A 54,431-nucleotide genomic window follows, 5' to 3' on the forward strand; every position below is an offset into this window, starting at 1 on the left:
CTTGAGCCGACGGCGCGTGGCATGGCCGAAGAGATCGGCAGCACCGTATTCCCGGAAAATATTCTCCGAGACGAGGATCTGGTCGCTGGCGGCAGCCGCACAAAGGCGCGCCGCAAGCTGCACGGTCGAACCGAAGAGGTCATTGCTGTCCTCGACCGGCTCGCCGCAATCCAGCCCGATGCGGATGTGGATCGGTTCGATATTTCCGCCGTTATAACGCTTGAATTCCTGCTGGATTGTCATGGCGCAGTCGACGGCGGCCGTAGTAGTGGGAAAGGCGGCCATGATGCCGTCGCCGGTGTGCTTGACCTCCCGGCCTGACGTGTGGCCGAGGCATCGGCGAACGATCGCGTCATGGGCTCTCACCATTTCGGTCCCGATGCGGTCGCCGAGCCGCGTTGTCATCTCTGTCGATCCAACGATGTCGGTAAAGAGGATTGCCCGGTGGCCGGGATCCACGTCAGCCGAGGATTGGCCGGGCGCCGGATCGGGGTCATGAATTCGGCCGAGAAAAGCCTCGACCGCTGATAAAGCCACCTCGACGACCTCGTTGGCGACGAAGCCGTGCGCCTCGCGATGCACACATTGGGCGGTCTCCATATCGGGCGCATCCACGAGACAGAAGGCCGTCCCGCGCTGCTGGTCGAACCAATAGGTGAGAAATTTGACGCCGTAGCGATCCTGAATGTCGAGATCCATGCGATGCGCCCGAGCAACGTCGGCCGCGGACGTTCCCTCGAGAAAGTGCCGGTCCATGAAGATAGGCATCGCGCGTCCTCCCAGAAGGGATGGCATTGTACGATCTGGATGCGGCTGCGTCCACCTTTGGGAAAATCAATATCCGATCATTTCGGCTTGTTGCTTCCAGCGATGCCAATGAATTGCTGTCAGTTCTTGAGAATACTCGGAAAAGATTGATTTTAATGCGTAGGTTCGAAGGGAAAAGCCTGATATTTACCATAATCACACGTTTGATAACGGATCGCCGGTTTCTCAGCGCCGATCGGGAAGCTTCAAAGGTTGGATGTTCTCAGAGCGTCCGGCTGGAGCGACGAAGAGACATGTCTGTTCATGCAGGGGAGGCGACCCACCAACGGCACGCAAATTGCATTGTTTCTGGTACGCTCACCGAAATTGGGAAAAGCTGTAGCAAAGTGAGACAGACGGCACATTTTCGACCGGTCGGCTTGGCCTCAATGGGGCTCGGCCATTATGCCGTTATTAACTCTGTGTGGGATGCCGCGCGCACGCTGCTGCACGAATGGCCGGTGGACGACGGCGAAGACTATTTCGAAGCCGTGAAATCCTGCCTGGATGCGATCATCGGCGATCTCCCGCCGGACGAGGTGCGGGCATCCTTCATCAGGGCTGCGCATGAAGCCGGCATTTCAGTCATCGAAGCTGCGGACTGAACGCCAGCCCGTGTTTCACCCCAGGCTCCGGCCTGTACGCGTTGAAGCCCAATCCTCTCGGCTTGACTTTTCCGTCTGACGTTCTATTGTAGAACAAATCAGGAACATCGGAGATGGTCATGACACATACGGAACAGGTAATCGCCAACGCCCTCGCTCTGGTCGAAGCGTCCCGCGCGGCGCGCGAGCGGGATCAGTTGCGCCGCGCCGCCTGGCAGAGAAAGGTTGAACTCAGCCGGCCGCTGCCGCCTTTGCCGCGTCCGGTTCAATTGCCATTGGCGCTGAACTGATGCAGCCGGCAAAGATCTTGCAACCCGAGCCGGCTTGGCTCGATCCAGCTCGGCCGGACCTTGCGCGGCTCGATGCAGCTTGGCCAGATCCGGAATGGGAAGTCGAAGCCGTGCTTGCCTGGCATGACGACAATGCCAAGGCGGCGATCCGCTCCCTGCTCGATGACTGCAAACATCTGCGCCAGCAAATGGCGCTGGCGGAGAGGGCGATCAGCAGGGGGATGACCCGGGGTTGGACGCCGCGATACGAGCGCGACGCCCTCTGACATATTTGCGCAGCGCCTGCACGGGGTTCGGCGATCCGCCTGGGGGGTGATCGGCGGCCTGAAACAGGATGGCTTCAGGCCGGGTCCGCCTAAAAATTGAATTCGGATCCAAGTGGCCCAAGCATCATGCGCCAAGGCCGACATCTGTCAGATAGGCCTCGAGCGCCAAGGCATCAGCCGATCCGACGATGGCGCCAACATAGCCGTCCGGTCGCACCAGCGCCCAGTCGCCTGGTGCCAAGGCGTAAGCGTCCTGGAAATGCCCGCCTTTATCAACGACATCGCCGCGCCGACCGATCCTGTGGATGTGCAATCCGCTGCGCGGCGGCACGGTGACTTGCCCGACCTCGTAGCCGAGCAGCGTCCAGTGGCCGCCGCTGAACAGATCGAACAGACGTGTCCGCTGGCCGGCGGCACCCTTGAGCGGCGCATCCGGCGCGCGTTCGCCCGCCAGCAGGCCGCCGCGTCGCTCCGGCTTTTCCAGCGCGATGGAGGATTCGGGGTAGCCGATATCCAACTGATGCACCTCGCGGCCGCGCCGCATCTCGCCCCGCTTGAGTTGGTCGAGAAGATCTGTGGCAAGACCGAGCATCGCCGCGGCGACCGGGCGGCGCTCTTCCTCATAGCTGTCGAGCAGTGCATCAGGGCCGCCGGCAGCGACCGCAGCCAGCTTCCATCCGAGATTATAGGCGTCCTGCACGCTGGTATTGAGGCCCTGGCCGCCGGTCGGCGGATGCGTGTGGGCGGCATCACCGACCAGGAAGATGCGGCCGATCCGGTAGCGATCGGCAAGCCGGGCGTTCATGGTGAAGGCCGATGCCCAGGAGACCGAGTGGACGTGAATATCGTCGCGGCCAGTGCGCTCCGCGACCAAGGCGGTCAACCATGAAGCGGAAAGGTCGACTTCGCCTTCGAGCGGGATGGGTCCCTGGATCTGGAACAGCTCGGTTCCGGCCAGCGGGCAAAGCGCGATCTGTCGCTGCATGTCGCCTTCGCCGAAGCGATGCCAGGCGTCGCGCTCCAACCCCGTCAGCATCACATCGGCGACGATGGCGCGCACGCCGAGCGTCTTGCCGGGAAAGCCGATATCAAGCGCGTGGCGCACGAAGCTGCGGCCGCCATCGGCGCCGACGAGCCATCGCGCCTGAATGGTCTCTTCGCCGGATTGGCCCTTGAGTCGCGCCGTCACGCTTGCCTCGTCCTGTTCGAAGCCGATGAGTTCGCAGCCAAACTCCGGCTGGTGCCCCAGTTCGAGCAGGCGCTCGCGCATCACGCTTTCGGTCAGGAACTGCGGCACCATCAACGGAAGATGGTAGGGCTCGGCGGGCGTCGGCTCCTCACGCAGCACGGCTTCGGACTCGCTGAAGCTTCCGTCGTTGCGATATTCCCGCTGGAGGGGATAAGCGCCGCCCAGCGCTACGAGCCGGTCAAGAATGCCGAGATCCTCGAACACCTCCTGCGTTCTTGGCTGAATTCCCTTGCCGCGCGAACCGCGGAACGGGTCGTTCGATTTCTCGATCAGGCGGAAGCTGACGCCGCGCCGCGCCAGCTCGATCGCCAGCGTCAGGCCGGCCGCGCCGGCGCCTGATATCAGCACGTCGACTGTAGAATTCTGTGTCATTGTCATCTCCATATGTGTATTATGCACATAATAGGAGAGTCGATATGACGTCAAGAAAAAACGTGCAAAATACACATATGTCCGAAAAGCTGCGCGAGTTGCATGGGGCGTTGATCGAGATCGTCAGCGTCATGAACCGGCCGCAGCGTGATGAGCAGATGGTCCGCGAGGCCGGCATTTCGCTCGATCGCGCCCTGTTTCCGCTGCTGGTCACGGTGGAGCGGCTTGGTCCGATCGGGGTGGTCGAACTTGCCGACCGCGCCGGGCGCGACTACACCACCGTCAGCCGCCAGGTCGCCAAGCTTGAAAGTCTTGATCTGGTGGAGCGCCGCGGCAGTGCTGCGGATCGCCGCGTGCGCGAGGCGGTTATCAGCCAGAAAGGCAAGGCGATGACCGACCGCATCGACGTGGCGCGCGAAAGGATCGGCCGCGCCATCTTCGAGCGCTGGGACGAGCACGACTTCAATGAACTGGTGCGGCTGATGCGGAAGTTTGCAGAGGATATCGGCGGCGATACCGGCGCCAACGCGGCCGAGTCGCAGGGAGAGGGCGGCTGACGAGGGCGCGTCCCACGCTCGCTTCAGCTAAACAGTTTGGCGGCCGTGACTTCGACTTCAACGAGGAATTCGGGACGGGTGAAGCCGCTGACGATGATCAGCGTCGAGGCCGGCTTCGGATCGAGTGTATAGCGATCCCGCATGGCCATATAGGCGGGGAAATCCTCGCGCTTCGTCACGAAGCCTGAGATGCGGATGACGTCGGCAAAGCTCATCTCCGCATCGGTGAGAATTGCCTTGATGGCCTCGAAGCAAAGTTCTGCCTGCGCGCCGACATCCTCCGGCACCTTCTCGTCGAGACCGATGCCGAGCTGCCCCGAAGTCACGAGCAGCGAGGCGCCCGGCGGCACCAGCAGCCCGTGATTGTAATTTCCGAACGGACGCCGGACAGACGACGGATTGAAAATCTTCTTCATAGGCATTTCCTTTGATCGGTCCTTTGGCCAACGCGGGAGCTCTTAGAACTGCTCCATCGCCGTCTTCACCTTCTCCAGAAACCTGGCCCGGCTTTCCGGCGTGCAGTTGTTCATGTCGTAATGGGCAAGAAAGGTGACCGGCCGCAGCGGATTGATCTGCGCCCGCAGCACACGCTTGACGATTTTCTTCGGCGGGTTGCCGGCGGCGAAGGCGCGAAACGGCGTCGCGCCGTATGTCAGCACCGCCGCGAGTTTCCTGATGTGGCGCAGCCGCGATTCCACCTTGCCGTCGACCAGTTCGAAGGAGACGCCGGGAAGCCAGACGCGGTCAAAATAGCCCTTCAGGATCGCCGGGAAACCGAAATTCCAGATCGGCGTCACCAGCACCAGCGCTTCGGCCTGCTTCAGCCGCTCCACATAGGATTTCACCGGCGCGGTATTTCCGGGATAGTCGTGATAGGCGAGCCGGTCGTGTCGGGAGAGCACCGGATCGAAATTCTCGGCATAGAGATCGCACGCATCCACCTCGTGACCGGCCTCACGCAGGCTTTCCAGCGTCTGTTTGTAGAGCGCCTTGCCGTAGCTCTCCTCGACTGGATGCGAATGAAGGACGAGAACTCTCATCAGGCCTCCAGGACGCTCGCCAGCCGCGGGAAGAGATAATTCTTGCCGGCATTGAAATCGAAATCGGGATTCTCCCAGGCGATCATCTTGCCAGGATTCAGCAGCCCCCTCGGGTCCGTTTCCTGCTTGAAGGCGAGCTGTACCTTGTCGGTGCGCTTCATGCCGCCTTCTTCAAGCGTATAGCGATGCGGATTGAAGATCGGGCAGCCGTGATCCTGGTGGATCTTGATGATCTCCTCGAGGCGCTCCTCGGTGGTATAGCGCACCAGCGGCAGACCGGAGCATTGGATCTGCCCGTCGAACCTGATGAATTCGAGATGTCCAGGCACTTCGTCGCCGAAGATCTCGACCATCTTGGCGACTTTGGCGACGTGATCCGGCCCTGGATACTGAACCTGCAGATAGGTGAAGCCGGGATCAACCTTCAAGGCACGCAGCGTCGTGTGGTTCCAGGCAAGCTCATAGGCATGCGGAATACCTTTCATGCTTTCGACCGTGTCGGAACGGAAGATAATCTCGCCCTTGTGCGCGGCGGCAAAGGCGAGGAAGGCATCCATCGAATGTGGCGCGATCATCAGCACCACCACCGACTGGCCCTTGCGGATATAGGGTTTGTGGCGGGTGAAATAATCGTGCGGGATCGGTGCCGCGATCGGCGCGATTTCCTTGACGAGGATGCCATTGCATTTGGCCAGCGCATCCGAGAAGCGCACCGATGCCATGAAGTCGTCATGGCCGACAAGCACGTCGACCCAATCATAGGCAGGGGCGAGTGGCATTTCGATTTCAGTGATGATGCCGTTGGTGCCGTAGGCATGGCTGACCTTCTGCAGGTCCCAGCCGGTCAGGTCGAGCACGCGCGGTTCGGCCTCCATGGTGACGACGCGCAGACGCAGGATATTGCCGAGATCGCGCAGACCGCCCCAGGTGATCGAGCCGACGCCGCCGGAGCCGCCGGCGATAAAGCCGCCGACCGTTGCCGTCTGCGCCGTCGACGGGTGGAAACGCAGTTCCTGGCCGGAATGGGCCTTGGTCTGCTTGTCGAGCTGAGCAATGACGATGCCCGGTTCGCAGACCACCCGGCCGGGATGGATCTCCTTGATCTTGTCCATGGCGGCGAGGTTGAGCACGATGCCGCCGGAAAGCGGCATGGCCTGGCCGTAATTGCCGGTGCCGGCGCCGCGCGGCGTTACCGGCACGCCGTGCGCAAAGGCGACCTTCAGCGTCCGGATGACCTCGTCTTCGTTTTTCGGCGTGACGACGAGATCGGCCGTGACATTGTCGAGCTGCGCCTTCAGGATCGGCGAATACCAGTAGAAATCGCGGCTCTTCTGGCGCACCAGCGCCGGATTATCTTCGGTGGCGATGCCTGCGAGTTGCTCTTTGATCGTCTGATAATCCGGCATGTCAGGCTCCAACGACGCTGTCGAGTTCACGATAGTCCGGCAGGCTGCGGTCGATCACCTTGCCGCGGCGAAGCACGACGCGGTCAGACTGCGGACGGGAAAGAAATTCGCTCCAGCGCCGCGCGCTGAAGAGCACCAGATCGGCCAACGCGCCAGCGGCGATGCGCCCCTTGTCGGGCCGGCCGAGAATATCCGCGGGCGAAGTGGTGACGACGCGCGCGGCCGTGTCCAGCGGGTGATCGAGATGCAGAATGCGGACCGCCTCGCGCAACACCTCGACCGGGTCGAGATCGCCATAGCCATAGAAGGGGTCACGCGTATTGTCGGAGGCCACCGCCGTCGCAACGCCGGCCGCCGCCAGTTCCTTGAACAGGGTGACGCCCCGCCAGCGAGGCGTCCGGCCGGGATAGCGGTCCTGCAGATAGAGGTTGCACATCGGCAGCGAGACAATGGAAAGGCCGGCTTTTGCAACGAGCTCGACCGTGCGTTTTGCCGTCTCCTCGTCCTGCCTGGCGAGCGAGCAGCAATGGCCTGCCGTCACCTTGCCGTCGAACCGGTTGCGCAGCACGGCTTGCGCGATCGCCTTCAGCGTCTCGGCGGCAGGATCGTCGCTCTCGTCGACATGAAGGTCGACGTCGAGGCCGTTATCGGCGGCGGCCCTGAAAAGCACATCGAGCTGGCTGTCGAGATCGGCGGTCATCCGGGTGACGCCGCCGATCAGCCCGCCATTTTCGCGGACGGTGGCGACAAGGTCGGCGAAATAGGCCATGTCCGCCATATTTTCCATCGGGAAGAGCGCCACCGCCTGCAGCGCGATCCTGTCTTTCCAGGCCTCGCGCATCTCGGCAAAAACCTCGAAGGAAATGCGGTGCTGCGGCGCCAGCGAATCGAGATGCGTGCGGATCAGGCTGGTGCCGTGCGCATAGGCCGAGCGCAGCGAGAATTCCATGCGCTTGCTGACATCCGCCGCCGACCAGTACGCCTCCCGATCCGCCCGCACTGCGTCCAGCGCGCCGATGAAAGTGCCGTCCGGATTGGCGTTGCGCGGCCAGATATGCCCCTTGTCGAGATGGGTGTGCATGTCGGTGAAGCAGGGCCAGACCATGCCGTCCTTCAGATCGGATCGTGGCAATTCCACCGGCGCCGCGCCTGCCGGCAGCAGCGCGGAGATCACACCATCGGCGATGACGATATCCGCCTTGACCAGCCCCTCGATCGCCGGCGTGTCAAATCCCTCGACGGCGACGGCAGGCAGCGTCGCATTGCTCAGCACGAAACGGCCGGCATTGGGTGGCGAAAGGAAGGAATGGGTCATCAATTTTCCCGTTTCAGGCTGCTCTCATGCCAACGGTGCAGGGCGAGCCAGGAAATGAACGAGGTGACGGCGAAGATCGCCACGCCAAGCAGGGAAAGCATCAGCAGCGCGGCGAAGAGACGCGGAATGTTGAGCCGGTACTGTGCTTCGAGCAGCCGGAAGGCGAGGCCGGAGCCGGCGCCCGCCGAGCCGGCCGCGAATTCTGCGACGACGGCGGCAATCAGCGCCAGGCCGCCGCCGATCCTGAGGCCCGTCATGAAATAGGGTTGGGCGGCGGGCAGCTTGAGAAAGAGCAGCGTCTGCCAGCGCGAGGCGCCGTAAAGTTCGAAGAGGTTGATGAGATTGTGGTCGACGCTCTTTAGCCCCTGGACCATATTCGAAAGGATCGGGAAGAAGGCGACGAGGAAGGCGCAGATCAGCAGCGCCACCTGGGTCGACGGCGCATAGATCAGGATCAGCGGCGAGATCGCCACGACCGGCGTCACCTGCAGGATGACGGCAAGCGGATAGAAGGCAAGCTCGATCCAGCGCGACTGCACCAGGAAGATCGCAAAGCCGACGCCACCGACAAGGGCCAGCATCAGCGACAGCAAGGTGATCTTGGTGGTGACCCAAAGCGCTGGCGCCAGCGTGCCCCAGTCCGTCACGAAGGCGTTTGCGACTGCGGCCGGACCCGGAAGGATATAGGGCGGCACGCCCGAGAGCTTCACATAGGCGTACCAGATCAGGATCAGCAGGCCGATAACGAGGAAGGGGATGGCGATGCGCAGTGCGAGATCGCGGCGCCTTGCGCCTGCGGCATTGGGAATGACATTTGCAGCGTGAAGGACCCGCGGCTGGATATCCGTTTCGTCACGCATCAATGCTCTCCCGCCGCGTTGATAGCCCCGATCAGCGAAAGGGAGACCGTCTCACACGCCTTCCGGTATTCTTCCGAGGTGCGGTAGTGCTCGTCGCGTTCCAGGCTGGTGGTCAGCGGAACATCGGCATGCACACGGCCGGGCCTTGCCTTCATCACGACGATGCGGTTCGAAAGATAGGCGGATTCATAGACCGAATGGGTGACGAAGATGACGGTGATGCCGGTCGTCTTCCAGAGCCGCAGCACGTCGTCGTTCAGCCTCTGGCGGGTGATTTCGTCAAGTGCGGCGAAGGGCTCGTCCATCAAAAGCAGCTTCGGTTTCGTCACCAACGCGCGGGCGATCGAGACGCGCATCTTCATGCCGCCGGAAAGTTCGCGTGGATAGGCTTTGGCGAAATCCTGGAGGCCGACGGTGGTCAGCACCTGCATGATCTCTGCATGCGCTGCCGCCTTCGAAACCCGCCTCAACCTCAGCGGCAGGTGGACATTGTCGAACACGTTCTTCCACGGCATCAGCGTCGGCTCCTGGAAGACGAAGCCGATATCGCCCTCCGGCAGGCCTCTGGAATTGATGCGCGAGCTCGGCCAGTCGATCGTTCCCGACGTCACGTCGCCAAGGCCGGCGATGATGCGAAGCGCCGTCGACTTGCCGCAGCCGGAGGGGCCGAGCAGGCTGACGAACTCGCCGCTTTCGACGGTGAGCGACATGTCGGAAAGCGCGACGGTGCCGCTGGAAAAGGCCTTCGAGACCGACTGCATCACGACCAGCGGCCGCTTGCGCGTCTCTTGCGGGGATAGGGCCTGGGCTTCTGCTAAGGGCATTGCCTGTCTCGTTCACCAGGGGAGGATGTGATCCGCCACGTCAGACGGACCATCGGCCGATGTTGGCGTTTTACTTCTTCATCGCCATTCCGATGTTCTTGCAGACGAATTTGGTCGTGAAGGCCTTGGTGTAGTCGGTCTCCGGCTTGAATACCTTGATCGCCACCATCTCGTCGAAGAATGCCTTGTAATGTGCGTCGGTGATGCAGCCGATGCCCTTGTCCAGGCTGTCGCCGGATTCGATGATGCCGTATTCCTTCATCTTGGCGATGGAGTAGGCGATCTGGCCATCCGTCATTTCAGGATTGTCCTTCTTGATCAGCTCGTTCGCCTTGCTGTTGTCGCCGTAGAGGTAGTTGTACCAGCCCTCGATCGAGGCATCGACGAAGCGCTGGACGACATCCGGCTTGCTGTCGATCATCGTCTGCGTGGTGGTGATCATCGTCGAATAGGGCGAATAGCCGTTATCGGCGAGCAGGAAGACCTTCGGTTCGAAGCCGGCCTGCTTCTGGATCTCGTAGGGCTCGGAGGTAAGGTAGCCCTGCTGGGCGGATTCCTTGTCGGCAAGGAATGGCGCGGCGCTGAAATTGTAGGGCTTGTACTGCTCGTCCTTGAAGCCCTTGAAGTTCGCCTTCATCCATTCGAAATAGGTGAGGTAGCCATCCTTGCCGAGAAACAAGGTCTTGAGCTTGGCGAGGTCCTCGAATTTGTCGATACCCGCATCCGGATGGGCGATCAGCACTTGCGGATCCTTCTGGAAGATCGCCGCCACGTCGACCATCGGGATGCCTTGTTCGACAGCCGAGATCTCGCCCTGCGGCCCACCCATGTAGAAATCGATCTTGCCGGAGATCAGCAGCGCGCTGTTGGCTGCATTCGGGCCGCCCTGCACGATCGTGACGTCGAGGCCGTGTTTCGCATAGGTGCCGTCGGCGACCGCCTGGTAGAAACCGCCGTGCTCGGCCTGCGCCAGCCAGTTCGTTCCGTAGCTTACCTTGTCGGCCGCATGCGCCGCAACGGCAGCGGCAAGCGCGCCGCCAAAACCCATGAGCGCGGACAAGACCGTATTCTTCAGTGCATTGGGCATGATCAGCGTTCCCCTTTTGAGTTCGCAACGCCTGTGATGACGTCGGATTTTCTTCATTGGAGCGATTGCTTTGCTGTTTGAAAAGCATCAAATTTCGTGCGCAATGATGCCTTTTTGGCATCTCAGCAGCGGCCTGTGCCAAATTTGCGCTGTCTGCTTCAATTTTATGCAACGAGGTTGCGATGCTGCACTCCAGAAAGCTTCTCTATATCAACGAGATTGCCCGCTCGGGCTCGATCCGCAAGGCGGCGGCGCGCTTGAACGTCGCCTCGTCCGCGATCAACCGGCAGATATTGGCACTGGAGGCGGAGATGGGGGCGCCGCTTTTCGAACGCCTGCCGCGCGGCCTGCGCCTGACGGCGGCCGGCGAACTCTGCATCGAGCATATTCGCGAGGTGCTGAAGAATTACGAGCGGCTGGAGGGCCGCATCCGCAGCCTGAAGATGCAGCAGGCCGGCAAGGTCCGCATCGTTACCACCGTTGGGCTTGCTGCCGGGCCGTTGCCTGACATCGTTTCCCGCTTCCAATCGGAGCATCCGCGCGTCTTCATGCAACTGCGCAACGATGCCGGCACGATGACCGTCACTCCGGTACTTTCGGGAGAAGTGGATATCGGCCTCGGCTTCAATATCCCGGCCACGCCCGGTATCCGCGCTCTCGGCAGTTTCGACATCCCTATCGGCGTCGTCCTGCCGCCCGGCCATCATCTGATCGGTCCGGGTCCGATCAACCTTGCCGACATCGTCCAGGAACGCCTGGTGCTGGCTCAGCAGGGCACCAGCCTGCGTGAGGTGATCAATCTGGCCCTGGCGCGCCTCGACGTGCATGTCGAGCCGGTGCTTGAAACCAATGCCTCGGAGATGTTGAAGAAGCTGGTCAAATCGGGGGCGGGGCTGACGATTCTGAACCCGCTCGACGTCATCACGGAGTGCCGGCAGGGCGAATTGGTCTTCCGGCCGATCGCCGAGCCGCATGCGCGCCACCAGTCGATGAAGCTTTTTGCCCGCGCCCGTGCGCCGCTCGATTCCGCCACCAGCCTGTTCGTCGAATATCTGCTCGCCGAACTTTCCGGCCTCGTGCAGGAACTGCAGGCCAAAGGTCATATCGCGATGGAAAAGCCTGTCGCCCCTTAGAACAGGATGATTTTAGGCCGGGTCGGCCTAAAGTATGAATCCTGTTCTAAATTAAAGGGTTAGAGCGCTTTCGCCGGCGCTATTGTGAATAGAGGTTGGAAAGCGGATAGCCTTTCAGGTCGGACAGCAACTCGATGAAGCCCCTGACCTGATGGCGGCAGATCGCTTCGCCTTTCTCCACCGTTCCGCGCGAGGCGTCGCCGACGACGCCGTCCGGATTGAGGTCGTGGGCGATCCAGGCAAGCGAATGCGGCGGCAGCGGCTGGATATATCTCGATTGTCCGCGCATCCATTCGGCCTTGGAGGTGAAATTCTGCGCCTTGTCCATCCGCACCAGATCGGGGCGGAAATGCAGCATCAGCGAGGTCTCGACCTCACCGCCATGGATGCCGTATTTCAACTCGTCTTCGCTGATCATGCCTTCGGGATGACCGAAGCGGCCCCATTGCGTCGAGACGACGGCCATCCGATAGCGGACGCGCAACTCGCGCGCGACGATGCTCATGATGTCGACATTGCCGCCATGCGAATTGACGATGACCATCTTGCGAATGCCGGCTTCGGCAACCTTGGCGCCGATGGCCGTCCAGACGGGAATGAGCAGCTCGGCGCCGAGCGACAGCGTTCCCGGCCCGTAGATATGTTCGTTTGCCTTGCCGATCTCCTGCGTCGGCAGCACGAGGAAATCGAGGTCGTCGGGCTTCTGCCGTCGCAGTTCGGCCAGCATGCCGTTGGCGATCGCCACATCGGTCGCGATCGGCAGGTGCGGGCCGTGCTGCTCGGTCGAGGCGATCGGCAGGATGGCAATGGTCGTATCGGCCGAAAGTCCGGCGAAATCGGAGCTGTTCAGTTCGTTCCAGTAAAATGGCATTGCCATCGCCGCGCCTCTCATTGCCGTTTCGATAAGTGAGTAGAAAATATCGCTGCACGCGAAAAGCATCAATTTGCGCCCGCACCGATGCCTTTTTGCGGATGATGCAGCAACGACGGCCGCCCACAGGGCAGAGGGCGGGGGCAGGGGTAGCATTGCGCGAGCTCTGGAAGCGGCTAGGAATTCACTGGAGCCATTGCGCCGACGCGTCGGCAATGGTTTGCTGGCGCCTCTGCAATTCAACGCTCTCCGGTGATTCCCAATGTTCGATATTCTGTGGCGCGGCCTGACAATCGGCGCCGGCGCAACCATCCTCATGGACCTCTGGGCGATCGTGCTCACCAAGGTTTTCGGCCAGACGGCGCCCAATTGGGCTCCCGTCGGCCGCTGGTTCTGGCACCTTCGCAACGGCAAGGTTTTTCACGACAGCATCGCCGATGCCGAGCCCTATACCCATGAATTGGCGCTCGGCTGGATCAGCCACTACGCCGTCGGCATTCTCTATGGCGTGATTTTTGCGCTGATCATGGGGCAGCCGTGGCTCGCCGCCCCGACATTCCTCCCCGCCTGGATCTTCGGAATTCTCACCGTCGGCGCAGGATGGTTCCTGCTGCAGCCCGGCCTCGGTATCGGCTGGGCCGCTTCCAAACATCCGACCCCGAACAAGGTCCGGTGCTTCAATCTGCTGGCGCATACGGTGTTTGCATTGGGGCTTTACGGGACAGCGTTGATCCTGCGCTGAGATTGGGGCCTGCCCCTCACCCTAACCCTCTCCCCGTAAAACGGGGAGAGGGGACGTGCCCTACCAGACGCTGGTGAGGGACGGAGAGCCTGCGGCATATCCCCTTCTCCCCGCGCGCGGGGAGAAGGTGCCGGCAGGCGGATGAGGGGCTGCATCCCAGCGAACTTCGCCCCTACCGCGCCGCCCAATTGGCACCACGGCGGAAAATCGTCTTCATCTCCGGCACGTCGAATTCCTTGGCCTGGTGGCCGAGCGAGGAATAGAAGACGCGGCCCTTGCCGTATTTGCGCTTCCAGACCACCGGCATGACGACGCCGTCGATCCAGTAGGCGTGGTCGCCGGTGAACTTGGTCGTCGCCAGAACCTCGTTCGAGGGGTCGACATGCATGTAATATTGCTCCGACGTGTAGGGGAAATCGGCAATACCCTCCATCAGCGGATCGTCGGACCGGGTGATGTTGACGGTATAGTCGATGATGTTGCCGGGGTGGGCCACCCACTGGCCGCCGATGATGAATTGGTAGTCGACCGAGTCGCGGAAGGCATCGCCCGCGCCGCCGTGATAACCGGCGATGCCGACGCCGCTCTCGATGGCGGCGGCGAGGTTCTTGACCTCCTCCTTCTCGATCTTCGACATCGTCATGATCGGCACCACAAGGCTGAGATCGTGAACGGAAGGGTCGGCGAGCGCCTCGGTGCCGTGTTCGAGATAGACCTTGAAGCCGTCTTCCTCGAGCATGGTCTTGATGACTTCGGCGCATTCCTGCGGCTCATGGCCGCTCCAGCCGCCCCAGACGATCAGTGCTTCACGCATGTCTTTCCTCCTGAATTTATTTCGCCAACCGTCCGTCGACGATGGAATCGGACAAGGGGGCAGGGCGCTCCGTTGCCGTTGATATCGTCACCGTCCTGCCGGTCGCAGCCGCGGTGTGGAATGCTTCCATGACCTCGAGCACATGCAGCGCCAGATCGCCATTGGCCCGATGCGGCCGGTTGGAACGGATCGCATGCGCCATGTCGGCAACGCCGAGCGAGCGATAGTTGCCGTCGGCATAAGGTGCGGTGAGCGGCTGGTCCTCGAATTCTCCGCCCTTCTTCAGATATTCAACGGTGCCTCCGAATTTGTTCGGATCGGGGACAATAAGCGTGCCCTCGGTTCCGTAGACTTCGAGCGGCACATGCTTATGGCCGGCGATGTCGAAGCTCATGGCGATCTGGACGACGGCGCCGTTTTCAAAACGCATCATGCCGGTGACATGCGTCGGCACATGCACGGGAATATGTTCGCCGTTGCGCGGCTCGCTTGATATCAGCCGCTCTGTGCGCGGCGTCGTCGCAAAGCCGGCGACTTGAGCGACCGGCCCGAGAAGATTGACGAGATCGGTGATGTAATAGGGACCCATGTCGAGCATCGGTCCGCCGCCGACTTCGTAAAAGAAGGCCGGGTTCGGATGCCAGCGTTCGTGCCCCGGGCACATGAAACTCGCCGAGCCGCCGACCGGCTGGCCGATGACGCCCTGGTCGATCAGCGCGCGGGCCGTCTGGTGGCCGCCGCCGAGGAAGGTGTCGGGGGCAGCGCCGATGCGGAGATTCCTGGCCTTGGCGGCCTCCGCCAATTTTTTCCCTTCCGCGAAATTAATCCCGAGCGGCTTTTCCGAATAGGTATGTTTGCCGGCTTCGAGGGCCCGCAGCGCAACGGCGACATGAGCTTTCGGGATCGTCAGATTGACGATAATCTCGACCTCGGGGTCGGCGATAAGCTCTTCGACAGTCTTGACCGGAACGTTGAATTCGCGTGCCTTCGCCTCCGCAAGCTCCCGGTTGAGGTCGGCGACGCCGCGGATGTCGAGAATGGTAAAGGATGCCATCGCCGTGAGATAGGCGCCCGAAATATTGCCGCATCCGATGATGCCGATACCGACTCTTTCCATGAATTCCTCCATCTGATCGTGATTGTGACGCCCGTCAGAGCGCCGGCCCGGTGGTGCTCCAGGGCGATTCGTAGAGTTCGTAGAGCGCTACCGCGGCGGCACCCTGCGCCCAGAAATCATCGCTCGAATCGTCGAAGACGAGTTCGCTGACGCCCTTCAACGAGGGCGGAATCGCGAGCGCATAGGCATCGCGCAGGCTGTTCAAAAAGGGTTCGCCGAGTGCCAGGCTCGATCCCACAAGGATGACCCGCGGCGGTGCAAACAGCGTGACGATGTTGGCGATGGTCAATCCGACCGCTTCGCCGGCGCGGATGGCAGCGCCGATCAGCCGGTCGTCATCGGCCTTGATCAGCGCCTGGGCATGGTTCATGCCGCGCCCGAGCCGGATCGCTTCGGCAAAACGCCCATCGGTCTGCTGTTCGCCGAGAATGGCGCTTTCGCCGGCCTGGCTGAACAGCCGCACAACGCCATTCGGTCCCATGCCGAGCACGAGGTCGCCGAGATTGTGGCTGAGGCCGCCGGCACCGCGGAACAGGCTGTTGCCGTGCAAGACGCCGAGCCCCAGCGTCTGCTCCAGCGAAATCAGCACCATATCCTCGAGATCGCGCGCCTTCCCGAACCAGTGATGGCCGAGCGTGATGGCATGGGCGTCGCTTTCGACGATGGTCGGCGTCGAAAGCCGCGTCGACATCTCGGCAGCGAAATCGACATTGGTGTCGCGAAAGATCGGGCTGCTGCGGATATAGCCTGTGCGGTGCTCGATGACGCCGGGAAAGCCGAGGCAGACGCTGTCGACATCTTCAAGCGAAAGCCCGGCATCGACGACACAGCGCCTGACGCCATCTTCGACCAGATCGGCAATGACGCCGATCGGCTGCCGGTCGAGGCGGATCGGCAAGGCGAGCTTCGACAGCACATCGCCGCGGAAATTGGTGACGACGAAGACCATCCGGTTGGCGGCGATCTTGCCGCCGACCACACGCGCCGCATCCGGATTGAGTTCCAGCGCCACGCGCGGTCTGCCGCGCACCGCCTCATTGCGGATATCGCCTTCGTGACGCGGCAGGATCAGCCCGTCGTCGAGCAGCGAGGCGGTGATGGCGGAGACGGTGGTGGTGGAGAGTTCGGTACGCTCGCTGATCTCGATCCGCGAGATCGGACCATGGCGCCGGACGGTATCAAGCACGTTCAAGCGATTGATCGCGCGCATTAATTCGGGATCTGCGGTCTTCATGAGAACTAGCCAGGCAAGCGTTTCGTTGGGCGGAACCCAAATATTTATAACGGGTTACGAAATAAATAGCAGGCAATTTCTCGGCTCTGTCAAGCGCATTTGATAAAAATAGCGGCATTGGGTTGACATTGGGTGAAAGCTCCGGTGAATTAATCCGCATAGGGGAAAAATTGTGAGGATAGACCCCTGGGAGGAGAAATCATGAATTTTATGAGGAAGAGTGCCGCTCTGGGCGGCAGGCGTATTGCATCCATGGCCGCCGCCGCCGGTATGTTGCTGGCCGGGGCAGGCGCTGCCTCCGCGACGACGGTGGTTAAGTGGCTGCATCTTGAGCTCGACCCGAAATATGTCGCCGCCTGGGAAGACATCGTCAAGAAATACGAAGCCCAGCATCCCGACGTCGATATCCAGATGCAGTTTCTTGAAAACGAGGCCTTCAAGGCTAAGCTTCCCACGCTGCTGCAGTCCGACGACGTGCCGGATTTCTTCTTCAGCTGGGGCGGCGGCGTCCTGAAGCAGCAATCCGAGACCGGCGCGCTCCAGGATGTGACGCCGGCCCTCGATGCCGATGGCGGCAAACTGCGCGGCGCCTATAGCCCTGCTTCGGTCAGCGGTCTGACCTTCGACAACAAGACCTGGGCCATTCCCTACAAGGTCGGCCTCGTCAGCTTCTTCTACAACAAGGCGCTGTTTGCCAAGGCGGGCGTCAAGGCCGAGGACATCAAGAACTGGGCTGATTTTCTCGGCACGGTGAAGAAGATCAAGGCAGCCGGCATCGTGCCGATCGCTGGTGGCGGCGGCGAGAAGTGGCCGATCCACTTCTACTGGAGCTATCTCGTCATGCGCGAAGGCGGACAGAAGGTCTTCGAAGCGGCAAAGACCGGCCAGGGCGAAGGTTTCCTCGATCCGGCGATCATCAAGGCCGGCGACGATCTCGGCGAACTCGGAAAGCTTGAACCCTTCCAGCCCGGCTATCTCGGCTCGACCTGGCCGCAGGCGCTCGGCGTTTTCGGTGACGGCAAGGCTGCGATCATCCTCGGCTTTGAAAATACCGAAGCCAACCAGCGCAAGAATGCCGGTGACGGCAAGGGTCTCGCACCTGACAATATCGGCCGTTTCGCCTTCCCGGCGGTCGATGGCGGCGCCGGCAAGCCGACGGATACGCTGGGCGGTCTGAACGGCTGGGCCGTCACCAACAAGGCCTCCAAGGAGGCGATCGATTTCCTGGCTTTCCTGACCAGCGCCGAGAACGAGCGGGCCATGGCCAAATCAGGCATGCTTCTGCCGGTGGCTGTCGGCGCCGGTGATGGGGTCACCAACCCGCTGCTTGCCGAATCGGCAAAACAGCTTGCCGCCTCGACCTGGCATCAGAACTATTTCGACCAGGATCTCGGTGCCGCGGTCGGCCGTGTCGTCAACGACGTGTCGGTGGAAATCGTCTCCGGACAGATGAATTCCAAGGACGGCGCCCAGATGATCCAGGACGCTTTCGAACTGGAACAATAACCAGCGCCCGCAGACCCTTCCCGGCGCTCCCAGCCAAGAGCGGGAGCGCCGGCATTGCTGCCGACGACATGCGAAAGCAGGACCCATGGCCAATATTTCAGTCCCATCGATGACATCAGCCGTACGGCCGGCACGAAAAGCCGCAAACAGCAGGAGCTCGGTCGCCCATGACCGGCTGACGGTGCTGTTGATCTTTCTGCCGCCGGCGCTCTTGCTGTTCACGCTCTTTGTCATCATGCCGATGGGCGAGGCGGCCTGGTACAGCCTCTACAAGTGGAATGGCTACGGGACGCCGACCGAATTCATCGCCCTGCGCAATTTCCAGGTTCTGTTTCGAAATGCGGCTTTCACCCAGGCGCTGCTCAATAACGGCCTGATCATCGTCATCTCGATCTGCATTCAGGTGCCGCTGGCCATCTGGCTCGCCACCATGCTCGCCCACCGCATTCCCGGTGTCGTCGGCTACCGGCTGATCTTCTTCCTGCCCTATGTGCTGGCCGACGTTGCCGCCGGCCTGATCTGGCGCTTTGTCTATGATGGCGATTACGGCCTGTTTGCCGCTATTTCCAGCTTTTTCGGTTTCGCCAACCCCTACGTGCTCGCCGACAAGGATCTGGCGATCTATGCCGTGCTTGGCGTCATCGTCTGGAAATATTTCGGTTTTCACATGATGCTGTTCATCGCCGGCCTGCAATCGGTCGACAAGAGCGTGCTGGAGGCAGCCGAAATCGACGGCGCCACCGGTTGGCAGAAGTTCCGTTACGTCACGCTGCCGCTGCTCGGCTCCACCTTGCGCCTCTCCATTTTCTTTGCCGTCGTCGGCTCGCTGCAGCTCTTCGACATGATCATGCCGCTCACCGGCGGTGGGCCGTCCAACTCAACGCAGACGATGGTTACCTTCCTCTACACCTACGGCGTCATGCGCATGCAGGTCGGCCTCGGCAGCGCCGTCGGCGTCGTGCTGTTTATCATCTGCGTGACGCTCGCCTTCGGTTACAAAAGGATCTTCATGCGCCATGACTGATATGAGCTCTTCCATCCGCATGCGCACCTCCACCCGCGTCTATCTCTACGTGGCGCTGAGCCTGATTGCCGCGATCGTACTCGTGCCGCTGCTGACGACGGCGCTCGGCGGCTTCAAGACGCTGGGCGACCTGCGCACCAATCCGTTCGGCCTGCCGACAGAGTGGCAATGGGCAAATTATACCGACATTCTGTTCGGCGAACGCTACTGGCTGCAGATCGGCAATTCGCTGGTGATCGCCGCACTCACCGTGCTCTTGACGCTGATCGTCTCATCGATGGCCGCCTTCGCCTTTGCCCATGTCCGCTTCTTCGGCTCGTCCTTCCTACTCAATTATTTCCTGCTCGGCCTGATGTTTCCGGCCGCAACCGCAATCCTGCCGCTCTTCATCCGCATCCGCGATCTCGGCCTGCTCGATACCTATTGGGGCGTGGTGCTGCCGCAGGTGGCCTTCGGCCTCGGCATGAGCATTCTTTTGTTTAGAAACTACTTTCGCAACCTTCCGGAAGAATTGTTTCAGGCGGCTTTCGTCGACGGCTGCGGTTATCTCGGTTTCTTCTGGCATATCTCGCTGCCGCTTTCCCGGCCGATCGTCGCCACCGTCAGCATCATCTCCTTCGTCGGCAGCTGGAACAGCTACATCCTGCCGCTGATCATGCTGAACTCCGAATCGAAATATCCCTGGCCGCTCGGCATCATGGTCTATCGCGGCGAGTACGGTACCGAATGGCAGCTGGTGCTGGCCTTCATCACGCTGACCATCCTTCCCACCATCATCGTCTTTTTCGTCGCCCAGAGACACATCATCGCCGGCCTGACCGCCGGCGCCGTCAAGTCCTGAGCCGAACCTTTGGAGGTGCATTTATGGCATCGGTTGAACTGAACGATATTCGCAAGACCTATGGCGCCGTCGATGTCATCCACGGCATCTCGCTGGATATTCAGGATGGGGAATTCGTCGCCCTGGTCGGGCCGTCCGGCTGCGGAAAATCGACGCTGCTGCGGATGATCGCCGGTCTCGAGGAAATCACCGATGGCGAGATCTCCATCGGCGGCAAGGTGGTCAACGCCATGACGCCGCGCGAACGCAACATCGCCATGGTCTTCCAGTCTTACGCGCTCTATCCGCACATGACCGTGGCTGAAAACATGGGCTTCAATCTGAAGCTCGCCGGCGTCGCCAAACCGCAGATCGAGCTCCGCGTCGCCGAGGCCGCCCGCATGCTCGATCTCGCCCAGCTGCTCGACCGCAAACCGGCGCAGCTTTCCGGCGGTCAGCGCCAGCGCGTCGCCATGGGCCGCGCCGTCGTGCGCAATCCGGCCGTCTTTCTGTTCGACGAGCCGCTGTCGAACCTCGATGCGAAACTCCGCGTGCAGATGCGCTCGGAAATCAAGACGCTGCACCAGAAGGTGAAGACGACCTCGATCTATGTCACCCACGACCAGATCGAAGCGATGACGCTGGCCGACCGCATCGTCGTGCTCAATCAGGGCAGGGTGGAGCAGCAGGGCACGCCGCTCGAACTTTACCGCAAGCCCGCCAATCTCTTCGTCGCCGCCTTCATCGGATCGCCGGCGATGAACATGCTCGACGGCACCGTCGACGGCGAAAACGGCGCGCCCGCCGCCCGCCTCGAGGACGGCACGGCGATCCGCATCGCGCCAGATCGCAAGGTCAAGCTCGGCCAGGCCGTCACCATCGGCCTCCGCCCCGAACATCTCGTTCCCGGCCTGTCAGACGGCACGCCGCTTGCCGGCCGCACCATGCTGGTCGAACCCACCGGCGCCCAGACCCATGTAGTTTTCGATCTCGCCGGCCAGCAGGTGACCGCCATCGTCGACGGCGAATACCCGGTCCGCTACGGCGCGGCGTTCGAGGCAAGTATTGCCAGCGATCAGGTGCATGTTTTCGACCGCGGCAGCGGCGTGGCGCTGTAAGTAGGATTTGTTGGGGACTACGATATTCTCGGCCTGCGAGGTCGGCGAGATCAGCCCCTCACCCTAGCCCTCTCCCCGTAAAACACGAGAGGCGTGCGGGGACGGAGAGGTCTGCGGCTTGTCCCTTCTCCCCGCGCGCGGGGAGAAGGTGCCGGCAGGCGGATGAGGGGCAGCCTCAGGGATGGATCGCACCGGCAGCGCACAAAGCCGAGGGCGACACTTGATAGAGAGCGAAATGCCGCGCCCTCGGTCTTTCACGTATTATTCCGCCGCGATCCGCGAGACGCCGTTGGCCTGCACGATCTTGTCCAGCAGCGCCAGCTCGTCCTGGGTAAGATCCGTCAGCGGCGGGCGCACCGGGCCTGGGTTCTGACCAAGGACGTGCAGGCCGGCCTTGATGATCGAGACGGCATAGCCCTTCTTTCGGTTGCGCAAGGCAACGAAGGGGAAGAAAAAGCTCTTCAGGATTTCGTCGACGGTCGCTTGATCGCCGGTGCGCAGGGCGCCGTAAAAGCGCTGGGCCAGCGCCGGGACGAAGTTGAAGACCGCCGAGGAATAGGTCGTCACGCCGGCAGCAAAATAGGCCTGGGCGTAGACCTCATGGGTCGGCATGCCGCCGACATAGACCAGGCGGTCGCCAAGCAGGGTGGTGATTTCGATGACCTTGTCGACATCGCCGACGCCGTCCTTGAAGCCGATCAGGTTCGGGCATTCGTCGGCAAGCCGCGCGATGCTTTCGGCCGTCAGCACGGCGTTGTCGCGGTTATAGACGATGACGCCGATGCCGACCGATTGGCAGACCGCCTTGACGTGGGCGACGAGGCCGGCCTGTTCGGCAAACATCAGATAGGGCGGCAGCAGCAACAGCCCGTCCGCGCCGGCCTTTTCGGCCGCCTGGGCGATCTCGATGGCAAGCGAGGTGCCGTAGCCGGTGCCCGAGATGATCGGCGTCTTGCCGGCGGCGGCCTTGGCGGCCCGGATAACCTGCGGGATCTCGGCCGGATTGAGGGAGAAGAATTCTCCCGTGCCGCCGGCGGCAAACAGTGCGGCGGCGTCGTAACCTGCAAGCCACTCGACATGGCGGCGGTACTTCGCCTCGTCGAATTTCAGCTGATCGTCGAAATGCGTCACCGGAAACGACAGGAGACCGCTACCGACGGCCTTCTTCAATTCAATCGGGTTCATCATCAAGTCCTGTTCTTTACGTGTTGAATTTTGACCGTTCAGGCGCTTTCGAGCGTCTGCAGAAGGGCTGCGATATAGCCGTAGCAAAAGGCAAATGCGGTGGCGGAAGGGTCTCTGCCGCTGACGGTCGGCACGTGGTCGGGCATCAGCATGTATTTGTAGCCGACCTCCTTGTAGATCCTGGCCGAGCGGACCATGTCCATGTCGCCCTCGTCGAGGAAGGTCTCCATGAAAGAGAGCTTGCCGCCGCGAATATTGCGGAAGTGAACGTTGAAGATCTTGTTGCGCTGACCGAACCAGCGAATGATGTCGTCGATCTCCTCGCCGGGATTGTCGAGCATCTCACCGATCGAGCCCTGACAGAAATTGAGGCCGTGATAGGGATTTTCGCGCATCAGCACGAATTTCTTCAGGCCTTCGACGGTGCCGAGCACCCGCGTGACGCCGCGATAGCCGGGTGGCGTATAGGGGTCGTGCGGATGGCAGGCGAGCCTGACGCGATTGCTTTCGGCAACCGGAACGACCCGTTCCAGGAAATAGTCGATCCGTTCCCAGTTTTCGTCTTCGGAGAGCACGCCGGCAAGACCGGGCTCGGCCTGCTGATCGGTCTTGTCCCAGCGGAAGCTGGCATTCATCGACCCGCCGCGTCCCGGTTCATCGGGTGTGCGGGGAATGCCGATCAGGTTGAGATTGTATTTCACCGCTGGAATACCGGCCGCCGCGGTATTCTCGATCAGCTTGCAGACGGCGTCGATCTGCCTGTCGCGATCGGGGCCGGCAAGCAGGATGTCGGGATAGGACGCCTTCTCGATCGGCTGCGAGGGCAGGGGCAACTGGATCATGTCGAGGATCAGGCCGAAGCTTTCGATCTTGTCGCGATGACGCTCAAGATCGGCAAGCGTCCAGCTGCTCGGTTTTCCCGGCGGATCTGCGTTGATATGCTTCACACCCAGTTGCGCGAAGATACGATAATCGTCGTCATCCCGCGCTGCGACTTGTGTTCCCAGATACATGTGAGTCTCTTTCCATATTCAGCAATGTCATATGACATAATATGAATCTTGAAAGGTGTCGAGCCCTATTGCTGCTCGGCAAGCATTCGGTAGCGACGTTGGCTGGCCACCATATGCGCGCGCATCGCCTGGCGGGCGCGATCCGGATCCTGATCGGCGATGGCGGACAGGATCTCGACATGTTCGGCATAGACTTTTTGAAGATAGTCGCGCTCATTGGCTTCGGGCAGCGTCGGAAACTGGCCGCGGGGAATGGCCTTGGCGCCGAATTGGCGCAGGACATCGACATAGAATCGGTTGTTGGTGGCAGCGGCAATTGCCATGTGAAAGGCGTAGTCCGCCTCCACCGTTTGTTGTCCAGTCTCGATCAGGTTGGCCATTCTGCGGTTGGCCTCGCGGATGGCAGCCTCCTGCTCGGCGGTGCGGCGATAGGCGGCAATCGCCGCCGCTTCACCTTCGGCCGCCATGCGAAACTCCAGCAACTCAAGGGTTTCTGGGATGCTTTTGATTTCCACCGGGGTCAGCGGCAATATCGATTGAACCTTTGGATCTGCTACAAACACCCCTTTGCCCTGGATCGGTCTGACGAAGCCCGCCGACCTGAGGTCGGCAATCGCCTCGCGCACCACGGTGCGGCTGACCCCGAAGGTCGCTTCAAGCTGCGGCTCGGTCGGCAGCTGGTCCCCGACCCGCAATTTGCCGGTTTCGATTTGCGCTCGCAACTGATCGATGACCTGCTGCGCCAGTCGTTGCCGCCCACCATTGAGTGTTGTCATTTTTCTGCTCCCCAGTCCCTTCGCACTCAAGTCTCCCGTTCAGGTCTTGTCAATCGTATCAGACTTCGATAGATCATAATACGACATACGGGGGACATAATATGTCTCTTATGGTAATTCATGGAGGAGTGACAATGAAGCATTTTTCTAAAGGTTTGTTCGTCGGGGCCGTTTTCGGCGCCTTGACGATGGCTGCGCCGCAGCTGCAGGCCGCCACGCCGCAGGACCAACTGGTTGTCGGTACATCGCTGGCCCAGGTTCTGTCCCTTGATCCACATCAGGCGACCGAAGGCAAAGCGGTCGAAATCATGTCGAATCTCTATGACCGGCTGGTCGCCAGCACAGCGGATGGCAAGATCCTTCCGCAGTTGGCGGAAAGCTGGAAGGTTGACGACAAAGGCATCACATTCACGCTGCGCAAAGCCAATTTCGCCTCCGGCAACCCGGTCACCTCGAAGGACGTCGTCTATTCGCTGGCGCGGCTGCTGAAGATGGATCAGGCCGCTGCCGCCAATCTCAAGCGCGTCGGTTATGACAAGAACAATGTCGAAAAGCTCGTCAAGGCGGTCGACGACCAAACGGTGCGCATCGATCTCTCCGACCAGGTGACGGCGGAGCTTCTGCTCTACCGGCTGACGACGACGACCACCAGCGTGGTCGACAGCGTCGAGGTCGAGAGCCACGCCGTCGACAATGACTACGGCAACGCCTGGATGCGGACGCATTCGGCCGGCTCCGGTCCGTTCACCCTCAATCGCTGGTCTCCGAACGAGCTTGTCATTCTCGACGCCAACAAAGGCTATGTCGACGGCGCTCCGAAGATGAAGCGCGTCATCGTCCGGCATGTGCCGGAAAGCCAGGTCGAGCGGCTGATGCTGGAGCGCGGCGATATCGATATTGCCAGCGCGCTGACGGCCTCCGATCTCGCGACGTTCCAGGCCAAGCAGGGTTTTGCCATCCAGCGCATTCCGACAGGCGGTTTCTACGTTCTGTCGATGAATGCCGGCAACCAGTACCTCGCCAATCCCAAGGTCCGCGAAGCAATCGCCTACGGCATCGACTACAAGGGCATCGAAAAGACGATCATGGGCCCCTACGGACGGGCAAGAACCGTTCCCGTTCCGGAGAACTTCGAATATGCGATCCCGAGCCCGGATTGGCAGCTCAACGTCGAAAAGTCCAAGCAGTTGCTGAGCGAGGCGGGTTTCAAGGACGGCTTCACGCTAACGCTGAAGACCATTGCGCAAACGCCGCGCATCGATCTTGCCACCGCCATCCAGGCATCGCTTGCCCAGGTCGGCATCAAGATCGACATTCAGCAGGGCAACGGCTCGGAAATCATTGCCGCCCATCGCGCCAGGGATTTCGATCTGCTGATCCCGCAGACCAGCGCCTATATGCCGAACGTGCTCGGTTCGATGGAGCAGTTTTCCTCCAACCCGGACAACTCGAAAGAGGCCAACAATGCCGGCAATTTCGTTTGGCGCTCGGCCTGGGACATTCCCGAGCTGACGGCCCTGACGGCAAAAGCATCGATGGAGCCGGACGCCAAGAAGCGCGGCGAACTCTACGTTCAGATGCAGAAGATGTTCATCGAACAGAAGCCGGCCGTGCTGCCGATGTTCGAGCGCTTTGAGCCGATCGTCCTGACCGGCAAGGTCCAGGGATATGTCGGACATCCGTCTCAAATGACGCGTCTCGAGAACGTGACCAAGGTCGAAACCCAGTAAGACTCGAGAGGACAGCCGATCATGAAGGAACTCTCCGTAGCCGAATTTGGCCGACGCCTGGCGCATTTGCTGGTCAGCCTGTTCATTCTCCTCTGTGTGACCTTCGTGATCGGCCGCGTCCTGCCCACCGATCCGGTCGGCGCGATCGTCGGCGAACTCGCCGATCCCGCCGCCTATGCAGCGATGCGGGCCCGCCTGGGGCTCGATCTGCCGATCTATCAGCAGTTCTTCCTCTATCTGAACGGGCTGGCGCATGGTGATTTCGGCACTGCCGTGCTCACCGGCAATCCTGTTTCCTCAGACCTCGCCCAGGCGTTTCCGGCGACATTCGAACTGGCGACGCTGGCGGTGATCATTTCGACATTCGTCGGTGTGCCGCTCGGCCTCATCGCGGCTTTGTTTCGCGACAGCTTCATCGACAAGATAGCCCGGGTGGTCGCACTCGTCGGGCATTCGATCCCGGTCTTCTGGTTCGGCATCGTCGGGCTCGTCATCTTCTATGCGGGCCTGAACTGGGTCGGCGGGCCGGGCAGGATCGATGTCTTCTACGAAGGCCTCGTTACGCCGCGAACCGGCCTGTTGCTGATCGACAGCCTGCTGCAGGGTGAGACGGAAATCTTCTGGAATGCGCTCGGTCATATCATTCTGCCTGCCATCATTCTCGCCTATGCGGCGATGGCCTACATCACCCGCATGACACGCAGCTTCACCCTGGAGCAGTTGAGCCAGGATTACGTCATCGCCGCCCGTGCCAAGGGTGTGAGCCCCTTCGGCACGATCTGGCACCACGTGCTGCCGAACATTGCCGTGCAGTTGATCACCATCCTCGCCATTTCCTATGGCGGACTGCTCGAAGGCGCTGTCGTCACCGAGATCGTCTTCTCCTGGCCGGGCATCGGCCAGTACATGACGAACGCCCTCATGATCGGCGACATGAACGCCATCGTGGCCGGCACCATCATCGTGGGATTCATCTTCATGCTGTTAAACTTCCTTGCCGACGTCGCTTACGCCGTCTTCGATCCGCGCATGCGGGAGGCGGCCCGATGAGCGACGCCATCCACACTGACATTCAGATCCGCCCGCCAAGCGTCTCGACCCGCATAGCGGCGTCGTTTGCGCGCGCCGGCCGCAAATTGGCTGCCGAGCCGCTTGGCCTTGCCGGTTTCGTCATCCTCGGCCTGCTGTGCCTGATCGCCATCTTCGCGCCGCTTCTGGCGCCTTATGATCCGGTCGTGCAGTCGCTCGGCGATGCCTTGCAGGCCCCGAGCCTGGCGCATTGGGCTGGCACCGACGAATTCGGCCGCGACATTCTAAGTCGCCTGATCTTCGGCACGCGCATCACCATCCAGACCGTGCTGTCGATCTCCCTGATCGTCGGGCCGATCGGTCTGCTGATCGGCGTCGTCGCCGGCTTCTTCGGCGGGCGGACCGATGCGCTGCTGATGCGCGCCACCGATATCGTTCTGTCCTTCCCGTCGCTGATCCTGGCGCTGGCTTTTGCCGCCGCCCTCGGCGCCGGCCTGACCACGGCGATCATCGCGATCTCGCTGACCGCATGGCCGCCGATTGCCAGGCTTGCACGCGCCGAAGCCCTGGTCGTCAGAAACGCCGACTATGTCGTCGCCGCCCGCCTCTACGGCGCTTCGCCGATCCGCATCCTTCTCCTCTATATCGCCCCGATGTGCGTTCCGTCAGTCATCGTTCGCCTGACCCTCAACATGGCCGGCATCATCCTGACGGCAGCGTCGCTCGGCTTCCTCGGCCTCGGCGCGCAGCCGCCGGCGCCGGAATGGGGTGCGATGATCTCCAACGGCCGCAAATTCATGCTCGATTACTGGTGGGTCGCCGTGATGCCGGGTGTCGCCATCCTTCTCACCAGCCTTGCCTTCAACATCGCCGGAGATGCTCTGCGCGACCTTTTGGATCCCCGCCATGCCAGATCGTAAAATCCAAGATCATGATCTGCAGCCTGTTCTGTCCGTCAAAGGACTGAGCGTCCGCTTCGGCCGCGGCGCCGTGCCCGCCGTTTCCAATGTCAGTTTCGACGTCGGGCGCGAACGTGTCGGCATCGTCGGAGAATCCGGTTCCGGCAAATCGACGACGGGCCGCGCCATCATGCGGCTGCTGCCGCCGGCTGCGGTCGTCACCGCCGAACGCCTGGATCTTGGCGGCGATCCGTTGCTTTCAAGGAGCGAGCGGCAGATGGGTGGGCTTCGCGGCAAGGATATCGCGCTGATCATGCAGGATCCGCGTTATTCGCTGAATCCGGTGCTCTCGATCGGCAAGCAGGTCGCCGAAGCCGCACGCCTTCATCTCAGTCTCGGCAAGGCCCAGGCGTTTGATGCTGCCCGCGCCATGCTGGAGCGCGTGCGCATCAGCGATCCGGACCGGGTCATGGCGCTTTATCCCCACCAGATATCGGGCGGCATGGGCCAGCGCGTGATGATCGCCATGATGCTGCTGGCGCGGCCGAAGCTTGTTATCGCCGACGAACCGACCTCGGCGCTCGATGTCAGCGTTCGCAAGGACGTGCTGCTGTTGCTCGATGAACTGGTGCGCGAGAACAATTCCGGCCTGCTGTTGATCAGCCACGATATTCGCATGGTGGCGGCTTTCTGCGAGCGCATCATCGTCATGTATGCCGGCCGCATCGTCGAGACGCTGACCAGTCTCGAAGAAGCGCGCCATCCCTATACGCGCGGGCTGATTGCCGCGTTGCCCGACCCGAAGAACCCGGTTCGCCGGCTGGCGGTTCTCGACCGGGCCAAACTCGATCTGGAGACGGCGCAATGATCAATGTCCGCGACCTCGATGTCGTCTTTGCCTCCGGCAAATCCAGCAATCATGTCGTCAGGGGCATCAGTTTTCAGGTCAAGCAGGGGGAGACGCTGGGCATCGTCGGCGAATCCGGCTGCGGCAAATCGACGGTGCTGCGTTGCCTTGCCGGAATGGAGGCCGGCTGGACTGGGCAGATCGAGCTTGGCGGCAGACAGATCGGCAAGCAGCGCTCCCGCGAGGAGCTGAAGTTCGCCCAGATGGTGTTTCAGGACCCTTACGGATCCCTGCATCCACGCCATCGGATCGGCACCGCGCTCGCCGAGCCGCTGCGCGCCATGCGCCATTCCGACATCTGGTCGAAGGTCGAAAAGGCCTTGGTCCAGGTGGGACTGCCGGCGAGCTTCGCCAATCGTTTTCCCCATGAGCTTTCCGGCGGTCAGCGGCAGCGCGTGGCGATCGCCCGGGCGCTGATCCTGTCGCCGCCCATTCTGCTGCTCGACGAGCCGACATCGGCGCTCGATGTCTCGGTCCAGGCCGAAATCCTCAACCTGCTTGCCGATCAGCGCGAGGAAAAGGGACTGACCTATCTGCTCGTCAGCCACGACCTCGCCGTCATCGCCCATATGTGCGACCGGGTGTTGATCATGAAGAACGGTTGTTTCGTCGACGAACTGACCAGAGAGGATCTGCAGGCCGGCGTCACGCATGATGCCTATGCGCGCGAGCTGTTCGAAGCGAGCTTCATCGAAGCTTGATATTCGGGCTGACGGCCGCCACGCTGCCTCTTTCGACGAGATGGCAGGCAAGCTCGACGCGGCGCCGAGGTGCGGCCAGGCCGAGCATCATGTCGCGCAGCAGATCGAGCGCGGTGGCGCCGAGTTCGCGCATCGGAATATGCACCGTCGACAGCGGCGGAGTGACAAAGGCCGACTGCGGCAGGTCGTCAATGCCCATGACGGAGATGTCCTGCGGCACGACATAACCCATCGCCTGCAATCCGCGCACGGCGCCGGCGGCAAGGCTGTCGCCCGCCGTCAGGATGGCGGTGAAGGAAAGGCCTTTGTCGCGGACGAGGCGGGTGATCGCCTCGGCGCCGAGTTCCGGCAGCCAGTCGTCCACCTCGAGCACCAGATCGGCATCGGCCGTCAGCCCGTGATGCCGCAGGGCATCGCGCCAGCCCTCGAGGCGCCGCTCGATCGTCCGCCGACCCGGCCTCAGCATGAACAGGATGCGTTCATGTCCGGCCTTGATCAGGTGCTCGGCGGCGATGAAGGCGGCCGAGCGGTTGCAGGGCGTCACACTCGAAAGCCGCATATAGGGATCGTCGCTATTGACCAGCACGACCGGCTTGCCGAGACCGGCGGCTGCCGCCAGCATATCCTCCTCGTCGACGGTCAGGATCAGCATGCCGCCAAAGCTCGGATCATCACGCATCTCGGCGACGACGCGGGCTTCATCGCCCTTGTCGGCGACAGGACGCATCGCCAGCTCGATGCCGAGGGCGGCCGCACGCGCATTCAATCCTTCGAGCACATAGAGCGTGAACTGGTTGCGCACATAATCGATCATCGCCGCGCCGGAGGCGACGAGCATGACTTTTTTGCCGGCGACGCTTCCCGGCACGGCGTAGCTGACGGCACTTGCCGTTTCCAGCACCAGCTTGCGGATATCAGGCCGGACGCCCTTTTCGCCGGCCAAGGCGCGCGAGACCGTGCTGATCGAGACGCCGCATCGGGCGGCGATATCGTCGAGGCGCGTGCGCCTGCCTTTTTTCTCGTCCCCCGCCATGTCGTTCTCCTCGCTCCCACTCCTTTATGCAAAAATCTTTCAGATTGCGCAAACAGAATGCCTATGCACAATTGCCCAAGAGGAGTCCGCGGCAAGCGGCAGAGCAGGGAGGCTTTGAAGATGCGGCTTGACCGCCAGTCCATGCGTCGGCGTTTCAGACGTCTCGCGGCTCGAGCGAGCTGAAGCATGACCGCTGAGAAATCCCATCTTCGTCGCGCCACGGGTAAGCAGAGCCCGATCGTCTACTGGCAGCTCGGCCACCTCTCGCAAGAGCGCTACGACGTCGCCGACCGGCCGATGGAAGGCAGGATGGATCCGTTTTTCTTCGTTACCAAGACGAAGAACTTCATCCCGCACGAATATCCCTGCCGCACCGAATTCAAAAAATCCTTCTCCGGCCAACGGCCGCAACCGACAGCCGAATTCGAACCGGTCCGCTGGTGGCTGCCCTTTGCCTCGCCGCGTGTCGATCTCTCCGGCTTCTGGTTTCGCCCGACCCGCATCGGCTGCTGGGCGCGCACCTTCCTCGATGCCCGCTCAGTCGGGCCAGCCGCGTTTCGCCTGTCGACCTGCGGCGGCGCCATTTTCTTCGTCAATGGCCGCGAGCAGGGCTTCATGGCGCCTTATGAGCGCAATCTGGAAGCCCAGCAGCTTTTCGAGGTCGAACTGACGGCAGGCCTCAACGAGATCCGCATTTATTTCGACGATCTCGCCGAGCGCGATGCCCGCTTCTATTTCCAGCTGGATTATCTCGACGGTCCGGAGGTCGAAACCGCTGTTCCCGTTCCGATCGCCGCCGCTGCTGCAGACGGCCTGGAGGCGATCCTCGAAGGCATGCGCTTCGACCGTACCGCCTATCTCGGCGAGGACGTGACGATCCTGTTTCCGGTACCGCTGCCGGTGGCGCTGAGTTGCCATGTCGAGATTGAAGGCGACTTCATGTCGAGCGAGCGCTTCGACTATGATTTCGCGCTCGAAGAAGGCGCTACCAAGCTGGCACTTGGCACCTCGGCTGATATGCCCGCCGATTTTCGCCATTTCCGCATCACCTTCAAGATAGGCGGACTTTCGCTCAGTCGCACGCTCGGCGTCGAGATCTGTCATCCTCAACGCCAGGGGCAAGCGCCCGCCGCGTTGGAGGACCGCGTTGCCGAAGCGCTTGCCGAGGTCGCCGCCCATTCAGAGCCGGACGCGGTCTGCGCGTTCGCGCGCCTGGCGCTGGGGCAGGGCGGCGAGGAGACCGAGGCGATGATCTCGGCCATGCTGCCGGTCATCGAGGATTGCCACGACTGCGCCGACTTCGTGCTGGTGCCGCTGCTCTTTGCTTATACCCGCTGGAGCGATCTGCTGTCGCAAGGTCTGCGCGACAGGATCGAGCAAGCGGTCCTCAATTACCGCTATTGGATGGACGAGCCGGGCAACGACGTTCAGTGGTATTTTTCGGAAAACCACGCGCTGCTCTTCCATACCGCGGCCTATCTCGGCGGCAAGCTTTTCCCTGATGCCGTCTTCGTCCGTTCAGGCCGCACCGGCACCGAGCAGATGAAGGTCGGCGAAGAGCGGGTCCGCGCCTGGCTCGACCATTTCGAGCGCTGGGAAATGGCCGAGTGGAATTCAGTTCCCTACTTCCCGATCGACCTCAAGGGCCTGACGGCGCTTTCCGCCTGCGCGCCGGATGAGACGATCCGCACCCGGGCAAATACCAGCATCGTCCGCCTGATGGAAATCGTCGCCCGCTCGGCCCATCACGGCATGCTGACCGGCAGCCAGGGTCGCTCCTACGAACATACGCTGCGTCCCGGCCGCTCGGTCGAACTGTCGGCCATTTCTAGGCTGCTCTGGGGCCGCGGCTGGTACGGCCGGCGCGTTCACGCCTTGCCGCAGCTTGCCGTCTGCATTCGCGATCACGGCCTGCGTTTTCCCGAAGAGCTGGCTGCGATGGCCGCACACCAGTCCGACGACGCGCAGGAATGGACCTTTTCCCAGGGCGAGAACCGTTTCGCCGCCCTCTATCACTATAAGACCCGTGACACTGCACTCGGCACCATCGCCCATTATCGTCCCGGCGCCTGGGGCTACCAGGAGACAGTGCTGCACCTGCGCCTGGGCACCCGGCCGGAAGCGCAGATCTGGATCAATCATCCCGGCGAAACCATTCAGTTCGGCTACGGCCGGCCGAGTTTCTGGGGCGGCTGCGGGACCTTGCCGCGTGTGCACCAGTATCGCGATCTGGCGATTCTCGATTTCGACATCCACGACGGCCAGCCGAATTTCACCCATGCCTGGTTCCCGCTCGAAGCCTTCGACGACACGGTGGTTGACGGCAAGCTGGCGCTCGCCCGCTCCGGCGACGGCTTGGCGATGCTGATTGGCAACGGACCGCTGGAGCCGGTGAAACAGGGGCCGACGACGGACATCGAGCTGCGCCTGGCCGGCCGCACCGGTCGCTGGATCGTCCGTCTCTCCGATGTCGGCCGCGAGGGTGACCTTGATGGCATGCAGACGCGTTTTGCGACCCTATCGGCCCGCCGCGACAATGAGGGCGCCCTGATCGTCGTCGATCCGGATTATGGCCAGATCGTCTTCGAGGAGGACGGCACCGTGCGCGCCGAAGGCCGTATTCTTCGCCCGCCGGACTGGTCGGTGCGGGGAGACGCGGTACATCTAAAGATACCGGGCAGGCAGCTTCGACGCGCGGCCTCGTAGACGACATGTCCGGCAGGCGGAGGACCGGCCGGACCTGCTGCTTAATTCCTTAAATCGGAATCGATTTAAGGATAAAATTATGCAGCAATTCAAAGTGTTACAGCGTCTTTGGCGCGTCTGAAAAGACGCGCGGCGCTGTAGGAATTCATCGGTCAGGAGGAGGACAAAATGACCAGAATGAAATCGATCGGCGCAGCTTTCGCCGCAGTTCTCTTGAGTTCCGTCGCCGCCCATGCCGGCGACGTGCGTATCATGTGGTATTCCGACGGCGGCGAAGGCGCCGTTATCAAGGATCTGCTCTCGCGCTTCTCCAAGGCCAATCCCGACATCAACGTCATCCTCGACGAGGTCTCCTACGACGTCGTCAAGGAACAGCTGCCGGTGCAGCTCGAAGCCGGCAAGGGCCCCGATATCGCCCGCGTCACCAATCTGAAGGCGCAGGCGCAACACTGGCTCGATCTTCGCCCGCTGCTCGCTGATGCGAAATACTGGGACGACAATTTCGGCGCCCAGGCCGACTGGATGCGTCCCGACGGCTCGAACGCCATCACCGGCTTCATGACGCAGCTGACGCTGACCGGCGGTTTCGTCAACAAGACGCTGTTCGAGCAGGCAGGCGTCGAAATTCCCGGTCCGAAGGCCACCTGGGACGATTGGGCGGCCGCCGCCAAGAAGGTCGCCGACAGCCAGAAGGTCTTCGCCATGGCGATCGACCGCTCCGGCCACCGCGTCTCCGGCCCGAACATTTCCTACGGCGCCAACTATATCGCTGCCGACGGCAAGCCGGCCCCGATCGATCAGGGCGCCAAGGAATTCCTCAGCCGCTTCGTCAAGTGGAACGAGGAAGGCATCGTCAACAAGGATGTCTGGGTCAGTGCTGCCGGTACCACCTACCGCTCCGCCGCCGACGATTTCATCAATGGGGGCCTTGCCTATCTTTATTCGGGCAGCTGGCAGATCTCGGGCTTCGCACAGAAGATCGGCGACAGTTTCGACTGGGTAATGGCGGGAAGCCCGTGCGGCACGGCCGCCTGCACCGGCATGCAGGGTGGCGCCGGTCTGGTCGCCGTCAAATACACCCAGAACCCGAAGGATGTCGCCAAGGTGATGGACTACCTGGCCGGCGCCGACGTGCAGAAGGAGTTCGCCGAGCGCAGCCTGTTTATTCCGGCGCATAAGGCCGTGGCCGCCGGCCAGATGGACTTCAAGACCGACAATCCGCATGTGCAGGCGGCGCTGAAGGCCTTCGTCGAAGCTGCCGGCCAAACGGCCGCACCGGCGATGAAGCTGCCCGGCTGGAAGTGGTCGGACGCCTATTACAGCGCCATCGTCGCCCGCATCAGCCAGGTGATCGCCGGCGAAATGAAGCTCGACGACGCCTATAACCGGATCGACGAGGACATCAAGGCCAAGGTCGCCGGCAACTGACGGACGGACAGATGGCGGGAAAGACGGTTTCTTCTGAACCACCGGTGAAAACCGGTCTGCGGCAGGCGCTCTCGGCCCCTGTCCGGCTTGCCATGGGGCTGGTCGACGTTCCCATGCGGGCCTGGCAGAAGCTGACAGGGCTGAACGGCATGGCGGGCGTCTTCCTGGCGCCCAATATGCTGATCTTCACCGTCTTCGTGCTCCTGCCGCTGGTCATCAACTTCCTTTATTCAACGACGAGCGGCAGCGGCATCTTCCTGCAGAACAGGACCTATGTCGGCGCCGACCAGTATCGCATTCTGTTCGATTGCGGCTCCTACCTCGACCCTTCGACCTGCGCGGCTGACACGTTCTGGGCGGCGGTGCGCAACACCGCCGTCTTCGTCGTCTTCCAGGTGACGGTGATGCTGATCGCGGCGCTGGCAACGGCTTTGATCCTCAACCGCGAGCTTTCCAATCGCGGCTTCTGGCGGGCCGTGTTCTTCTTTCCGGTGCTGCTGTCGCCGGTCGTCGTCGGCCTGATCTGGAAATGGATCCTGCAGCGCCAGGGCCTGTTGAACTATGCGTTGAGCCCCTTCGGCTTCGAACCCTTCTCCTGGCTCAGCGATCGTTTCTGGGCCTTCTTCTTCGCCGTCTTTGTCTCGGTCTGGGCGCATATGGGCTTTTATGCGCTGATCCTGCTTGCCGGCCTGCAGGCGATCCCGCGGGATCTCTACGAGGCGGCGGCGATGGACAAGGCGAGCCCCACCCGCATCTTCCGGCGCATCACTTTGCCGCTGCTGATGCCGAACCTGATCGTCGTCCTTGTCCTGGCGCTGATCCGCGCCGTGCAGATCTTCGACGAGGTCTTTGTGCTCACAGGCGGCGGGCCGGGCACTAGCGCCATGTACATCACCCAGTACATCTACGAGACCGGCTTTGCGAGTTCGTTGCGCAACCCCGGCCTTGCGTCGGCCGCCTCGATCCTGATGGGCATCTTGCTCGTCATCCTGACGCTGGTTCAACTCGGCGCCAGCAGCCGCAACGAGAAGAAGGGGAAACGCCAATGAGCGCCGTTGGCACCTTCCTGCTGCGCCGTCGCGGCCGGGGCTGGCACTGGACGGATGTCATCACCTGGATCTGGCTGGTCTCGGGCGTCTTCCTGATGTTCGGCCCCGCCGTCTGGCTGGTCTTCTCCTCGTTCAAGACACCGGCGGCCCTGGCCGAATTCCCGCCGTCCTTCCTGCCCTATGTCACTGAACAGGCGGTCGTGCCGGGCTACGACAAGCCGTTACCGCTCTATACCGTGACGATGCCGGACGGCAGCAGCCGCGTGCTCGCCGAAGTCCGCCGCATCGGCATCATCGGCCAGATGGTCGACCCGAAACAGCCGGGTGAAATCGTCAAGGCGAACATCAAGGACCGCTCCCCGGTGCGCAAGGTCGAATTTGCTGCCGGCAACTACACCGAGCCGTTCCAGCGCTTCGATTTCTTCCTGTTCCTGCGCAACTCTGTCTTCGTCACGGTCATCGCGACGGCAATCACGCTGCTGGTCAATTCCATGGCCGCCTTCGCGCTGTCGAAATACCAGTTCCCCGGCCGCACCGCCGTCATGCTGATGATCCTGGCGACGCTGATGGTACCGCTTTCGGTCATCGTCGTGCCGCTCTATTCCGTCATCGGCACCTTGAACCTCTTCGACAGCCTCTGGGGCGTCATCCTGCCGACCGTCGCCACCCCGACGGGCGTCTTCCTGCTCCGGCAATATATGCTGACCATCCCCGACGAGCTGATCGATGCGGCGCGCATGGACAAGGCCAGCGAATGGCAGATCTACTGGCGCATCATCCTGCCGTTGTCGGCGCCGGCGCTGGCGGTGCTGGCGATCTTCTCGGTCGTCTGGCGCTGGAACGACTTCCTCTGGCCGCTGATCGTGCTGTCGCGCAAGGAACTCTATACGCTGCAGGTCGGCCTCAACGTCTATGCTGGCGAACTCAATGTGCAATGGCACTATATCCTCGCCATGACCGTCGTCTCGATGATCCCGGTGGTGCTGATCTTCGTCTTCCTGCAGCGCTTCATCACCACAGGCATTGCGGGCTCTGGACTGAAATAAGATGAAACAGGAGAGTGCATGAGCGGCCTCGAGCTCAGGAACATCGTCAAGAATTTCGGCGCCGTCGAGGTCATCCGCGATGTCTCGCTTGCCGTCAACGACGGCGAGTTCGTCGCTTTCGTCGGCCCTTCCGGCTGCGGGAAATCGACGCTGCTGCGCCTGATCGCCGGGCTCGACAAGCCGACTGCCGGCAGCATCGCCATCGACGGCAAGGATGTGACCGAGATCGGTGCCGCCGACCGGGGCCTTGCCATGGTCTTTCAGTCCTATGCGCTCTATCCGCATATGAGCGTGCGGGAAAACCTGGCCTTCGGTCTGGAGAATACCAAGGTGGCGAAGGCCGAGATCGAAGCCCGCATCACTGACGCCGCCCGCATGCTGGAGATCGAGCCCTTCCTGCAGCGCCGTCCCGGTCAGCTTTCCGGCGGCCAGCGCCAGCGCGTCGCGATCGGCCGTGCCATCGTTCGCCGACCGGATGCCTTCCTGCTCGACGAGCCGCTGTCCAATCTCGACGCCGAACTGCGGGTCAGCATGCGCGCCGAACTCGCCGCCCTTCACGCCCGCCTGAAGGCGACGATGATCTATGTCACCCACGATCAGGTTGAGGCAATGACGCTTGCCGACCGCATCGTCGTGCTTCGAGGCGGCAGGATCGAGCAGGTGGGAACTCCGCTGGAACTTTACAACACGCCGGCCAACCGCTTTGTCGCCGGCTTCATCGGCGCACCGCACATGAATTTCCTTGAGGGGTCGATTATCGGCCACGAGAACGGTTTCGCCGAGATCGAAACCGTCGGCGGCCACCGTCTTTCAGCGATTGCCAAGGAGGTGCGCTCAGCGGGCGAGAGAGTCAGCATCGGCATCCGGCCGCAGCACATCACCCTTGCCGATGGAACTGGCGCGCACAAGCTGGACACCCGCATCACCCTCGTCGAGGAACTGGGTTCGGAAACCGTCGTCCACGCCGACGCAGGTGGAAAGAAGCTGATCGCCGTCTTTGCCGGCCAGCAACGGATGAAATCAGGCGACAGCCTGCCGCTCAATCTCGATCCCGCCGTGCTGCACCTCTTCGGCGAGGATGGCCAGCGTCTGTCTTGATCGATTGTGTCAAACCGCTCGTCAACTTCCAGTCAGGCGCTCCCAATTTGCATGTGCGAACTGTGCCTTATCGCCGGCGCCGAGGTCCAGATCTTCGATAAACCGCCGGGCATCGCCTCCGGGCCGATATTGGTATGGGTAATCCGTCGAGAACAGGATGCGGTCAGCGCCTACCGCGTCGATCGCCTGGCGCAGATAGGCCGGGCTGAACATGCCGCTGGCCGTCAGATAGAGATTGCTCCTGATATAGTCGATGAATGGCCGCTGGAGTTTGGACACCCGATCCAGCATGACCAGTCGCTCAAGATAGAAGAGCACCAGTTCACCCCAGTGGCCGAGGATCACCTGCAGATTGGGATATCGGTCGAAGACGCCCCCGAGGACCATGCGGATGAACTGGATACCCGCCTCGAAATGCCATCCGAGGGCGAAGGTGGAGAGGGCGAGATCAATCGGCGTGCCGAAGCCCCCATAGTAGGCGTCGCGAACGCTCGTCTGCGGAATCTGGGGGTGAACCAGCAGTGGAACGCCGAGCTCGGCCGCACAAGCGAATGTCGGTTCGAAGATCACGTCATCCAAATTCTTATCGCCGACCCGCCCAAACAGAACGGCACCTTTGCAGCCCAGTTCCTCGACGGATCGTCGCAATTCCCGCGCCGCTGCTTCAGGCTCCGCCGAGGGCAGGGCCGCCATAAACTGAAAACGAGAAGGATTGGCAGCCACGGCTTCGGCCAGCAGGTCGTTGGCACGACGAGAGAGATCGATGCCGTGGTGACCGAGGTTGTTGAGACCCGGCGTCGTTAAAGAGAGGACCTGAACATCGACGCCTGTCTCGTCCATCAGTGCGAGCCGCTGCTCTCCAAGATCGGCAAGCCGTTCGCCGATCATCCCAGGATTGAGGCCGAGGGTTCCGTCATCGGCGCCGGGTATAGTATTCCATGCCCGCTTCACTTCATCGGGGAGGACATGCTCTTCGATCGCTATGATTCTCATCTCTGAAACCCTTGAATCCGTGTCATCCGCGGCGCCAGACGACGCGCCAGTTTTCATTATCTCGCGTTGATGTGAGGATGAGCTGGTCATCCACTAAGCTGTATGCCCGAGGCAAATCTTGGTCCACAAGCTCGCGAACCAACGCTCCTTCGATGCGATAGACAATGATGCCGTTCGGGACATCGGGCGAAATCGTACCGTAGCTCGCTTCGTACCCGGCGCTGCTATACGCGCTGTCGACATGGTGAGGTTCGAGGTTGCGAACCTGAACTGCCATGTGGCCATCACGCGTAAAGACGAGGAGACCTTCGACGTCGGCCGTCCTCATAGCGCCGCTTGAATCGGGCTGCTCGATCGTCACAAGGTGCCAGGCGCCCTCCAATCGTGCGACGACATCAGTGCGGTCGCTTGCTCTTGCTTATCAGCGACGGTCTTCATTTGGTTGAGTACCTCCATAATTGTTACTCGATTGCTTCAGTTCTCGTGCAACCATGCAGGAGGGGCGGCTCCGCCAAAGCGCAGCCATCAATCATGTCTTTGTCCTATTCCGCGCCGATCCAAGCAGAAAAACCCATCATAAGGAGCTTCCTCGCTGGACCCGAAGATATGCGGAGATCGTCGTTCAGCGCTTCGTGGTCAGCTCATCGACCAGAGCTTTACCGACGCCATGGGCGGACGCCGGGTTCTGGCCCGTGACCAAGCCGCCATCGGTCACGACATTTTCCGACCAGTTGGGCGCGGCCTGATGCAGCGCGCCGCGCTGCTTGAGCGTGGTCGCAAGGAGATAAGGCACCACCTTCGTGTAATTGACTTCGGCTTCCTCCTCGTCGGTAAAGGAGGCTAGCTTCTTGCCGGCGACGAGATAGCTGCCGTCGGACAATGTCGCATTCACCAGCGCGGCCGGGCCGTGGCAGACCGCCGAGACGACACCGCCCGCTTCCCAGATTTCACGGATGACCTTCTGCACGGCCTCGTTGTCTGCGAAGTCCCACATCGTGCCGTGGCCGCCGGCGAAGAAGACTGCCGAGTAGCGCGACGGGTCAAGATCCTTCAGAATCAACGTGTCAGCCAGCGTCCTACGGAAGTCCTTGTCCTTCCAGTAGTGGGCGTTGGCCGCATCGGAGAGATCGAAGAAGTCGATCGGCGGGTGGCCGCCGCGGATCGAGGCGATCTCGTAGGGTATTCCCGCCTTGTCGAACACATCGAGCGGATGAGTCAGCTCTACCATTGCGAAGCCGGTCGGCTCGCCGCTGTCGCCGCGGATCGGATGGCTGGTGACCACGCACAGGATGGGCTTGATCGTATTTGCCATGTTTAGGTCTCCTCAGGATTTAAGCGAGGCCATGTCGATGACGAAGCGATACTTCTCGTCGCTCCTCAACATGCGCTCATAAGCTTCGTTGATCTTCTGGATGGGAAGGCGCGATTGCCGAAACGAATAATTTCAACGAACCCGTTGTCGGAACTATTGATTTTGTCTCGGTCCTCGCGCGCGAAAGACTAAGAGGTTAGCAACAAACACTGCAGCGAGGGATGCGGCAATGGCGTATGCCTGCGGGGGAATTTCTCGCATCGAATGTCCTGGTCGGAGCAGATTAGGGTCAGTCCACGCAGTTCCAGGAAAGAAAAAGGCTGTCACTTGGGTCAACCAGTAGACTGTCAGGAATATGTTGGCTGCAATCATGTTCGATCGGAGGTCTCCTTTCCGACGCCAGACAAAGAACAAGCCCGCAATGCCCAGGCACACGCCGAGCGACATGGTCTGGGCGTTGTGAAACTTCGCGTGGGGAGGCCAAAGTGGATTGTAAATATGGGTGGCGTTCCAGTCCGCGAAAAAAGAACCGGAAATGGTCAACAACGCTACTAAGCTTAACAGTACCAACGCTGACAACGGAATAGAGGTCGTCTTCATGCCGTTTCTCCAGCGAGCTTGGAACTCCGCGGTTGTGCGGCATGAGCGCCTAAGCTCGGGTAGTCGGTGTAGCCCACCGATTCATCCTCCCCCGGCACATAAAAGCTCGGATAATCTGGGATGTTGAGCTCTGCGCCCCGGCGGAAACGTTTCGGCAGGTCGGGACTCGCGAGGAAAGGCACGCCATAGGCGATGAGGTCAGCCTCTCCTCGAGAGATAGCGGCCTCGCCGAGCTCGGCATCGTAGCCACCGTTCAATATCAACGTGCGCGAGAAGGCACGCCTAAGATGTGGCGCAACTCGCTCCACGCCCGGCGAAGGCGCATCAGGTCCAGCAACACCTTCTGTTACGTGCAGATAAGCCAGTCCGAGTCTATCCAGTTCAGCGGCAAGGTAGGTGAATGTCTCGATAGGTGCCGAATCATGCATCGAATGAAGCGTCATGCTGGGGCCGACACGATAGCCTACGCGGTCGCCGCCCAGGATTTCTGTCACCGCAGCCGCGACCTCCAAGGGAAAGCGCGCTCGATTTTGGATTGAACCACCATAACGATCTTCTCGGATATTCGACCCATCGCGCAAGAACTGGTCGAGCAAGTAACCCGAACTGCCATGTATTTCGACGCCGTCAAAGCCGGCGGCTGCAGCGTTTCGAGCGCCTTGACGAAACTGTTCTACTAGGCCTGGAACCTCTTCGGTCGCAAGAGCCCGCGGGACGGGTGTCGGGGCCGGACCTGTCGAGATAAACGCTTCCGCATTCGCGCTAAGCGGGGAGGGGCCAACGGGCGGTTTGCCGCCGTGGAACTCGGCATGAGAGACGCGACCGACGTGCCACAGTTGTGCGAAGATTACCCCACCTGCTTCGTGGACCGCGGCCGTCACGCGGCGCCAACCGTCAACCTGCTCAGCGGAGTGTATGCCCGGTGTGCGGATGTATCCGACGCCCTGCGAACTGACCTGAGTCGCCTCCGAGACTATAAGTCCGGCAGAAGCGCGCTGCCCGTAATAGACCGGCGCCAAAGGATGAGAAACATTGCCATCGACGGCGCGGCTGCGTGTCATTGGAGCCATGACCATGCGGTTCTTGAGCGTGATTGCTCCCAAGCGGTGTGGAGACAAAAGGTTGGTTAGCTGATTGGTCATAGAGGAAACTCTTCCAGGATCACGAGAGGTTGGTGGTATTCGTTAGTAACCAAAGCTATATTGCGTACCGTACTGCACCCCGCAAGAAGGCACATTCATGACACCAAGTCACAATCGCCAGGGACCGAACTGTACGGCGTTTACCCGTGAACTGCTGAGCCGTGTCGGTGACAAATGGAGCATCCTAATTGTCGCTCACCTGGCAGAGGGGCCGATGCGCTTCAACACCCTCAAGCGAACGATTGGCCAGATTTCGCAGCGGATGTTGACGTTGACGCTGAAAAGTCTCGAGAAGGATGGCCTAGTTTCGCGTACAATGTTCCCGACCATTCCGCCGCGTGTTGATTACGAACTGACGCCCCTCGGCCACACGCTGATGGGTCCTGTTATGGGGCTGATCAACTGGTCCCACGAACATCAGGACGAGGTCGAGACGGCACGACGGGGCGACGTCGAACGCGCGGGCACTTCGGACAGAGACCGCGGTGTCGTGCGGACGTGAGGACGTCGGCACTTCCCGGATGCTGTCAAACGGCGGCAGCTGACAATGCTGTTTTGCAAGCGCGTTGAGGTCCACCGCTGGCTCTCCAAAAACGGTGAACTCAAAGTTGTCCGAAGAATGACACCAACTTTTCAACGGCTTCGTTCACATATTCCGGCTTGTCGTAGAGCGCGATGTGCGTTGCACCGTCTACGACAAACAACTCCTTCGGCCCGTTGGAAAGCCCATATGCCTGATCGCTGTAGATCTTCGTGTCCGCCTCGCTCCCCGCGATCAGCAGCATTGGTTGTGTCAGTAATTCCGGAAGCAAGGCGAAGGTCGAAAACGCCAACATCCTGTCGAGGCTGGACATGAGGAAGCGGCCCTTGGAATTCGGATGCTCGCCCCGCGGCGTCCTGTAATAATCGTAGCCTTCCCGCAGCATCGTCGGCGTATTCCCGTCGATATCTTCCAGATTTTCCGGCACGAACGAGCCATAAACGGGCGCCCCTCCCATCGCTTCCGCAGTACGCTGCCTTGCCGCCGCCTCAAGCGTCTTGATTTGCTCGTCGATGGGTATCGGGCGGCCGAAGAAACTTCTGGCGGCTTCGCCCATCGGAGTCGCACTGACCCCGGCCACCGCCTTGAAGCGGCGCTCGGTCTGGGCTACGGCGAGTGCGTATCCGCCGCCGGCACAGACGCCGAACACCCCCATACGCGCGACGTCTACATATGGAAGTGTCGTCAGAAAGTCCGCTGCGCACCGCGCATCTTCCACTCTCGTCGTCGGATCCTCCAGCAGGCGCGGTTCGCCCTCGCTCGCACCCTGATAGGAGGAGTCGTACACCACGACGACGAAGCCACGAGCTGCAAGCCTTTTGGCGTAAACGCCAATGGTCTGCTCCTTCACGCCGCCTGCCGGATGGATGCCGACGAGGGCGGGATATTGTTTATCACCCCGAAAGTCGTCGGGCAGATGAAGATGTGCGGCGATTTTGATTGCACTGTTCATAAAGGACACATCTTTGATCATCTCTGCTCTCCATTTTTCCGAAGTGATGCCGGGTTGCGAACGCTGCCGGATCAGAAATTTTGGGCGATGTCGGGGGCGAACAGCGATTCCCAGTTCGTGAAGGGGCCGAGCGGGATCACGTCCCAGCCGATCAGGCCGGCTTTGGCGAGGGGAAATTCGGCAAGCGCCGCTTTGGCCGCTTCAACGGACTCGGCTTCGGCGATGATGGCGACTCCGGGACGGTCCTGCCGGAAGTAGATGTCACGGATGACGCCGCCTTTGTACATCTGCCAGGCGTGACGCGCCTCATCCTGCATATGCGGCTGATACTTCTCCAGCGAGGCGTCGGGCTGTGGGACATCGAGACAAAGCAATTTCATGTTCAGGCTCCAGGTTCGGGGTTTGTGGTTAGGCGGGTTGAAACCGGCTGGTGGTCTCGGCCACGCGCTGGCCGAGATACTGAGCCGTCTTGAGGTCGCTGCCGATCAGTGCGACGTCGGGCGCTTGGTCTACGTTCGATTGGGTCATGACGCCCAGCCAGCTTCCCAGCCGGTTGAGATCGTCCACGCTGCCGGTGCTGCTACTGTTTCCGGGCATCATATCGAGGCCGACCCAGATCATCCCGTGCTGGGCGGCGAACAGCGCCATCGATATGAGCGAGTTCAGCTTGTCGCCGTGCTGGGCGCCTGAGTTGGTAAAGCCGGCGGCAATCTTGTTACGCCACTTCTGGGCCGACCAGGCAGCTTTGGTCGAATCTTCAAAGAACTGCTTGAGCTTGGCGCTGATCAGGCCGTTATAAGTCGGCGATCCGAAGATGATCGCGTCGCTTTGCTCGAGCGTTTCCCAGTCCATCGGGCCATCCGCAACGGCGATAAGTTTCGCCTCAGCCCCTTCTACTTCGCTTACGCCGGCGGCGACTGCTTCAGCGACGCGCGCGGTGTGACCGAAGCCACTGTCGTATACGATTGAAATCAACAATTTGATCGCCTTCCAATAACGAGAATGCGCATGACGGGAGGACGATTTAGATCGATGAACACTGATCGCTCTGAAATGTCATTTGCTTGGATGCCATCAATACAGAAGAATGAAATTCAGTAGTGGCGATTGTTTTTCACTTGTTTATTTCCTGCAATTCCGCAATCTCGTCATAAAAGCGTCTGAAAAGGTTCCTCCATGCGCGACAGGTTTGACGGGATTGAAGTTTTCGTAGAAGCGGTCGAAGCAGGAGGATTCAAAAGAGCGGCGGATCGGCTCTCCCTCACGCCCTCGGCAGTCGGCAAGGCTATTGCGCGTCTGGAAGAGCGGCTTGGTGTCCGCCTGTTTCAACGAACAACCCGTACGCAGTGTCTGACTGAAGACGGTCAGCAATATTACGAGCGATGCCTGCGTGCCATCGAGGAATTGCGCACGGGCGAATCCCTGTTGGAAACCGGACGTCGCGAGGTCGTCGGCAAACTTCGCGTGTCGCTGCCCATCTTGTTTGGCCGCTACTGCGTCGCGCCCATTCTGCGGGCCTATGCGCGCCAGCATCCGAAGCTTGAACTCGAGCTCAGCTTCAATGACCGCCAGGTAGATATGATCGCCGATGGTTTTGATCTTGCCGTGCGCAACGGCGCACTTGGTAATGGAAGTTCCTTGCGCGCCCGGCGGCTTGTCAGCCAACGCAAGGTGCTGTGCGCCTCTCCGGCCTATCTAACGGCACGCGGACAACCGCATTCCCTTGCCGATTTCGGAGTTCACGACATGCTCGTTTATTGGCGTAACGACTATGCGCTGCCGTGGCGGCTTCCAGATGTGTCCGGCAATCTCGTTGATGTGCCTGTGGCGTCCCGGCTGCGTTTCGATGATCTGGAGGCCATCACGGACGCTGCGATCGAGGGCATGGGGCTTGCCTGGCTTCCTTACTGGCTCATCAGCGACCGTATACGCACTGGCCATCTGGTCGAACTCTGGGCGGACCGGCCAAGCGCTGCGGTGGAAGCCTACGCAGTCTGGCCGGCGGCGCAGCATCTGCCGTTGCGGTCGCGGCTGGCCATCGACGCTCTGGCGGGCGAACTGCCAAAACGCTTTGGCCAAGAAATCCGCTAATACCCACCAAGGCTGTCCATCGGGCGGCCTCAACGCATCAGGGCGAATGCCGTAAAGCGCTCACGAGAAGGGAAAAAGCCGGAGAGGACTGGCGGCGACTTGGATAATAAAGGTGGAAGCCCTCCCAATAGGGCGAATAGTTCTCGAGAAACCGATGGAGGCGCCCGGCGTGGAGATAGGGCTTGGCAATGTCCTCGGGGACGTAGGCGAAACCAAAGCCGTCTAGCGCTGCTTCGAGAACATTGTAGATCGTGTTGAAGACGAGCTGTCCGTCTACCCTAACCTTGATCTCTCGTCCGTTCTCCTCGAACTCCCAGGCGTAAAGGCCGCCATAGGTTGGAAGCCGAAGATTGATGCAGCGATGCTGGGTCAACTCCTTCGGGTGCGCCGGAATATCCCGAGATGCAAAATAGGCTTCCGATGCGACGACCGCAAAGCGCACATCCGGGCCGATCCTGACGGAGATCATGTCTTTGGCGATCTGTTCGCCAAAACGCACCCCGGCGTCATAACGGTCGCTGACGATGTCTTGGAGGCCGTAATTCACATCAAGCTCGAGCCTGATGTCCGGATATTGATGGAGAAAGCTGCGAATTTTCGGCCATATGTAGTGCTGGATCTGGTAGTCGCCGGCGGTCAACCGGATGGTCCCGGCAGGCTTTTCACGCAGTGTGTTGAGGCCATCAATCGCCATTCCGATCTCGTCGAAAAGCGGACCGATGCTTGCGAGCATCCGCTCGCCGGCTTCTGTCGGCGAAACACTGCGCGTCGTTCTCGTCAGGAGCCGCACGCCCAGCCGCTCCTCAAGTTGACGGATCGTGTGGCTGAGCGCCGACTGCGAAACCCCGAATTTTGCGGCCGCTTTCGTGAAGCTTCGCTCTCTGGCGACCATCAGGAACACCATGAGATCATTGACGTTCTGTCGCTCCATTCATGATCCCCTCTCATAACAAGGTGCCCATTGATAAAGCACATAGTCACGAAATGGTAGCAACGAAGGTTGAAGCGCGATGGCGCCGCATCACCTTTGCCTTTCGCACAGCTGCAGTCGGCTCCCAATTTGGAGCCCTATTTCTCACGGTTTCGCAGAACGTCTCCGACGACGGCCGAGGCTGAAAACGCGTTTGGCCATCCGGCATAGAAGGCCGTTTGGGCAATGACCTCACCGGCTTCTTCAGCGGTGAGACCGTTATCCATCGCCCGGTTGAGATGATAGGTGATCTGAGCGCTCTGCCCCGAGGCGATCAATGAGCTTACAGTCACGAGGCTCCGGTCCCGCGGCGCAAGACCCGGCCGCTGCCAGAGATCGAGAAACAGCGGGTCGGCGGTAAACAGCACCAATCCCGGCGAAATCTGCCCGACACTTTTCTCGACGGCGGTGGCTCGCTGCTGCTCCGCGTCTTTATTCAAGGGCAGCAATTGCGCAGAGGCCGCAGGGAGCTGATCGGCTGCAATGTGCCGTTCGGTAAACACGTTCTTCGTCACAGCGATCGCGGACATAGCGCTCGACCAACCTGAGTAGAAGGCAAGATGTGTTATGATCTCTGAAACTTCGCTTGGAGTGACGCCGTTATCGAGAGCGACATTCACATAATGCTCCAGGTCGATCACCTGGTTGCGGGCGATCAGTACGGAGAGCGTAACGATGCTGCGATCGCGTCGCGAGAGCTGCGGTCGCTGCCACAGATTTCCAATCACGTCTTCTTCGGCATATCGGCTAAGGGCCGGTGACACGGAACGGATGTCGCCGGCGGGCAATGACGAAGCACTTCCTGGTATCGCTCCGCCTCCCGTTCCTTCCTGGGCGAAGACGGGCTCACCCATGGTGAGCGAGATCGCCGTGGCCGCTAAAATCCGTTTCATTGATATGTCCTTCCGGTTTGGTGGTTGCCGAGCATCGCATTGGACGTCTTTTCCATCTGTGAGGAGGTCACCGATCCATTGCGATACCTGACGGTGTGATGGCGATGTGCCGCAGGGCAGTTGTGCTGCGGCCCTTCACGAGATCGATGACGCTCAGAGTCCTGAGCGACGCAGCACGGCTTCAGGGTAGCGGGCGCCCTGGATGACGATATCGGCCTGCTCGATCTCGTCGAGATCGGATCGGTCCAAGGCGATATTCAATGCCCCGATGTTCTCCTCGAACCGCTCGAGCTTGCGCGTGCCGAACAGTGGAACAATCCAAGACTTCTGCGCCAGCAGCCAGGCAAGCGCGACCTGTGCCGGCGTCGAACCGTGCTTCCCGCCAATCTTGCGGATCAGATCGACCAGCTTCTGGTTGGCGATGCGAGCCTCTTCGGAGAAGCGTGGGGTGTCGGCCCGGATGTCGGAATTGTCGAAGGTGGTGTTGACGTCGATCTTGCCCGTCAAAAATCCCTTGCCCAGCGGGCTATAAGGAACGAGCCCGATACCGAGTTCCTCGAGCGTCGGGATGATTTCGGCTTCCGGCTCGCGGGTCCACAGCGAATATTCGCTCTGCAGCACTGCCACCGGCTGCACGGCATGGGCGCGGCGAATGGATTGAGCACCGGCTTCGGACATGCCGAACCACAGCACCTTTCCCTCCGTGATCAGATCCTTCACCGTCCCTGCCACATCTTCCATCGGCACGTCCGGGTCGACGCGGTGCTGATAATACACGTCGATATGGTCGGTGCGCAGGCGCTTCAGGCTGCCCTCCACGGCGCGGCGGATCTGCGCCGGCTTGCTGTTGACGCCACCGCGGTGCTGACCCGTCTTCTGGTCGATGTCCCATCCGAACTTCGTCGCGATCTTGACCTTGTCGCGAACCGGAGCAAGCGCCTCGCCCACCATCTCCTCGTTCGTCCAGGGGCCATAGACTTCGGCGGTGTCGAAAAAATCCATGCCGCGTTCGACAGCGGTGCGAAGCAAGTGGATCATCTCTGCCCGGTCGGGGAGCTCGCGGGCCTTGCCATAGCCCATGGCGCCTAGCGACAAAGCGGAGACCTCCAGGCCCTGGCCCAGTGTGCGCTTGATCATTTGCCTGTTCTCCTTTGAGGTTGATTCGAAGAGCTATCGACGACGCGCACCCTGAGGGAATCGCATGCCGACCACACGCAATCGACGCTTCAGATATTCTCCTCGCGTGGCGTGATCCTGACAGTCGCCGCGCGTGCTCGGTCGCTGACCATCGGCGGTAGATGTTGGCTGTTGCGGTATTTGGCGCGGTAGGCGTCGTCGATGCGATCGTTGATCGGACCGTCGACCGGCTCGAAGGCGACCGTGCGCGTCATGCCCGCAGCAATGATCCGTCCGGCCTTCTGGTGGACCGCCGCCTGATACCAGCGGGACTTCTGTCCGTGGTAACCGCGCACGTAGAGCGCACCATCAATGACGACCTCCCATATCCAGGTGGGGGTCCCATAGGTGGCACCATCTCGCCGGAACGGTGCGATTTTCAAATCGTCGGCCTGATCGATTTTGCTAAGCTCGCCATCCGACCAGTTCATGTCGCTCTCCGCTCGTCTCGACCACAGTCGTGGTGCCGCTTCCCGATCTTGCTCTGAATATAGAGCGCGCACCCAGCTATGATTAGGCGTCGCAAATCGCATGAACTTATGAGCGAAAATCATCAATGCAGATGAGGGACGGTCCTATGAGGGAGTTCGCCGCGAGCTTTCCTAAGCCCCAGCGATATATGCGGCCATTCCGCAAGCGGATCAAAACGCGCTCGCAAAAATCGGAGGAGTCCTTCCTTCCGATTTGCGGCAAGGCTTGGACGACAATACCTTCTTTGTTGGCAGTGCTGAGAAAGGCTCAACTCTCCTTGACCTGGCGCAGGTCACGCGCGCGATGCGCGATCAGCGCAAGATCCGCATCACGCACACAGATCAAATAGGGACCGTGTCGGACCGGACCAAGAGGAGCATCCTTGCAGGAAGGAGCCTCGGATTCCATAACCAGTTCTATTGTTTGAAGAAATTGGACCCACTGATGGTATGTCACTGCGGCGACTAGACAAAGAAAGGCCCGCGCCGAAGCGCGAGCCGGGAATTTTCAAATCAAGACAGCTTTACCGGCTGTTCTTGTGGCTCTGTTGACCAGCTTTTACATGCTGTTCATGGCTGCCGCCGCGGGTCCCGCTGGACTGCGCGTCGCTGCCACCTGAAGAGGAGCTGCGGGCATTGGAGTCGTTCTTGTGACTCTGCTGCCCAGCCTTGACGTGCTGTTCGTGGGTTCCACCTTGGTTTGCCATCCGGTTCTCCTTCGGTTCGAACGAGGCCACGTCGACCTCGAGGGAAGAACCTCGCTCCGGCGCATGTGTTCCCAATTTTAATATATCGTGATCTCATTTTCGAAAACAGGGATGAGGAAGCGGACCGGGCGGGTAGGGAGCTCGCCTGCCGTTTCGTTGGCCATCGGGAGAAAGCGGAAAAATCCCGATGTTCTCCAGCACCGCCGCGTCCGCTTGGCGCGGCCCGCAACCTCGCTTCGACAATGCGTGTGGCGGCAGGAAGGTTCCACCAACAACCTGATTCACCCATGCCGGAAAGTCGCTGCAGCCCGCCGGCTCTTTTCAATTGACCTCGTCGCTCTAGCTTAAAAGGCATGCAAAGAAAGGAGAAACCCATGTCCGACGCACCGAATACGGCGACCCCGGCGCGAAGAGTGTTGCGTGGCCGCCCCTACAGCATCAGCGAATTTGCCAGGAAATACCGGCTCGACGACAAGGAGGCCAAGCGCCTCTACGACAAGTTCGGCCCCTCCGCCACCGAACTTGATCTGCTGATGGCGGCGAAGCGGCGCCCGCCGGGGCTGCCCACCAGTCTCGACGCCTGACGGCCGCCCCATGAGGATCCGCACCGGAAGCTGTCTGTGCGGGGCGGTTGCCTATCGCGTCGAAGGTGAGCCGCTTCGTGTCGGCCTTTGCCACTGTGCCGATTGCCGCAAATCGAGCGGCTCCGCCTTCGTCTTCTTCGCGGTCTGGCCTCGGCGGGCTTTTTCCCATAGCGGCGAGATCGCCACCTTCGCCGGCCGCAGCTTCTGCCCCACATGCGGCAGCAGGCTTTTCTGTCTGCAGCAGGAGACGACAGAAATCCGCCTCGGCTCGCTCGACGATCCGCCGAGCGACCTCGCGCCGGACTACGAAGTCTGGATCAGGCGGCGCGAACCCTGGCTGCTTCCGCTGCCGAGCGCCGGCCAATATGCCGAAGATGCTGACTGACGAGTGCTTCCGCGCTAAAACTTGACTTTCCTTACCAATATTTCATTTCACCCATCCGCAATTCCGTGCCACTTCGGCGGCAATGCTAATGCCCGGTTCATCTGCGCTGTGCTTATTTCGCAGCGGGGCCGAGACGGCCCGACTGATCGAGGATGACATGAACGATACCGGAACCGGCAAGAAGACCGGAGCACAGACAAGCGGCGCGTCCGATCTCACAGCGGTTCTTGCCGCATCCGGACGGCAGGGCAAGCGCAGCCGCTGGCGTGGACGCCTGCTTATTCTGTTCATTCTCGTTGCTGCTGCAGCAGGCGCTGCGTACTTCTATATGGGCCGCGGGGAAAGCGAAGTGAGCTATGCCACCCAGCCGGCAAAACGCGGCGACCTGACGGTGCTGGTCACCGCTACCGGCTCGGTGCAGCCGACCGAGCAGGTCGATATATCAAGCGAACTTTCCGGTACGGTGCGCGACGTCAACGTCGATTACAACAGCACGATCAAATCGGGCGACGTGCTGGCACTCCTCGACACCAACAAGCTCGAGGCGGATGTGAAGAGTTCACGCGCCAAGCTCAATTCCGCCAAGGCGAACGTCGTCAAGGCCAATGCCGACATGCAATCGGCGGGCACCTCGCTGGAGCGGCTGAAGAGCCTGGTCAGGAGCAACGTCTCCACTCAGCAGAGTCTCGACGACGCCAGCTACAAATATGATTCCGCCGTCGCCGCCAAACAGATCAACGAAGCCGAGGTCCTGGCCTCGGAGGCCGATCTGCAGCTTGCCGAGGTCAATCTCGCCAAGGCGAAGATCATCTCGCCGATCGACGGCGTCATCCTCACCCGCGCCGTCAATCCGGGGGCGACGGTCGCAGCGTCGCTTTCGGCGCCGATCCTTTTTACCATCGCCGGCGACCTGAAGAAGATGGAGCTGCAGGTCGATGTCGATGAGGCCGATGTCGGCCAGATCGCCGTCGGCCAGAAGGCGAAATTCACGGTCGACGCCTATCCCGACCGCAGTTTTCCGGCCGAGATCGAGCAGATCCGTTTCGCCTCCGAGGTCGTCAACAATGTCGTGACCTATAAGGCGGTCCTCTCCGTCGACAATGCCGACCTTTTGCTGCGCCCCGGCATGACGGCAACGGCCGATGTCACCGTCGAGGCCGTCAAGGATACGCTGATGGTGCCGAACACCGCGCTGCGTTACGCCCCGGCCCAGGCGGGACGGCGCGGCCGCGGCATTTTCGGGATCTTCGGCCCGCCACGCCAGCGCGGCGGCGGCAACTCAGGTCAGGCGGCGTTGACGGGCGCTCAGCGGCGCGTCTGGGTGCTGCGCGACGGCCGGCCCACCCCCGTCGTCATCCAGGTCGGCTCGTCCGACGGCCAGTTCACCCAGGTCGTCTCCGGTGATCTCAAGGAAAACGACGCATTGGTGACCGACGCCACGACGCGTGCGAACTAGGCGGAGAGACGGATGGCAAGCCCGCCGCTCATCGAATTCAGGCAGGTCTCGAAAATCTATGGCGAGGGTGAGGCGGCAATCCGCGCGCTCGACCATGTCGACCTTGCAATCAACGCCCATGAATTCGTCGCGATCATGGGCCCATCGGGCTCCGGCAAGTCGACGGCGATGAACATCCTCGGCTGCCTCGACGTGCCGACATCGGGCGATTACATCTTCGAAGGCATCCCGACCAGCGGCTTCGACCGCGGCCAGCTGACGCTGCTGCGCCGTCATATGCTCGGCTTCGTCTTTCAGGGCTTCAACCTCCTGTCACGCACCTCGGCCGTCGAAAATGTCGAGCTGCCGCTGATCTATCGCGGCATGGCGGTGCGCGAGCGGCGTGAGCGGGCCCGCGAAGCCCTGGCGCTGGTCGGGCTGTCCGGCCGAGAACATCACAAGACCCAGGAACTATCAGGCGGCCAGCAGCAGCGCGTCGCCATCGCCCGCGCCATCGTCACCGAACCGGCGCTGCTGCTCGCTGACGAGCCTACCGGCAATCTCGACACCAAGACCAGCGTCGAGATCATGGATCTGATGACCCGGCTGAACCGCGAACAGGGCATCACCATCGTCATGGTCACGCATGAACCCGATATCGCCGCTTATGCCCAGCGGCTGCTGAGGTTCGTCGATGGCAAGCTGGAGACCGAGGTCGAGCACCGGAGGAGGGCGGATCATGTTCTTTGAGACGCTGAAGCTGGCATTGCGCGCCATCAGCCGCAACATGCTGCGCTCGTTCCTGACCGTGCTCGGCGTCGTCATCGGCGTCGCCGCCGTCATCGCGCTGGTGACGATCGGCAACGGCACGACCGCACAGGTCTCGACCGAACTGTCGCGGCTCGGCACCAACATGCTATTCGTCCGCCCCGGCCAATTCGGACCCGGCCGGGCGAGTTCCGAAGCCAAGCGCTTCAGCGTCAAGGACGTCGCCGCCATCCGCGACCAGATCGGCGGCCTCAGGGCCGTGGCGCCGCTCAACCAGTCGACAGCGACGGTGATTTTCGGCGGCCAGAACCATTCGACCAGCGTCTCCGGCACCACCAACGACTATTTCGTCGCCCAGGACTGGAACTTGGCGCTCGGCCGCAATTTCACCCCGGCCGAGGAACGCGGCCAGTCTCGCTGCATCATCGGCGAGACGGTGCGCTCGCAGCTCTTCGGCGCGGCCGACCCCATCGGCCAGCAGATCCGCGTCGGCAAGGTCTCATGCCCTGTTATCGGCGTGCTCGCCAAGCGCGGCCAGTCCGGCATGGGCACCGATCAGGACGATGTCGTCATCATGCCGGTCAAGGTGTTCCAGCGCCGCATCAGCGGCAACAGCAACGTGCCGCAGATCATCATCTCGGCCCGCGACGGCGTCTCCACAGCCAAGGTGCAGTCCGATGTCGAAGATCTCCTCCGCGAGCGCCGCAAGATCGTGCCCGGCCGGCAGGACGATTTCAACGTCAACGACATGACCCAGATCGCCGAGGCGATGACCGGCACGACGACGCTGCTGACCGGCCTGCTCGGCGCCGTTGCCGCGATCAGCCTGCTCGTCGGCGGCATCGGCATCATGAACATCATGCTGGTCTCCGTCACCGAACGCACCCGAGAAATCGGCATCCGCCTGGCGATCGGCGCGCTGGAAAACCAGGTGCTTACCCAGTTCCTGGTCGAGGCGGTGGCGCTGTCGCTCTTCGGCGGCATCACCGGCATCGCCCTCGGCCTGAGCCTCGGCTTCGGCGCCGTAACGCTCCTGAAAGTCCCCTTCGTCTTCAGCCCGACGATGGTCGCCGTCGCCTTCCTCTTCTCTGCCGCAATCGGCATGATCTTCGGCTATTTCCCGGCGAGAAGGGCAGCGCAGCTCAACCCGATCGAAGCGCTGCGGCACGAGTGACGCATGATGAATGCATCATGGCAAAAACGCCGCGAAGGAACTCCTTTCACCCACCCCACCCTCCGTCATGCTCGGCCTTGAGCCGAGCATCCACACCACATCCACCAGCGGCATGGATCCTCGGCTCAAGGCCGAGAATGGCGGAAACCGGAGTTGGCACTCTTCCCAAACTCACCCCAATGGAAAGAGCCACGCCGCGTCGGGGGCTTCACCAAAGCGGCACATACCCCCTAGGTCAGCTCTTGCGAAAAGCTCGGCTGGACACCGAGATCGGATTTTGACACGGGTCTTTTGCATTGGCGACACATAACCGTCAGCCTTATGAACAGCGCCGAATTCCAGGCCATTCTTTGCACATCGCATACAAAAGGCGTCGACGTCCTCTACGTGAGCTTGACGATGGATTGGCCGCTGCGCTGCCCCTTGGCAGCCTGATGAAGCATTATATTCGCGCCACCGTCCTGGGCGACGAGTTCAACGATCCTGTCGCCAGGCAGGATGGTAGCCTTGAAATCGAAGTGCCTCTCATAAAACCGCGCCGTGTCCTCGACATTCGCGGCATAGATCACCAGTCTGTTGAG

General features: G+C 61.2%; 57 protein-coding genes and 1 pseudogene (2 of these 58 cut by a window edge). 27 read left to right on the plus strand and 31 right to left on the minus strand.

The genetic code is table 11. The features are described 5' to 3' along the window. Positions 1-768: the 5' portion of a nickel-binding protein gene (locus RCCGE510_RS07855; protein ID WP_007628790.1), read on the minus strand. 60 nt of this gene lie to the left of the window's left edge; 768 of the gene's 828 nt are visible here — the first part of the coding sequence; the start codon lies at positions 766-768; the stop codon falls past the left edge of the window. A 386-nt stretch (positions 769-1,154) separates the two neighbouring features. Between RCCGE510_RS07855 and RCCGE510_RS07860 the strand changes: the two genes are divergently transcribed. From RCCGE510_RS07860 to RCCGE510_RS07865, 3 genes are all read left to right on the plus strand, one after another. After that, positions 1,155-1,412: a DUF982 domain-containing protein gene (locus RCCGE510_RS07860; RefSeq protein WP_007628792.1), complete on the plus strand. Its 258-nt coding sequence runs from the start codon at positions 1,155-1,157 to the stop codon at positions 1,410-1,412. Between the two features lie 119 nt (positions 1,413-1,531). Beyond that, a complete protein-coding gene (locus RCCGE510_RS34445) occupies positions 1,532-1,702 on the plus strand; it encodes a hypothetical protein (protein ID WP_010069037.1) in 171 nt (56 codons plus the stop codon). After that, positions 1,702-1,968, plus strand: coding sequence for a hypothetical protein (locus tag RCCGE510_RS07865; protein WP_007628800.1), 267 nt, complete (start codon positions 1,702-1,704; stop codon positions 1,966-1,968). The genes RCCGE510_RS34445 and RCCGE510_RS07865 overlap by 1 nt, the downstream gene beginning before the upstream one ends. Before the next feature lie 124 nt (positions 1,969-2,092). Here RCCGE510_RS07865 and RCCGE510_RS07870 read toward each other — a convergent pair whose 3' ends face one another. Further along, on the minus strand, positions 2,093-3,589 hold the full coding sequence (locus RCCGE510_RS07870; protein ID WP_007628802.1) for an FAD-dependent oxidoreductase: 1,497 nt from the start codon (positions 3,587-3,589) through the stop codon (positions 2,093-2,095). A 44-nt stretch (positions 3,590-3,633) separates the two neighbouring features. On the opposite strand from RCCGE510_RS07870, the gene RCCGE510_RS07875 reads away from it, so the two are divergent. Next, the gene (locus RCCGE510_RS07875; RefSeq protein WP_037078087.1) at positions 3,634-4,146 is read left to right on the plus strand and encodes a MarR family winged helix-turn-helix transcriptional regulator; all 513 of its coding nucleotides are present in this window, start codon (positions 3,634-3,636) and stop codon (positions 4,144-4,146) included. 23 nt (positions 4,147-4,169) lie between these two features. Here RCCGE510_RS07875 and RCCGE510_RS07880 read toward each other — a convergent pair whose 3' ends face one another. From RCCGE510_RS07880 to RCCGE510_RS07910, 7 genes are all read right to left on the minus strand, one after another. Beyond that, positions 4,170-4,562, minus strand: coding sequence for a RidA family protein (locus RCCGE510_RS07880; protein ID WP_007628804.1), 393 nt, complete (start codon positions 4,560-4,562; stop codon positions 4,170-4,172). A gap of 42 nt (positions 4,563-4,604) precedes the next feature. Then, the gene (locus RCCGE510_RS07885) at positions 4,605-5,186 is read right to left on the minus strand and encodes an NAD(P)H-dependent oxidoreductase (RefSeq protein ID WP_007628806.1); all 582 of its coding nucleotides are present in this window, start codon (positions 5,184-5,186) and stop codon (positions 4,605-4,607) included. Next, a complete protein-coding gene (locus RCCGE510_RS07890) occupies positions 5,186-6,592 on the minus strand; it encodes an FAD-binding oxidoreductase (RefSeq protein WP_007628808.1) in 1,407 nt (468 codons plus the stop codon). The genes RCCGE510_RS07885 and RCCGE510_RS07890 overlap by 1 nt, the downstream gene beginning before the upstream one ends. 1 nt (position 6,593) lies before the next feature. Next, entirely contained in the window at positions 6,594-7,907 is a 1,314-nt protein-coding gene (locus tag RCCGE510_RS07895) for a cytosine deaminase (RefSeq protein WP_007628810.1), read from the minus strand. Then, positions 7,907-8,767 carry an ABC transporter permease gene (locus RCCGE510_RS07900; protein ID WP_007628812.1) on the minus strand — a complete coding sequence of 287 codons (861 nt, stop codon included), beginning with the start codon at positions 8,765-8,767 and terminating at the stop codon, positions 7,907-7,909. The genes RCCGE510_RS07895 and RCCGE510_RS07900 overlap by 1 nt, the downstream gene beginning before the upstream one ends. Next, the gene (locus tag RCCGE510_RS07905; RefSeq protein ID WP_007628814.1) at positions 8,767-9,591 is read right to left on the minus strand and encodes an ABC transporter ATP-binding protein; all 825 of its coding nucleotides are present in this window, start codon (positions 9,589-9,591) and stop codon (positions 8,767-8,769) included. Before RCCGE510_RS07905 ends, RCCGE510_RS07900 begins: the two co-directional genes overlap by 1 nt. Positions 9,592-9,661: 70 nt before the next feature. After that, positions 9,662-10,639 carry an ABC transporter substrate-binding protein gene (locus tag RCCGE510_RS07910; RefSeq protein ID WP_240539640.1) on the minus strand — a complete coding sequence of 326 codons (978 nt, stop codon included), beginning with the start codon at positions 10,637-10,639 and terminating at the stop codon, positions 9,662-9,664. 221 nt (positions 10,640-10,860) lie between these two features. On the opposite strand from RCCGE510_RS07910, the gene RCCGE510_RS07915 reads away from it, so the two are divergent. Beyond that, positions 10,861-11,811: a LysR family transcriptional regulator gene (locus tag RCCGE510_RS07915; RefSeq protein WP_007628817.1), complete on the plus strand. Its 951-nt coding sequence runs from the start codon at positions 10,861-10,863 to the stop codon at positions 11,809-11,811. A 79-nt stretch (positions 11,812-11,890) separates the two neighbouring features. On the opposite strand, the gene RCCGE510_RS07920 is transcribed toward RCCGE510_RS07915, so the two are convergent. Continuing rightward, positions 11,891-12,688 (minus strand): creatininase family protein, encoded by a 798-nt coding sequence (locus tag RCCGE510_RS07920; RefSeq protein ID WP_007628818.1) that lies wholly within the window; start codon positions 12,686-12,688, stop codon positions 11,891-11,893. Positions 12,689-12,944: 256 nt separating this feature from the next. Here RCCGE510_RS07920 and RCCGE510_RS07925 point away from each other — a divergent pair, with 256 nt between their 5' ends. Continuing rightward, positions 12,945-13,424, plus strand: coding sequence for a DUF2938 domain-containing protein (locus RCCGE510_RS07925; RefSeq protein WP_007628819.1), 480 nt, complete (start codon positions 12,945-12,947; stop codon positions 13,422-13,424). A gap of 172 nt (positions 13,425-13,596) precedes the next feature. Here RCCGE510_RS07925 and RCCGE510_RS07930 read toward each other — a convergent pair whose 3' ends face one another. The 3 genes from RCCGE510_RS07930 to RCCGE510_RS07940 are packed head-to-tail and all read right to left on the minus strand — an operon-like array spanning position 13,597 to position 16,589. Then, positions 13,597-14,238, minus strand: a complete 642-nt coding sequence (locus tag RCCGE510_RS07930) for a ThuA domain-containing protein (protein ID WP_007628820.1) — start codon at positions 14,236-14,238, stop codon at positions 13,597-13,599. 16 nt (positions 14,239-14,254) lie between these two features. Continuing rightward, positions 14,255-15,355, minus strand: a complete 1,101-nt coding sequence (locus RCCGE510_RS07935; protein WP_007628822.1) for a Gfo/Idh/MocA family oxidoreductase — start codon at positions 15,353-15,355, stop codon at positions 14,255-14,257. 34 nt (positions 15,356-15,389) lie between these two features. Then, positions 15,390-16,589, minus strand: a complete 1,200-nt coding sequence (locus tag RCCGE510_RS07940) for an ROK family transcriptional regulator (protein WP_007628824.1) — start codon at positions 16,587-16,589, stop codon at positions 15,390-15,392. A 201-nt stretch (positions 16,590-16,790) separates the two neighbouring features. On the opposite strand from RCCGE510_RS07940, the gene RCCGE510_RS07945 reads away from it, so the two are divergent. From RCCGE510_RS07945 to ugpC (RCCGE510_RS07960), 4 genes are all read left to right on the plus strand, one after another. After that, the gene (locus tag RCCGE510_RS07945) at positions 16,791-18,095 is read left to right on the plus strand and encodes an extracellular solute-binding protein (protein WP_007628827.1); all 1,305 of its coding nucleotides are present in this window, start codon (positions 16,791-16,793) and stop codon (positions 18,093-18,095) included. 85 nt (positions 18,096-18,180) lie between these two features. Then, on the plus strand, positions 18,181-19,119 hold the full coding sequence (locus RCCGE510_RS07950; protein WP_007628829.1) for a sugar ABC transporter permease: 939 nt from the start codon (positions 18,181-18,183) through the stop codon (positions 19,117-19,119). After that, a complete protein-coding gene (locus RCCGE510_RS07955) occupies positions 19,112-19,960 on the plus strand; it encodes a carbohydrate ABC transporter permease (protein WP_007628831.1) in 849 nt (282 codons plus the stop codon). The genes RCCGE510_RS07950 and RCCGE510_RS07955 overlap by 8 nt, the downstream gene beginning before the upstream one ends. A 23-nt stretch (positions 19,961-19,983) precedes the next feature. After that, positions 19,984-21,057 (plus strand): sn-glycerol-3-phosphate ABC transporter ATP-binding protein UgpC, encoded by a 1,074-nt coding sequence (gene ugpC, locus RCCGE510_RS07960; RefSeq protein ID WP_007628833.1) that lies wholly within the window; start codon positions 19,984-19,986, stop codon positions 21,055-21,057. A 261-nt stretch (positions 21,058-21,318) separates the two neighbouring features. Here the strand turns inward: ugpC (RCCGE510_RS07960) and kdgD are convergent, their stop codons facing one another. The 3 genes from kdgD to RCCGE510_RS07975 form a co-directional block, all read right to left on the minus strand. Further along, the gene (gene kdgD, locus RCCGE510_RS07965; protein ID WP_007628834.1) at positions 21,319-22,245 is read right to left on the minus strand and encodes a 5-dehydro-4-deoxyglucarate dehydratase; all 927 of its coding nucleotides are present in this window, start codon (positions 22,243-22,245) and stop codon (positions 21,319-21,321) included. 35 nt (positions 22,246-22,280) lie between these two features. Beyond that, entirely contained in the window at positions 22,281-23,255 is a 975-nt protein-coding gene (locus RCCGE510_RS07970; protein WP_007628835.1) for a mannonate dehydratase, read from the minus strand. Between the two features lie 65 nt (positions 23,256-23,320). Beyond that, positions 23,321-24,031 carry a FadR/GntR family transcriptional regulator gene (locus RCCGE510_RS07975; protein ID WP_007628837.1) on the minus strand — a complete coding sequence of 237 codons (711 nt, stop codon included), beginning with the start codon at positions 24,029-24,031 and terminating at the stop codon, positions 23,321-23,323. Between the two features lie 134 nt (positions 24,032-24,165). On the opposite strand from RCCGE510_RS07975, the gene RCCGE510_RS07980 reads away from it, so the two are divergent. Genes RCCGE510_RS07980 through RCCGE510_RS08000 form a run of 5 tightly spaced genes read left to right on the plus strand, consistent with a single transcriptional unit; the run spans position 24,166 to position 29,297 of the window. Continuing rightward, a complete protein-coding gene (locus RCCGE510_RS07980; protein ID WP_007628838.1) occupies positions 24,166-25,761 on the plus strand; it encodes an ABC transporter substrate-binding protein in 1,596 nt (531 codons plus the stop codon). A 21-nt stretch (positions 25,762-25,782) separates the two neighbouring features. After that, entirely contained in the window at positions 25,783-26,811 is a 1,029-nt protein-coding gene (locus tag RCCGE510_RS07985; protein WP_007628840.1) for an ABC transporter permease, read from the plus strand. Beyond that, entirely contained in the window at positions 26,808-27,710 is a 903-nt protein-coding gene (locus RCCGE510_RS07990) for an ABC transporter permease (protein ID WP_007628841.1), read from the plus strand. Before RCCGE510_RS07985 ends, RCCGE510_RS07990 begins: the two co-directional genes overlap by 4 nt. After that, positions 27,697-28,557 carry an ABC transporter ATP-binding protein gene (locus RCCGE510_RS07995; protein WP_081525685.1) on the plus strand — a complete coding sequence of 287 codons (861 nt, stop codon included), beginning with the start codon at positions 27,697-27,699 and terminating at the stop codon, positions 28,555-28,557. Before RCCGE510_RS07990 ends, RCCGE510_RS07995 begins: the two co-directional genes overlap by 14 nt. Beyond that, the gene (locus RCCGE510_RS08000; RefSeq protein WP_007628844.1) at positions 28,554-29,297 is read left to right on the plus strand and encodes an ABC transporter ATP-binding protein; all 744 of its coding nucleotides are present in this window, start codon (positions 28,554-28,556) and stop codon (positions 29,295-29,297) included. Before RCCGE510_RS07995 ends, RCCGE510_RS08000 begins: the two co-directional genes overlap by 4 nt. Here the strand turns inward: RCCGE510_RS08000 and RCCGE510_RS08005 are convergent. Beyond that, entirely contained in the window at positions 29,284-30,330 is a 1,047-nt protein-coding gene (locus tag RCCGE510_RS08005) for a LacI family DNA-binding transcriptional regulator (protein ID WP_007628845.1), read from the minus strand. The genes RCCGE510_RS08000 and RCCGE510_RS08005 overlap by 14 nt on opposite strands. A gap of 186 nt (positions 30,331-30,516) precedes the next feature. Between RCCGE510_RS08005 and RCCGE510_RS08010 the strand changes: the two genes are divergently transcribed. From RCCGE510_RS08010 to ugpC (RCCGE510_RS08030), 5 genes are all read left to right on the plus strand, one after another. Then, on the plus strand, positions 30,517-33,036 hold the full coding sequence (locus RCCGE510_RS08010) for a hypothetical protein (protein WP_007628846.1): 2,520 nt from the start codon (positions 30,517-30,519) through the stop codon (positions 33,034-33,036). Between the two features lie 168 nt (positions 33,037-33,204). After that, positions 33,205-34,464 carry an ABC transporter substrate-binding protein gene (locus tag RCCGE510_RS08015; RefSeq protein WP_007628847.1) on the plus strand — a complete coding sequence of 420 codons (1,260 nt, stop codon included), beginning with the start codon at positions 33,205-33,207 and terminating at the stop codon, positions 34,462-34,464. Between the two features lie 11 nt (positions 34,465-34,475). Continuing rightward, the gene (locus tag RCCGE510_RS08020; RefSeq protein ID WP_007628848.1) at positions 34,476-35,513 is read left to right on the plus strand and encodes a sugar ABC transporter permease; all 1,038 of its coding nucleotides are present in this window, start codon (positions 34,476-34,478) and stop codon (positions 35,511-35,513) included. Continuing rightward, the gene (locus tag RCCGE510_RS08025) at positions 35,510-36,559 is read left to right on the plus strand and encodes a carbohydrate ABC transporter permease (RefSeq protein ID WP_007628850.1); all 1,050 of its coding nucleotides are present in this window, start codon (positions 35,510-35,512) and stop codon (positions 36,557-36,559) included. The genes RCCGE510_RS08020 and RCCGE510_RS08025 overlap by 4 nt, the downstream gene beginning before the upstream one ends. An 18-nt stretch (positions 36,560-36,577) precedes the next feature. Further along, the gene (gene ugpC, locus RCCGE510_RS08030) at positions 36,578-37,657 is read left to right on the plus strand and encodes a sn-glycerol-3-phosphate ABC transporter ATP-binding protein UgpC (protein ID WP_007628851.1); all 1,080 of its coding nucleotides are present in this window, start codon (positions 36,578-36,580) and stop codon (positions 37,655-37,657) included. 21 nt (positions 37,658-37,678) lie between these two features. On the opposite strand, the gene RCCGE510_RS08035 is transcribed toward ugpC (RCCGE510_RS08030), so the two are convergent. The 5 genes from RCCGE510_RS08035 to RCCGE510_RS08055 all read right to left on the minus strand — a co-directional run bounded on the left by RCCGE510_RS08035 (position 37,679) and on the right by RCCGE510_RS08055 (position 41,704). Further along, positions 37,679-38,707 carry an amidohydrolase family protein gene (locus RCCGE510_RS08035; protein WP_240539637.1) on the minus strand — a complete coding sequence of 343 codons (1,029 nt, stop codon included), beginning with the start codon at positions 38,705-38,707 and terminating at the stop codon, positions 37,679-37,681. Beyond that, a complete protein-coding gene (locus RCCGE510_RS08040; protein WP_240539641.1) occupies positions 38,673-38,978 on the minus strand; it encodes a lipocalin-like domain-containing protein in 306 nt (101 codons plus the stop codon). The genes RCCGE510_RS08035 and RCCGE510_RS08040 overlap by 35 nt, the downstream gene beginning before the upstream one ends. A 294-nt stretch (positions 38,979-39,272) precedes the next feature. Beyond that, positions 39,273-39,962: a type 1 glutamine amidotransferase domain-containing protein gene (locus tag RCCGE510_RS08045; RefSeq protein ID WP_007628854.1), complete on the minus strand. Its 690-nt coding sequence runs from the start codon at positions 39,960-39,962 to the stop codon at positions 39,273-39,275. Positions 39,963-40,115: 153 nt separating this feature from the next. Continuing rightward, entirely contained in the window at positions 40,116-40,562 is a 447-nt protein-coding gene (locus RCCGE510_RS08050) for a DUF6640 family protein (protein WP_007628856.1), read from the minus strand. Then, entirely contained in the window at positions 40,559-41,704 is a 1,146-nt protein-coding gene (locus RCCGE510_RS08055; RefSeq protein WP_007628858.1) for an alkene reductase, read from the minus strand. Before RCCGE510_RS08055 ends, RCCGE510_RS08050 begins: the two co-directional genes overlap by 4 nt. Positions 41,705-41,801: 97 nt before the next feature. Between RCCGE510_RS08055 and RCCGE510_RS08060 the strand changes: the two genes are divergently transcribed. Next, positions 41,802-42,206, plus strand: coding sequence for a helix-turn-helix domain-containing protein (locus RCCGE510_RS08060; RefSeq protein ID WP_007628860.1), 405 nt, complete (start codon positions 41,802-41,804; stop codon positions 42,204-42,206). A 100-nt stretch (positions 42,207-42,306) separates the two neighbouring features. On the opposite strand, the gene RCCGE510_RS08065 is transcribed toward RCCGE510_RS08060, so the two are convergent. Genes RCCGE510_RS08065 through RCCGE510_RS08075 form a run of 3 tightly spaced genes read right to left on the minus strand, consistent with a single transcriptional unit; the run spans position 42,307 to position 44,175 of the window. Next, complete coding sequence (locus RCCGE510_RS08065; protein WP_007628862.1) at positions 42,307-43,218, minus strand: alpha/beta hydrolase; 912 nt, start codon at positions 43,216-43,218, stop codon at positions 42,307-42,309. Positions 43,219-43,268: 50 nt separating this feature from the next. After that, complete coding sequence (locus RCCGE510_RS08070; RefSeq protein ID WP_037078092.1) at positions 43,269-43,577, minus strand: superoxide dismutase; 309 nt, start codon at positions 43,575-43,577, stop codon at positions 43,269-43,271. Positions 43,578-43,605: 28 nt separating this feature from the next. Continuing rightward, a complete protein-coding gene (locus RCCGE510_RS08075; RefSeq protein WP_007628866.1) occupies positions 43,606-44,175 on the minus strand; it encodes a flavodoxin family protein in 570 nt (189 codons plus the stop codon). A gap of 198 nt (positions 44,176-44,373) precedes the next feature. On the opposite strand from RCCGE510_RS08075, the gene RCCGE510_RS08080 reads away from it, so the two are divergent. Further along, positions 44,374-45,288: a LysR family transcriptional regulator gene (locus RCCGE510_RS08080; protein WP_007628869.1), complete on the plus strand. Its 915-nt coding sequence runs from the start codon at positions 44,374-44,376 to the stop codon at positions 45,286-45,288. 37 nt (positions 45,289-45,325) lie between these two features. Here RCCGE510_RS08080 and RCCGE510_RS08085 read toward each other — a convergent pair whose 3' ends face one another. The 5 genes from RCCGE510_RS08085 to RCCGE510_RS08110 all read right to left on the minus strand — a co-directional run bounded on the left by RCCGE510_RS08085 (position 45,326) and on the right by RCCGE510_RS08110 (position 49,504). Further along, on the minus strand, positions 45,326-46,219 hold the full coding sequence (locus tag RCCGE510_RS08085) for a LysR family transcriptional regulator (protein ID WP_007628870.1): 894 nt from the start codon (positions 46,217-46,219) through the stop codon (positions 45,326-45,328). A gap of 137 nt (positions 46,220-46,356) precedes the next feature. Then, the gene (locus tag RCCGE510_RS08090) at positions 46,357-47,151 is read right to left on the minus strand and encodes a carboxymuconolactone decarboxylase family protein (protein ID WP_007628872.1); all 795 of its coding nucleotides are present in this window, start codon (positions 47,149-47,151) and stop codon (positions 46,357-46,359) included. A gap of 153 nt (positions 47,152-47,304) precedes the next feature. After that, positions 47,305-48,288: an aldo/keto reductase gene (locus tag RCCGE510_RS08095; protein WP_007628874.1), complete on the minus strand. Its 984-nt coding sequence runs from the start codon at positions 48,286-48,288 to the stop codon at positions 47,305-47,307. Positions 48,289-48,377: 89 nt separating this feature from the next. Next, complete coding sequence (locus RCCGE510_RS08100) at positions 48,378-48,758, minus strand: DUF2255 family protein (protein ID WP_007628875.1); 381 nt, start codon at positions 48,756-48,758, stop codon at positions 48,378-48,380. 563 nt (positions 48,759-49,321) lie between these two features. Then, positions 49,322-49,504, minus strand: a complete 183-nt coding sequence (locus RCCGE510_RS08110) for a hypothetical protein (RefSeq protein ID WP_007628880.1) — start codon at positions 49,502-49,504, stop codon at positions 49,322-49,324. 374 nt (positions 49,505-49,878) lie between these two features. On the opposite strand from RCCGE510_RS08110, the gene RCCGE510_RS08115 reads away from it, so the two are divergent. From RCCGE510_RS08115 to RCCGE510_RS08135, 5 genes are all read left to right on the plus strand, one after another. Next, positions 49,879-50,088 (plus strand): hypothetical protein, encoded by a 210-nt coding sequence (locus RCCGE510_RS08115; protein ID WP_007628881.1) that lies wholly within the window; start codon positions 49,879-49,881, stop codon positions 50,086-50,088. A 10-nt stretch (positions 50,089-50,098) separates the two neighbouring features. Continuing rightward, complete coding sequence (locus RCCGE510_RS08120) at positions 50,099-50,473, plus strand: GFA family protein (RefSeq protein WP_007628882.1); 375 nt, start codon at positions 50,099-50,101, stop codon at positions 50,471-50,473. 157 nt (positions 50,474-50,630) lie between these two features. Beyond that, positions 50,631-51,929: an efflux RND transporter periplasmic adaptor subunit gene (locus RCCGE510_RS08125; protein WP_007628883.1), complete on the plus strand. Its 1,299-nt coding sequence runs from the start codon at positions 50,631-50,633 to the stop codon at positions 51,927-51,929. 12 nt (positions 51,930-51,941) lie between these two features. Further along, on the plus strand, positions 51,942-52,658 hold the full coding sequence (locus tag RCCGE510_RS08130) for an ABC transporter ATP-binding protein (protein ID WP_007628885.1): 717 nt from the start codon (positions 51,942-51,944) through the stop codon (positions 52,656-52,658). Continuing rightward, complete coding sequence (locus tag RCCGE510_RS08135) at positions 52,648-53,850, plus strand: ABC transporter permease (RefSeq protein ID WP_007628894.1); 1,203 nt, start codon at positions 52,648-52,650, stop codon at positions 53,848-53,850. Before RCCGE510_RS08130 ends, RCCGE510_RS08135 begins: the two co-directional genes overlap by 11 nt. A gap of 235 nt (positions 53,851-54,085) precedes the next feature. On the opposite strand, the pseudogene RCCGE510_RS08140 reads toward RCCGE510_RS08135, so the two are convergent. Next, positions 54,086-54,431: pseudogene (locus tag RCCGE510_RS08140) on the minus strand (VOC family protein) (it continues 6 nt past the right edge of the window).

Origin of the sequence: Rhizobium sp. CCGE 510, from assembly GCF_000292525.1 — a bacterium.
Taxonomy (GTDB): Bacteria; Pseudomonadota; Alphaproteobacteria; order Rhizobiales; family Rhizobiaceae; genus Rhizobium.

Coding starts and splice junctions, on each gene's coding strand:
- RCCGE510_RS34445 (WP_010069037.1), top strand. CDS start 1,532: ATGACACATACGGAACAGGTAATCGCCAACGCCCTCGCTCTGGTCGAA.
- RCCGE510_RS07865 (WP_007628800.1), top strand. CDS start 1,702: ATGCAGCCGGCAAAGATCTTGCAACCCGAGCCGGCTTGGCTCGATCCA.
- RCCGE510_RS07870 (WP_007628802.1), bottom strand. CDS start 3,589: ATGACACAGAATTCTACAGTCGACGTGCTGATATCAGGCGCCGGCGCG.
- RCCGE510_RS07875 (WP_037078087.1), top strand. CDS start 3,634: ATGACGTCAAGAAAAAACGTGCAAAATACACATATGTCCGAAAAGCTG.
- RCCGE510_RS07880 (WP_007628804.1), bottom strand. CDS start 4,562: ATGAAGAAGATTTTCAATCCGTCGTCTGTCCGGCGTCCGTTCGGAAAT.
- RCCGE510_RS07885 (WP_007628806.1), bottom strand. CDS start 5,186: ATGAGAGTTCTCGTCCTTCATTCGCATCCAGTCGAGGAGAGCTACGGC.
- RCCGE510_RS07890 (WP_007628808.1), bottom strand. CDS start 6,592: ATGCCGGATTATCAGACGATCAAAGAGCAACTCGCAGGCATCGCCACC.
- RCCGE510_RS07895 (WP_007628810.1), bottom strand. CDS start 7,907: ATGACCCATTCCTTCCTTTCGCCACCCAATGCCGGCCGTTTCGTGCTG.
- RCCGE510_RS07900 (WP_007628812.1), bottom strand. CDS start 8,767: ATGCGTGACGAAACGGATATCCAGCCGCGGGTCCTTCACGCTGCAAAT.
- RCCGE510_RS07905 (WP_007628814.1), bottom strand. CDS start 9,591: ATGCCCTTAGCAGAAGCCCAGGCCCTATCCCCGCAAGAGACGCGCAAG.
- RCCGE510_RS07910 (WP_240539640.1), bottom strand. CDS start 10,639: ATGGGTTTTGGCGGCGCGCTTGCCGCTGCCGTTGCGGCGCATGCGGCC.
- RCCGE510_RS07915 (WP_007628817.1), top strand. CDS start 10,861: ATGCTGCACTCCAGAAAGCTTCTCTATATCAACGAGATTGCCCGCTCG.
- RCCGE510_RS07920 (WP_007628818.1), bottom strand. CDS start 12,688: ATGGCAATGCCATTTTACTGGAACGAACTGAACAGCTCCGATTTCGCC.
- RCCGE510_RS07925 (WP_007628819.1), top strand. CDS start 12,945: ATGTTCGATATTCTGTGGCGCGGCCTGACAATCGGCGCCGGCGCAACC.
- RCCGE510_RS07930 (WP_007628820.1), bottom strand. CDS start 14,238: ATGCGTGAAGCACTGATCGTCTGGGGCGGCTGGAGCGGCCATGAGCCG.
- RCCGE510_RS07935 (WP_007628822.1), bottom strand. CDS start 15,355: ATGGAAAGAGTCGGTATCGGCATCATCGGATGCGGCAATATTTCGGGC.
- RCCGE510_RS07940 (WP_007628824.1), bottom strand. CDS start 16,589: ATGAAGACCGCAGATCCCGAATTAATGCGCGCGATCAATCGCTTGAAC.
- RCCGE510_RS07945 (WP_007628827.1), top strand. CDS start 16,791: ATGAATTTTATGAGGAAGAGTGCCGCTCTGGGCGGCAGGCGTATTGCA.
- RCCGE510_RS07950 (WP_007628829.1), top strand. CDS start 18,181: ATGGCCAATATTTCAGTCCCATCGATGACATCAGCCGTACGGCCGGCA.
- RCCGE510_RS07955 (WP_007628831.1), top strand. CDS start 19,112: ATGACTGATATGAGCTCTTCCATCCGCATGCGCACCTCCACCCGCGTC.
- ugpC (WP_007628833.1), top strand. CDS start 19,984: ATGGCATCGGTTGAACTGAACGATATTCGCAAGACCTATGGCGCCGTC.
- kdgD (WP_007628834.1), bottom strand. CDS start 22,245: ATGATGAACCCGATTGAATTGAAGAAGGCCGTCGGTAGCGGTCTCCTG.
- RCCGE510_RS07970 (WP_007628835.1), bottom strand. CDS start 23,255: ATGTATCTGGGAACACAAGTCGCAGCGCGGGATGACGACGATTATCGT.
- RCCGE510_RS07975 (WP_007628837.1), bottom strand. CDS start 24,031: ATGACAACACTCAATGGTGGGCGGCAACGACTGGCGCAGCAGGTCATC.
- RCCGE510_RS07980 (WP_007628838.1), top strand. CDS start 24,166: ATGAAGCATTTTTCTAAAGGTTTGTTCGTCGGGGCCGTTTTCGGCGCC.
- RCCGE510_RS07985 (WP_007628840.1), top strand. CDS start 25,783: ATGAAGGAACTCTCCGTAGCCGAATTTGGCCGACGCCTGGCGCATTTG.
- RCCGE510_RS07990 (WP_007628841.1), top strand. CDS start 26,808: ATGAGCGACGCCATCCACACTGACATTCAGATCCGCCCGCCAAGCGTC.
- RCCGE510_RS07995 (WP_081525685.1), top strand. CDS start 27,697: ATGCCAGATCGTAAAATCCAAGATCATGATCTGCAGCCTGTTCTGTCC.
- RCCGE510_RS08000 (WP_007628844.1), top strand. CDS start 28,554: ATGATCAATGTCCGCGACCTCGATGTCGTCTTTGCCTCCGGCAAATCC.
- RCCGE510_RS08005 (WP_007628845.1), bottom strand. CDS start 30,330: ATGGCGGGGGACGAGAAAAAAGGCAGGCGCACGCGCCTCGACGATATC.
- RCCGE510_RS08010 (WP_007628846.1), top strand. CDS start 30,517: ATGACCGCTGAGAAATCCCATCTTCGTCGCGCCACGGGTAAGCAGAGC.
- RCCGE510_RS08015 (WP_007628847.1), top strand. CDS start 33,205: ATGACCAGAATGAAATCGATCGGCGCAGCTTTCGCCGCAGTTCTCTTG.
- RCCGE510_RS08020 (WP_007628848.1), top strand. CDS start 34,476: ATGGCGGGAAAGACGGTTTCTTCTGAACCACCGGTGAAAACCGGTCTG.
- RCCGE510_RS08025 (WP_007628850.1), top strand. CDS start 35,510: ATGAGCGCCGTTGGCACCTTCCTGCTGCGCCGTCGCGGCCGGGGCTGG.
- ugpC (WP_007628851.1), top strand. CDS start 36,578: ATGAGCGGCCTCGAGCTCAGGAACATCGTCAAGAATTTCGGCGCCGTC.
- RCCGE510_RS08035 (WP_240539637.1), bottom strand. CDS start 38,707: ATGAAAACTGGCGCGTCGTCTGGCGCCGCGGATGACACGGATTCAAGG.
- RCCGE510_RS08040 (WP_240539641.1), bottom strand. CDS start 38,978: ATGAGGACGGCCGACGTCGAAGGTCTCCTCGTCTTTACGCGTGATGGC.
- RCCGE510_RS08045 (WP_007628854.1), bottom strand. CDS start 39,962: ATGGCAAATACGATCAAGCCCATCCTGTGCGTGGTCACCAGCCATCCG.
- RCCGE510_RS08050 (WP_007628856.1), bottom strand. CDS start 40,562: ATGAAGACGACCTCTATTCCGTTGTCAGCGTTGGTACTGTTAAGCTTA.
- RCCGE510_RS08055 (WP_007628858.1), bottom strand. CDS start 41,704: ATGACCAATCAGCTAACCAACCTTTTGTCTCCACACCGCTTGGGAGCA.
- RCCGE510_RS08060 (WP_007628860.1), top strand. CDS start 41,802: ATGACACCAAGTCACAATCGCCAGGGACCGAACTGTACGGCGTTTACC.
- RCCGE510_RS08065 (WP_007628862.1), bottom strand. CDS start 43,218: ATGATCAAAGATGTGTCCTTTATGAACAGTGCAATCAAAATCGCCGCA.
- RCCGE510_RS08070 (WP_037078092.1), bottom strand. CDS start 43,577: ATGAAATTGCTTTGTCTCGATGTCCCACAGCCCGACGCCTCGCTGGAG.
- RCCGE510_RS08080 (WP_007628869.1), top strand. CDS start 44,374: ATGCGCGACAGGTTTGACGGGATTGAAGTTTTCGTAGAAGCGGTCGAA.
- RCCGE510_RS08085 (WP_007628870.1), bottom strand. CDS start 46,219: ATGGAGCGACAGAACGTCAATGATCTCATGGTGTTCCTGATGGTCGCC.
- RCCGE510_RS08090 (WP_007628872.1), bottom strand. CDS start 47,151: ATGAAACGGATTTTAGCGGCCACGGCGATCTCGCTCACCATGGGTGAG.
- RCCGE510_RS08095 (WP_007628874.1), bottom strand. CDS start 48,288: ATGATCAAGCGCACACTGGGCCAGGGCCTGGAGGTCTCCGCTTTGTCG.
- RCCGE510_RS08100 (WP_007628875.1), bottom strand. CDS start 48,758: ATGAACTGGTCGGATGGCGAGCTTAGCAAAATCGATCAGGCCGACGAT.
- RCCGE510_RS08110 (WP_007628880.1), bottom strand. CDS start 49,504: ATGGCAAACCAAGGTGGAACCCACGAACAGCACGTCAAGGCTGGGCAG.
- RCCGE510_RS08115 (WP_007628881.1), top strand. CDS start 49,879: ATGTCCGACGCACCGAATACGGCGACCCCGGCGCGAAGAGTGTTGCGT.
- RCCGE510_RS08120 (WP_007628882.1), top strand. CDS start 50,099: ATGAGGATCCGCACCGGAAGCTGTCTGTGCGGGGCGGTTGCCTATCGC.
- RCCGE510_RS08125 (WP_007628883.1), top strand. CDS start 50,631: ATGAACGATACCGGAACCGGCAAGAAGACCGGAGCACAGACAAGCGGC.
- RCCGE510_RS08130 (WP_007628885.1), top strand. CDS start 51,942: ATGGCAAGCCCGCCGCTCATCGAATTCAGGCAGGTCTCGAAAATCTAT.
- RCCGE510_RS08135 (WP_007628894.1), top strand. CDS start 52,648: ATGTTCTTTGAGACGCTGAAGCTGGCATTGCGCGCCATCAGCCGCAAC.